55 protein-coding genes (1 of these 55 running past the window's edge) are annotated in these 57671 nt (G+C 49.6%); 37 read left to right on the top strand and 18 right to left on the bottom strand.

The genetic code is table 11. The features are described from left to right. From G343_RS0108825 to G343_RS0108810, 4 genes are all read right to left on the bottom strand, one after another. Window positions 1-886: the 5' portion of a glycerol-3-phosphate dehydrogenase/oxidase gene (locus tag G343_RS0108825; protein ID WP_026366335.1), read on the bottom strand. It extends 782 nt beyond the left edge of the window; only the first 886 of its 1668 coding nucleotides appear in the window; it begins with the start codon at window positions 884-886; its stop codon lies beyond the left edge, outside the window. Between the two features lie 39 nt (window positions 887-925). Beyond that, window positions 926-2449: a glycerol kinase GlpK gene (gene glpK / locus G343_RS0108820; RefSeq protein WP_020007774.1), complete on the bottom strand. Its 1524-nt coding sequence runs from the start codon at window positions 2447-2449 to the stop codon at window positions 926-928. Window positions 2450-2487: 38 nt separating this feature from the next. Continuing rightward, window positions 2488-3306, bottom strand: coding sequence for an MIP/aquaporin family protein (locus tag G343_RS0108815; RefSeq protein ID WP_020007773.1), 819 nt, complete (start codon window positions 3304-3306; stop codon window positions 2488-2490). Window positions 3307-3492: 186 nt separating this feature from the next. Continuing rightward, window positions 3493-4032 carry a glycerol-3-phosphate responsive antiterminator gene (locus G343_RS0108810; RefSeq protein WP_020007772.1) on the bottom strand — a complete coding sequence of 180 codons (540 nt, stop codon included), beginning with the start codon at window positions 4030-4032 and terminating at the stop codon, window positions 3493-3495. 209 nt (window positions 4033-4241) lie between these two features. Here G343_RS0108810 and G343_RS0108805 point away from each other — a divergent pair, with 209 nt between their 5' ends. Further along, on the top strand, window positions 4242-5318 hold the full coding sequence (locus G343_RS0108805) for an NAD(P)H-dependent flavin oxidoreductase (protein ID WP_020007771.1): 1077 nt from the start codon (window positions 4242-4244) through the stop codon (window positions 5316-5318). A 188-nt stretch (window positions 5319-5506) separates the two neighbouring features. Here the strand turns inward: G343_RS0108805 and G343_RS0108800 are convergent, their stop codons facing one another. Next, entirely contained in the window at window positions 5507-5710 is a 204-nt protein-coding gene (locus G343_RS0108800) for a YjzD family protein (RefSeq protein WP_020007770.1), read from the bottom strand. A 538-nt stretch (window positions 5711-6248) separates the two neighbouring features. On the opposite strand from G343_RS0108800, the gene G343_RS0108795 reads away from it, so the two are divergent. From G343_RS0108795 to G343_RS15840, 8 genes are all read left to right on the top strand, one after another. Then, window positions 6249-7280, top strand: coding sequence for an ABC transporter ATP-binding protein (locus tag G343_RS0108795; RefSeq protein ID WP_020007769.1), 1032 nt, complete (start codon window positions 6249-6251; stop codon window positions 7278-7280). Then, window positions 7280-8209 (top strand): ATP-binding cassette domain-containing protein, encoded by a 930-nt coding sequence (locus G343_RS0108790; protein ID WP_020007768.1) that lies wholly within the window; start codon window positions 7280-7282, stop codon window positions 8207-8209. Before G343_RS0108795 ends, G343_RS0108790 begins: the two co-directional genes overlap by 1 nt. Before the next feature lie 7 nt (window positions 8210-8216). Beyond that, window positions 8217-9179 (top strand): ABC transporter permease, encoded by a 963-nt coding sequence (locus tag G343_RS0108785; RefSeq protein WP_020007767.1) that lies wholly within the window; start codon window positions 8217-8219, stop codon window positions 9177-9179. A gap of 13 nt (window positions 9180-9192) precedes the next feature. After that, window positions 9193-10305, top strand: coding sequence for an ABC transporter permease (locus G343_RS14495; RefSeq protein WP_020007766.1), 1113 nt, complete (start codon window positions 9193-9195; stop codon window positions 10303-10305). Between the two features lie 209 nt (window positions 10306-10514). Then, a complete protein-coding gene (locus G343_RS0108775; protein WP_020007765.1) occupies window positions 10515-12380 on the top strand; it encodes an oligopeptide ABC transporter substrate-binding protein in 1866 nt (621 codons plus the stop codon). A 118-nt stretch (window positions 12381-12498) separates the two neighbouring features. Then, window positions 12499-13443: a beta-ketoacyl-ACP synthase III gene (locus tag G343_RS0108770; RefSeq protein ID WP_020007764.1), complete on the top strand. Its 945-nt coding sequence runs from the start codon at window positions 12499-12501 to the stop codon at window positions 13441-13443. A gap of 11 nt (window positions 13444-13454) precedes the next feature. Beyond that, window positions 13455-14696 (top strand): beta-ketoacyl-ACP synthase II, encoded by a 1242-nt coding sequence (gene fabF / locus G343_RS0108765; RefSeq protein WP_020007763.1) that lies wholly within the window; start codon window positions 13455-13457, stop codon window positions 14694-14696. A 39-nt stretch (window positions 14697-14735) separates the two neighbouring features. After that, window positions 14736-14867 carry a hypothetical protein gene (locus G343_RS15840; RefSeq protein WP_281167422.1) on the top strand — a complete coding sequence of 44 codons (132 nt, stop codon included), beginning with the start codon at window positions 14736-14738 and terminating at the stop codon, window positions 14865-14867. A 13-nt stretch (window positions 14868-14880) separates the two neighbouring features. On the opposite strand, the gene trpS is transcribed toward G343_RS15840, so the two are convergent. After that, complete coding sequence (gene trpS, locus G343_RS0108755; RefSeq protein WP_020007761.1) at window positions 14881-15879, bottom strand: tryptophan--tRNA ligase; 999 nt, start codon at window positions 15877-15879, stop codon at window positions 14881-14883. A 276-nt stretch (window positions 15880-16155) separates the two neighbouring features. Between trpS and spxA the strand changes: the two genes are divergently transcribed. The 4 genes from spxA to pepF all read left to right on the top strand — a co-directional run bounded on the left by spxA (window position 16156) and on the right by pepF (window position 20294). Next, on the top strand, window positions 16156-16554 hold the full coding sequence (spxA, locus tag G343_RS0108750) for a transcriptional regulator SpxA (protein ID WP_020007760.1): 399 nt from the start codon (window positions 16156-16158) through the stop codon (window positions 16552-16554). 183 nt (window positions 16555-16737) lie between these two features. Beyond that, entirely contained in the window at window positions 16738-17391 is a 654-nt protein-coding gene (locus G343_RS0108745; protein ID WP_020007759.1) for an adaptor protein MecA, read from the top strand. A gap of 66 nt (window positions 17392-17457) precedes the next feature. Beyond that, complete coding sequence (locus G343_RS0108740) at window positions 17458-18417, top strand: competence protein CoiA (RefSeq protein WP_020007758.1); 960 nt, start codon at window positions 17458-17460, stop codon at window positions 18415-18417. A 71-nt stretch (window positions 18418-18488) separates the two neighbouring features. Then, complete coding sequence (gene pepF, locus G343_RS0108735) at window positions 18489-20294, top strand: oligoendopeptidase F (RefSeq protein WP_020007757.1); 1806 nt, start codon at window positions 18489-18491, stop codon at window positions 20292-20294. 891 nt (window positions 20295-21185) lie between these two features. Here pepF and G343_RS0108730 read toward each other — a convergent pair. Genes G343_RS0108730 through G343_RS0108720 form a run of 3 tightly spaced genes read right to left on the bottom strand, consistent with a single transcriptional unit; the run spans window position 21186 to window position 22942 of the window. Continuing rightward, window positions 21186-21977, bottom strand: a complete 792-nt coding sequence (locus tag G343_RS0108730; protein ID WP_020007756.1) for a DsbA family protein — start codon at window positions 21975-21977, stop codon at window positions 21186-21188. Window positions 21978-21990: 13 nt separating this feature from the next. Further along, window positions 21991-22356 carry a globin domain-containing protein gene (locus G343_RS0108725; RefSeq protein WP_020007755.1) on the bottom strand — a complete coding sequence of 122 codons (366 nt, stop codon included), beginning with the start codon at window positions 22354-22356 and terminating at the stop codon, window positions 21991-21993. Continuing rightward, window positions 22340-22942 (bottom strand): CYTH domain-containing protein, encoded by a 603-nt coding sequence (locus G343_RS0108720; protein ID WP_020007754.1) that lies wholly within the window; start codon window positions 22940-22942, stop codon window positions 22340-22342. The genes G343_RS0108725 and G343_RS0108720 overlap by 17 nt, the downstream gene beginning before the upstream one ends. 129 nt (window positions 22943-23071) lie before the next feature. Between G343_RS0108720 and G343_RS0108715 the strand changes: the two genes are divergently transcribed. The 6 genes from G343_RS0108715 (at window position 23072) to fabI (ending at window position 29021) form a co-directional block, all read left to right on the top strand. After that, window positions 23072-23278 carry a hypothetical protein gene (locus tag G343_RS0108715; RefSeq protein WP_020007753.1) on the top strand — a complete coding sequence of 69 codons (207 nt, stop codon included), beginning with the start codon at window positions 23072-23074 and terminating at the stop codon, window positions 23276-23278. A gap of 37 nt (window positions 23279-23315) precedes the next feature. After that, a complete protein-coding gene (yjbM, locus tag G343_RS0108710) occupies window positions 23316-23936 on the top strand; it encodes a GTP diphosphokinase (protein ID WP_020007752.1) in 621 nt (206 codons plus the stop codon). Window positions 23937-23988: 52 nt separating this feature from the next. Further along, window positions 23989-24789 (top strand): NAD kinase, encoded by an 801-nt coding sequence (locus tag G343_RS0108705; protein ID WP_020007751.1) that lies wholly within the window; start codon window positions 23989-23991, stop codon window positions 24787-24789. Between the two features lie 127 nt (window positions 24790-24916). Beyond that, on the top strand, window positions 24917-26233 hold the full coding sequence (gene mgtE / locus G343_RS0108700; protein WP_083931381.1) for a magnesium transporter: 1317 nt from the start codon (window positions 24917-24919) through the stop codon (window positions 26231-26233). A gap of 10 nt (window positions 26234-26243) precedes the next feature. Beyond that, complete coding sequence (locus G343_RS0108695; RefSeq protein ID WP_020007749.1) at window positions 26244-28103, top strand: cation:proton antiporter family protein; 1860 nt, start codon at window positions 26244-26246, stop codon at window positions 28101-28103. Window positions 28104-28253: 150 nt separating this feature from the next. Next, window positions 28254-29021: an enoyl-ACP reductase FabI gene (gene fabI, locus G343_RS0108690; protein WP_020007748.1), complete on the top strand. Its 768-nt coding sequence runs from the start codon at window positions 28254-28256 to the stop codon at window positions 29019-29021. 185 nt (window positions 29022-29206) lie between these two features. Here the strand turns inward: fabI and G343_RS0108685 are convergent, their stop codons facing one another. Both G343_RS0108685 and G343_RS0108680 read right to left on the bottom strand, forming a co-directional pair. Then, window positions 29207-29719, bottom strand: a complete 513-nt coding sequence (locus tag G343_RS0108685; protein ID WP_020007747.1) for a 2'-5' RNA ligase family protein — start codon at window positions 29717-29719, stop codon at window positions 29207-29209. 63 nt (window positions 29720-29782) lie between these two features. Next, the gene (locus tag G343_RS0108680; RefSeq protein ID WP_020007746.1) at window positions 29783-30508 is read right to left on the bottom strand and encodes an alpha/beta hydrolase; all 726 of its coding nucleotides are present in this window, start codon (window positions 30506-30508) and stop codon (window positions 29783-29785) included. Window positions 30509-30670: 162 nt separating this feature from the next. Here G343_RS0108680 and G343_RS0108675 point away from each other — a divergent pair, with 162 nt between their 5' ends. Further along, the gene (locus G343_RS0108675) at window positions 30671-31777 is read left to right on the top strand and encodes an AI-2E family transporter (protein WP_033426581.1); all 1107 of its coding nucleotides are present in this window, start codon (window positions 30671-30673) and stop codon (window positions 31775-31777) included. A 136-nt stretch (window positions 31778-31913) separates the two neighbouring features. On the opposite strand, the gene G343_RS0108670 is transcribed toward G343_RS0108675, so the two are convergent. Genes G343_RS0108670 through G343_RS0108660 form a run of 3 tightly spaced genes read right to left on the bottom strand, consistent with a single transcriptional unit; the run spans window position 31914 to window position 34992 of the window. Continuing rightward, the gene (locus G343_RS0108670; RefSeq protein ID WP_020007744.1) at window positions 31914-33479 is read right to left on the bottom strand and encodes an ABC transporter permease; all 1566 of its coding nucleotides are present in this window, start codon (window positions 33477-33479) and stop codon (window positions 31914-31916) included. Then, complete coding sequence (locus G343_RS0108665; protein WP_020007743.1) at window positions 33476-34366, bottom strand: ABC transporter ATP-binding protein; 891 nt, start codon at window positions 34364-34366, stop codon at window positions 33476-33478. The genes G343_RS0108670 and G343_RS0108665 overlap by 4 nt, the downstream gene beginning before the upstream one ends. Continuing rightward, window positions 34363-34992: a TetR/AcrR family transcriptional regulator gene (locus tag G343_RS0108660; protein ID WP_020007742.1), complete on the bottom strand. Its 630-nt coding sequence runs from the start codon at window positions 34990-34992 to the stop codon at window positions 34363-34365. The genes G343_RS0108665 and G343_RS0108660 overlap by 4 nt, the downstream gene beginning before the upstream one ends. Window positions 34993-35134: 142 nt before the next feature. Here G343_RS0108660 and G343_RS0108655 point away from each other — a divergent pair, with 142 nt between their 5' ends. Next, window positions 35135-35533 carry a hypothetical protein gene (locus tag G343_RS0108655; protein WP_020007741.1) on the top strand — a complete coding sequence of 133 codons (399 nt, stop codon included), beginning with the start codon at window positions 35135-35137 and terminating at the stop codon, window positions 35531-35533. Window positions 35534-35667: 134 nt separating this feature from the next. On the opposite strand, the gene G343_RS0108650 is transcribed toward G343_RS0108655, so the two are convergent. Continuing rightward, window positions 35668-36060 carry a hypothetical protein gene (locus G343_RS0108650; protein ID WP_020007740.1) on the bottom strand — a complete coding sequence of 131 codons (393 nt, stop codon included), beginning with the start codon at window positions 36058-36060 and terminating at the stop codon, window positions 35668-35670. Window positions 36061-36144: 84 nt separating this feature from the next. Here G343_RS0108650 and G343_RS0108645 point away from each other — a divergent pair, with 84 nt between their 5' ends. The 5 genes from G343_RS0108645 to G343_RS0108625 all read left to right on the top strand — a co-directional run bounded on the left by G343_RS0108645 (window position 36145) and on the right by G343_RS0108625 (window position 41659). Next, complete coding sequence (locus tag G343_RS0108645) at window positions 36145-36927, top strand: gluconate 2-dehydrogenase subunit 3 family protein (RefSeq protein ID WP_020007739.1); 783 nt, start codon at window positions 36145-36147, stop codon at window positions 36925-36927. A gap of 3 nt (window positions 36928-36930) precedes the next feature. Further along, window positions 36931-38661, top strand: coding sequence for a GMC family oxidoreductase (locus tag G343_RS0108640; protein ID WP_020007738.1), 1731 nt, complete (start codon window positions 36931-36933; stop codon window positions 38659-38661). Window positions 38662-38671: 10 nt separating this feature from the next. Beyond that, on the top strand, window positions 38672-39574 hold the full coding sequence (gene tatC, locus G343_RS0108635) for a twin-arginine translocase subunit TatC (protein ID WP_020007737.1): 903 nt from the start codon (window positions 38672-38674) through the stop codon (window positions 39572-39574). 54 nt (window positions 39575-39628) lie between these two features. Next, window positions 39629-40513: a UTP--glucose-1-phosphate uridylyltransferase GalU gene (gene galU / locus G343_RS0108630; RefSeq protein ID WP_020007736.1), complete on the top strand. Its 885-nt coding sequence runs from the start codon at window positions 39629-39631 to the stop codon at window positions 40511-40513. Window positions 40514-40654: 141 nt separating this feature from the next. Further along, window positions 40655-41659 (top strand): nuclease-related domain-containing protein, encoded by a 1005-nt coding sequence (locus G343_RS0108625; protein WP_020007735.1) that lies wholly within the window; start codon window positions 40655-40657, stop codon window positions 41657-41659. Between the two features lie 311 nt (window positions 41660-41970). Here G343_RS0108625 and G343_RS0108620 read toward each other — a convergent pair whose 3' ends face one another. Then, window positions 41971-43224, bottom strand: coding sequence for an MFS transporter (locus tag G343_RS0108620; RefSeq protein ID WP_020007734.1), 1254 nt, complete (start codon window positions 43222-43224; stop codon window positions 41971-41973). Between the two features lie 166 nt (window positions 43225-43390). Here G343_RS0108620 and G343_RS0108615 point away from each other — a divergent pair, with 166 nt between their 5' ends. The 7 genes from G343_RS0108615 (at window position 43391) to G343_RS0108585 (ending at window position 52119) form a co-directional block, all read left to right on the top strand. Beyond that, window positions 43391-44884, top strand: a complete 1494-nt coding sequence (locus G343_RS0108615) for a UDP-N-acetylmuramoyl-L-alanyl-D-glutamate--2,6-diaminopimelate ligase (RefSeq protein WP_020007733.1) — start codon at window positions 43391-43393, stop codon at window positions 44882-44884. After that, on the top strand, window positions 44865-45098 hold the full coding sequence (locus G343_RS0108610) for a YueH family protein (protein ID WP_020007732.1): 234 nt from the start codon (window positions 44865-44867) through the stop codon (window positions 45096-45098). Before G343_RS0108615 ends, G343_RS0108610 begins: the two co-directional genes overlap by 20 nt. A gap of 10 nt (window positions 45099-45108) precedes the next feature. Beyond that, complete coding sequence (locus tag G343_RS0108605; RefSeq protein WP_020007731.1) at window positions 45109-46668, top strand: peptide chain release factor 3; 1560 nt, start codon at window positions 45109-45111, stop codon at window positions 46666-46668. A gap of 393 nt (window positions 46669-47061) precedes the next feature. Beyond that, window positions 47062-47856, top strand: coding sequence for a TerC family protein (locus tag G343_RS0108600; protein ID WP_020007730.1), 795 nt, complete (start codon window positions 47062-47064; stop codon window positions 47854-47856). Between the two features lie 50 nt (window positions 47857-47906). Then, window positions 47907-49589: a S1C family serine protease gene (locus G343_RS0108595; RefSeq protein ID WP_020007729.1), complete on the top strand. Its 1683-nt coding sequence runs from the start codon at window positions 47907-47909 to the stop codon at window positions 49587-49589. A 254-nt stretch (window positions 49590-49843) separates the two neighbouring features. After that, entirely contained in the window at window positions 49844-51199 is a 1356-nt protein-coding gene (locus tag G343_RS0108590; RefSeq protein WP_020007728.1) for a TrkH family potassium uptake protein, read from the top strand. A 23-nt stretch (window positions 51200-51222) separates the two neighbouring features. Beyond that, the gene (locus tag G343_RS0108585; RefSeq protein WP_020007727.1) at window positions 51223-52119 is read left to right on the top strand and encodes a bifunctional UDP-sugar hydrolase/5'-nucleotidase; all 897 of its coding nucleotides are present in this window, start codon (window positions 51223-51225) and stop codon (window positions 52117-52119) included. 277 nt (window positions 52120-52396) lie between these two features. Here the strand turns inward: G343_RS0108585 and G343_RS0108580 are convergent, their stop codons facing one another. Continuing rightward, complete coding sequence (locus G343_RS0108580; RefSeq protein WP_156823596.1) at window positions 52397-52573, bottom strand: YkvS family protein; 177 nt, start codon at window positions 52571-52573, stop codon at window positions 52397-52399. 189 nt (window positions 52574-52762) lie between these two features. Further along, window positions 52763-53284: a sigma-70 family RNA polymerase sigma factor gene (locus G343_RS0108575; protein ID WP_020007725.1), complete on the bottom strand. Its 522-nt coding sequence runs from the start codon at window positions 53282-53284 to the stop codon at window positions 52763-52765. 272 nt (window positions 53285-53556) lie between these two features. Here G343_RS0108575 and G343_RS0108570 point away from each other — a divergent pair, with 272 nt between their 5' ends. The 4 genes from G343_RS0108570 (at window position 53557) to G343_RS0108555 (ending at window position 57131) form a co-directional block, all read left to right on the top strand. Continuing rightward, complete coding sequence (locus G343_RS0108570) at window positions 53557-54078, top strand: competence protein ComK (protein ID WP_020007724.1); 522 nt, start codon at window positions 53557-53559, stop codon at window positions 54076-54078. A gap of 176 nt (window positions 54079-54254) precedes the next feature. Then, window positions 54255-55826, top strand: coding sequence for a hypothetical protein (locus tag G343_RS0108565; protein WP_020007723.1), 1572 nt, complete (start codon window positions 54255-54257; stop codon window positions 55824-55826). Continuing rightward, window positions 55816-56613 carry a hypothetical protein gene (locus tag G343_RS0108560; RefSeq protein WP_020007722.1) on the top strand — a complete coding sequence of 266 codons (798 nt, stop codon included), beginning with the start codon at window positions 55816-55818 and terminating at the stop codon, window positions 56611-56613. The genes G343_RS0108565 and G343_RS0108560 overlap by 11 nt, the downstream gene beginning before the upstream one ends. A gap of 101 nt (window positions 56614-56714) precedes the next feature. After that, window positions 56715-57131, top strand: coding sequence for a MarR family winged helix-turn-helix transcriptional regulator (locus tag G343_RS0108555; RefSeq protein WP_020007721.1), 417 nt, complete (start codon window positions 56715-56717; stop codon window positions 57129-57131). Window positions 57132-57671 lie beyond the last annotated feature (540 nt).

Genomic DNA, 57671 nt, shown 5'->3' with positions numbered 1-57671 from the left:
TCGTTCCCACATAAGTTTTTCCGTTACGCGGGATGGCGAAAATCATTCTTCCATCGGATTTTGTATCGAAATAAACGGCCTGTCCAAGCGGGAAATCACCTTGGTCAAAGACGATATGAACCCCTTTGGTCAGTGTTATTTTCTTCTTGCCTCTTTTCGCTTCGGGATCATGGGAACGGACCTCATCTACCCAGGGACCGGCAGCATTGATCACCCGGCGCCCGAGCAGCCGGTAGGATTCACCATCCAGCTGGTCCTCAGCGAAAATGCCGGTGATTTTGCCCTTGTCATAGATAAAACCGTTCGCTTTCATATGGTTTACAGGATCAGCACCCAATTCGGATGCTTTCTTCATCACTTCAATGGTCAGGCGGGCGTCATCCGTCTTATACTCCACATAATGTCCGCCGCCGAGCAGTTGATCGCGTTTCACCAGCGGTTCTTTTGCTATGACCTGATCAACTGAAAGCATCTGGCGGCGTTCGCTTTTCTTCACGCCGGCCAGGGTATCGTAAATGCGCAGCCCGATGCTTGTCATGAGTTCCCCGTAAGTTCCCCCCTTATAAAAAGGCAGAAGCATCCATTCGGGGGTCGTGACATGCGGGCCGTTCTCATAGACGATGGCACGTTCACGGCCGGTTTCCCTGACAACGCCGACCTGCAACTGCTTGAGGTAGCGCAGCCCGCCATGGACAAGTTTCGTACTTCTGCTGCTTGTCCCCTCGGCAAAGTCCTGCATTTCAACAAGTGCAACTTTCATGCCGCGCTTCGATGCATCCAGGGCGATCCCGGCCCCTGTAATTCCGCCGCCGATGACGACGATATCGTAATCCACCTCCTCCATATGCTTCAGCTGATCTTTTCTGGTTAACGTGTTGAGCATGATGTCCCTCCTAATTTATTGGCCAATAAAGGCCGCGAAACTTTATTTTTCCGGTTCTTTCGTGTGTTTCTGCTGCGGCTTGAACTGCTGGGTTGCCTGTACTGCTGTCTGCCAGCCGCTGTATAGACTGTCGCGCGTGTCCTTATCCATATCGGGTGTAAATTCTGTATCCGTATCGCTGACTTTCCTGATTTCATCTGTGGAGCCCCAGAAACCGACTGCCAGTCCGGCAAGATATGCAGACCCGAGTGCGGTTGTTTCAAGGACTTCCGGACGTTCAACATCCGTGTTTAGAAGATCTGACTGGAATTGCATGAGCAGATCATTGGCTGCGGCGCCGCCATCCACCCGCAGTGTTTCAAGGTCAATGCCAGCATCTATCTGCATGGCATCGAGCACATCCTTCGTCTGGTAGGCGAGGGATTCAAGCGTAGCGCGGATGAAATGTTCTTTTTCAGTGCCGCGGCTCAGTCCAAAGATTGCGCCCCGTGCTTCTGAGTCCCAGTAGGGGGCGCCCAGACCGGTGAATGCCGGCACAACATATACGCCTTCTGACGACTCCACGCGGGCGGCGTATTCTTCTGACATGGGCGCTTCACTGAACATGCGAAGCCCGTCCCTGAGCCATTGGATCGCCGAACCGGCCACGAATATAGAACCTTCCAGCGCATATTTGACTTCTCCATCAATGCCGGAGGCAATGGTAGTGATCAGCCCATTATCGCTTCTGATCGCTTCAGTGCCTGTATTCATCAGAAGGAAACAGCCGGTGCCGTACGTATTTTTTGCATCCCCCTTATCAAAGCAAGTCTGGCCAAAGAGTGCGCCTTGCTGATCACCGGCCACACCGGCTATCGGCACATTGCGGCCGAAGAAGTGGGCACTCGTCGTCTCTCCGTATACCTCACTTGAGGATTTGACTTCGGGCAGCATGGATTTCGGCACGGACAGATGCTCAAGCAGCGCTTCATCCCACTTGAGGTCATAGATGTTGTACATCAGTGTACGGCTTGCATTCGTATAGTCGGTGACATGCACCTCACCCTGTGTAAAACGCCATATCAGCCAAGTATCAATCGTACCGAAGAGCAGATCGCCGTTGTCAGCTTTTTCACGGGCGCCTTCGACGTTATCCAGTATCCATTTCACTTTCGTCCCAGAGAAATAGGGATCGAGCAGCAGTCCGGTCTTCTCCTTAAATTCGTCTTCAAGCCCCTGATCTTTAAGCGTCTCGCAAATATCCGCAGTCTGTCTGGACTGCCAGACGATGGCATGGTAGATCGGGCGGCCTGTATGCTTATCCCATACGACAGTCGTTTCACGCTGGTTGGTAATGCCGATCGCTTCCACCTGATCTGCACCGATATCATTTTCGGTCAGCACACCGGCGATGACAGAGAGTACGGAACTCCAGATCTCGTTGGCATTATGTTCGACCCAGCCGGAGTCAGGAAAATACTGTTTGAACTCCTTCTGGCTCGATGCGATGATATCGCTGTCTTTATTGAAAAGAACAGCCCGTGTGCTCGTCGTGCCCTGATCGATTGACATAATGTACTTTTCCATGGATAAAATCCCCTTTATGATAAAATTTTAAATGTAAATTACATTAACTCGGATGTTTCATCTTTAAGAATGGCCCTGTTAAGAAATACCCCAGAGACAATAACTAAAACCGTAGTGGCGATTGTGACAGCAAGAAAAACATCAGGACTGCCCATAAATACCGCGTTATACACTGCTGCGCCTAAAGCACCGCCGGTCAGCGGACCAGCAATCGGCACAACCGCATATTTCCATCCAGACGTTCCTTTGCCGGGAATCGGCATGAAGAAATGCGCCAGCCTGGGCCCCAGATCACGCGCCGGATTGATGGCAAATCCTGTGGTGCCGCCCAGGCTCAAGCCGATTGCAGTAATCAGAAAGCCGACAATCAGCGGATTCAGGCCTTCTGTAAAATCATTTGCGCCGATGAATAAAAGACCCATCACCAGGATGAACGTACCGATGATCTCACTGACAAAGTTGGCCACGTAGTTGGGATATGCCGGTGCCGTAGCGTAGACGGCAAGTTTGGTATCCGGATCCTCTTCTGCCTTGAAATGCGGCATGAAATGAAACCATATGAGCAGTGCCCCGAACATGCCCCCCAGCACCTGCGCAATCATATAGGGCACCACCTGCGACCATGGGAAATCTCCAGCCACGGCAAACCCCAAAGTAACTGCCGGGTTAATGTGCCCGCCAGAAAACTGGCCGATCGCATAGACTGCGAAGGCCACTGCGAATCCCCATGCAAAAGGGATGAACACCCATCCGACATCTTTTGCAATCGAACCTTTCAAAGATATGTTGGCAACGGACCCTGTCCCGAGCAGGGCAAGGATCGCCGTACCAATAAATTCTGCAATGTAAACATTCATTGCAATTCACTCCTTTGTTTGTTTAGATGAGCCAATAAAACTAAAAAAGCCCATACTTATAGCTATGTACAGCTACAAATACGGGCTCTATTTCTCCGTGTCCTATCAACTTATATACAAATATATACCGAAATGATAACGCTGTCAAATTATTTTATGATAAATGAGGATTATAAATAAATCCGGTTAATTATCAAACCATAATTGACGGTTGGAGGTTGTGATGAATTTTGCACCGGCGCTGATGGCAGCATCAACCTCCCCGTGAGTCTCAATCAGCCCCCCGGCAATCACATCTGCATTGACTTCCTGCGTGAACAGGCGGATAACTTTGGGAACAACACCCGGCAGAATCTCGATGCGGTCCGGTTCAGACTGCCTGATCAGACTGATGCTTTTTTCAATGGCGGAAGAATCGATGACAAAAATTCTCAGCACGGTTTTTAAGCCCAGATGATTCGCTTTTTTGATCAGACGCCCCCGTGTAGTGATGATGCCTGTCGGTTTGAATTTCTGATGGATAAACTCAAGGGAAGCGACATCTGCAGAAAGACCTCTGATGAGGTCAAGGTGGAGGTATACCTCGAAACCGTGTTTTTTCATCATGCTGATGTGACTTTCGAGATGACCGATATGGATATCAAGCACGACACATTCTCTGTAACTGCTTCCGATAAGTTTTTCAAAATCTTTCATTGAGCGTATTGCCGGGAGGATTCTAACCATGATTGCACTCCATTCATTTCCATGTTTAAGATACAGCTGATAAATTCCTTCTATACATATTGTATAGAAAAATGGGAACGGGGTATAGTGAAGAGAACAGCCCGCAGCTAAAGTACGGATAAGCCTGTGCCGGCGGGAGAGTTGTAAAAACTGTTTGATAAAAAACTACGATCATAGAAAAAACGCGATGAACACAAGGAGGAGAGCTCATGCACAATAAAATGTTGAAGGAACTGCTCGGCGTGAACCACCGCATCATCCAGGCACCAATGGCCGGCGGGATCACCACGCCGGAACTGGCGGCACAGGTGTCTGAAAACGGAGGTCTGGGTATGATCGCCGGGGGCGGTCTGCCGCCGGAAAAAGTGAAAGAGGCCATCCGCCGGACAAGGAAACTCACCGGTAAGACTTTCGGCGTCAACCTGTTCGTCCCGATGACCTTCGAAGTTACAGAAACGCAGGTGCAAAAGGCTTATGAGCGGCTGCGCCCGGTGCACGACGAATTTGGTCTGAAACAGGCAGATATCACTCCCCCGCGATACGAGGAAGCAGTGCATAAATTCAATGACCAGATCGGGACGGTCATTGAGGCCGGGGTGCCGGTATGTTCATTCATATTTGGCGTTCCGGCTGACGTCCAGATGGAACGGCTGAAGGAAGCCGGCATCATAACGATAGCGACTGCAACGACGGCAGAAGAGGCAGTGGCCATAGAGTCCGCCGGCATTGATATTGTCGTTGTGCAGGGATTTGAAGCCGGCGGACATCGGGGGGCTTTTCTCAAAGGTTCAGAAGACAGTCAGGTCGGGCTGATGTCATTGCTGTCTGAGACAGTTTCAAGGGTCAACATACCGATCGTTGCCGCCGGCGGCATCATGCACGGCAGAAATATCGCCGCTGCGCTCGTACTCGGCGCTGCCGGTGTGCAGATGGGGACCGCATTTTTATCCGTCGAAGAGAGCGGTGCACACAATCTGCATAAGAATGTGCTGACAGAGTCGTTGAATGTGCCGGCGGTCCTGACAAAGCTCTTCACAGGCCGTCAGGCCAGGGCGGTAAAGAATAAATTTATCAGCGAGTTTAAAGCATTTGAGGAAGAAATGGTCGCTTATCCGGTGCAGCGGAGTCTCACGCAGGCATTCCAGGATGCTTCAAAGGCGGCCGGGCGGATCGATTATGCAATGCTGCTGGCAGGCCAGGGCAAATATTTTGCCCGTGATTTATCGGCCCGTCAGTTGATTGAAGCACTGGCAGCGGAAACTTCTGAAATGGGCTATGAAATATAGACATACCTAACGGGGAAATTTGGAGTTAGAAGATGCTGTTATATTCGAAAATGTTGTATCAGTCATTTTCAATATGGCAATTCATATGACTTTTGAGTAATATTATTTCAATCAACTGTAAAAGATGCTCCTGATCATATTTTAAACACAATCACCCCCGCCGGCTAAGCCGGCGGGGGTGATTGTGTTTAATTATCAATCTGAGGATCTTGCTGTGAGTTGTCCTGCGGTTTGATCAAAAAGTCCAGGGCTATGATTGCTGCCGTCAGCAGCACTGCGAGCAGTATGCCGGTCCAGAAGCTGTAAGAACCGCCGCCGCCAAGACTGTTAATGACGAAGTTGATCATTTGTGTAAGCATCAGCGCCCAGATGAAAGTGACTAAGTATTTCATGGTCCTGCCTCCACTACATATTAATATAGTTTAATAATAACTTAAATACCGTTCAGTGTATAGTGCAAACTGGATATAAGAATGTCCAAAATTTAACAAATTATATCATTCACAAAAAAGCAGGAACCATAGATTTGACAGAATTTTATGCAAAGACTTTCAAGCGGCACTTAAAATTTTGAAAAAAGTTATTGAAATAGGTTATGCAATCGTGTATATTCAAACTTGTAAATACAGAAATATTGCCACAATTCAAAAAATAAATATTGCATAATGAAACTGAGAAAACTACAATAAGGTTAGCATTAAATTTATAGAATTGCCTGGTAAATCGCATAATTATTAGAACATCTCGAAAGTTTGTTACATGCTTGTATGATTAGGAAGCTTATTGAGATGCAGTACGTATACATTATTTAATAAGTAAATCCTATATTGAGCGATAAACTTTTTCATCCGATTGTCGCTTTTATCATACATAGACACTGTTTTTAAAGGAACAAAGGGAACAAGTAAGCAAGGAATGGGTGATTTATAAATGTCTGAGAAGTTACTTGAGGTCAACAGCCTGACGACTTCATTTAAAATCAAAGGGGAATACTTTCCAGCTGTCGATGATGTTTCTTTCAGCATCAAACCGAATGAAGTGCTTGCCCTGGTCGGGGAGTCAGGGTCCGGCAAGAGTGCGACTGCATTCTCGCTCATGGGGCTTCATACGAACGCCCGCATCAAAGGGGAAGTATTGTTTCAGGATAGAAAGATATCGGAAATGGGCGCTTCCAGGATGAATAAAATCCGCGGCGGCGATATGGCTATGATCTTCCAGGATCCGATGACGGCACTCAATCCGCTGATGAAGGTCAAGCTTCAGATTATGGAAACACTTAAAATCCATGGCAGCCGGTCAAAACAGGAGCGGCAGGCTTATGCCATCGAACTGCTTGACAGAGTAGGTATTCCGCGTCCGGATCGTGTCGCGGAGGCATTTCCACATGAATTGTCCGGCGGTATGAGACAGCGGGTTGTGATTGCAGTGGCCATTGCGAACCGTCCAAAACTGCTGATTGCAGATGAACCGACAACGGCCCTTGATGTGACGATACAGGCACAGATTCTCGATCTGATCCGCGAATTGCAGGATGATCTGGGTTCCGGGGTCCTGCTTATCACACATGATCTGGGTGTGGTTGCAGAGATGGCGGACCGTGTCGCGGTGATGTATGCCGGGGAGATTGTGGAGATTGCTCCGGCCAGGGAGCTGTTCAAAAACCCGCAGCATCCCTATACACGGTCATTATTGAACTCACTGCCGTCAGAAGAGATGCTCGGCAGCAGGCTTCACGTCATCCAGGGTGTGGTGCCGGCGCTCAACCGAATGGACAGGACCGGCTGCAGATTTGCGCCGCGGATCCCGTGGATGGACGCATCGGCACATGAAGATAATCCTCAGCTGCGCGAGATTGCCGATCAGCATTTTGTCAGGTGCACATGCTATAAAAGCTTTGAGCTGAAACCGGATGAAGCTGACATTGAGGCGGAGCAGATGAACGTTGAAGGGGGCAATGGGTGATGAATCTGTTGGAAATCAAAGACCTTAAAGTACACTTTCCGATCAAAGGGGGGTTTTTCAATACTGTCAAAGATTATGTCAAGGCTGTGGACGGTCTCAGCATCGATATTCCGCAGGGGACTGCATACGGCCTGGTCGGCGAATCCGGCTCGGGAAAAACGACGACGGGTAAAGCAATCATGGGACTGAACCATATCACAGGGGGGGATATTACATATGATTCTCAGCTGCTGACCGGGAAAGGGAAGACCATTGACGTCCGGGAAGATATCCAGATGATTTTCCAGGATCCCTATTCTTCACTAAATGCCCGCAAGCGTGTCTTTGACATCATTGCTGAACCGATCAGGAACTATCATAAGCGGACGAAAAAGGAATTGCTCGATGAAGTGCTTGGCCTGCTGGGCCGGGTGGGGCTGCCGCCCGGCTCGTTATATAAATACCCGCATGAATTTTCCGGCGGACAGCGACAGCGGATCGGTGTCGCCCGGGCGATCGCTCTCAACCCCAAGCTGATCATCGCAGATGAACCGGTCTCAGCGCTCGATGTTTCAGTCCAGGCCCAAGTACTCAATTTTATGCAGGAAATTCAGCAGGAGATGCAATTAACGATGATGTTTATCGCACATGATCTGGGTGTGGTCAGACATATGTGCCAGTACATTGGCATCATGTATCAGGGGCGCCTGGTGGAGGAGGGGACCACAGAGGATATTTTCAGGAACCCCCAGCATATCTATACCAAACGTCTGATTGCAGCCATACCGGATACAGATGTTGACCAGGTGGAACGCAACCTGGCGCTCAGGAACGCGATTAAGGCAGAGTACGATGAAAGTTTTTCCGATAATCTTGATGAAGAGGGCAGGGCCTTCCCGCTGCAATCCATTTCAGAAACGCACAAAGTCGCACTGCCGGGGAAAGGTTGATGGCCATATGCTGAAATTTACGATAAGACGTCTATTGATCACATTTCCGCAGCTTATCCTTCTCAGTGTACTCGTCTTCATGCTCGGTTCTTTGATGCCCGGGGATGCACTCTCAGGGTTGATTGACCCGAACATCCCTGCGTCAGCCATCGAAGAACGCCGTGAAGAACTCGGGTTGAATGATCCGTGGTATATCCAGTACAGGGACTGGGTATTCGCAATGTTCCAGGGTGACTTTGGAACCTCCATTTTTCACCAGCGCCCCGTCATGGACGTGATTGGCGGACGGCTGATGAACACAGTGTGGCTGTCTTTATTCTCGACAGTACTGATTTATCTGCTCGGTCTTCCGCTGGGTCTTGTGTCCGGGCGTTACAATGATTCCCTGCTGGATACGACAATTACAGGGTATACATACCTCGGCTTTGCAACCCCGCAGTTCATCTTCGGTCTGGTGCTGCTATGGATTTTCGGTTATAATCTGGATCTTTTTCCGACCGGCGGTTCGGTGGCGCCCGGGATTGAACCGGGTTCGATTGATTATGTGCTCAGCAAGATCAACCATCTGGTGCTGCCGAGTTTTGCCATCGCACTCATCGGTCTGGTCGGGACAGTGCAGTATCTCAGGAGCGGTGTCATCGAGACCAAGCAGAAGGATTTTATCGTGCTGGCCCGTGCCAAAGGGGTCAGTGAATCATCCGTCTACAACCGTCACATTTTCAGGAATTCGATATTGCCCATCGCAGCATTCTTCGGTTACGAAATCGTGGCACTGCTCGGCGGCTCGATATTCATAGAAATGATCTACAGCTATCCGGGCATGGGGAGACTCTTCCTGGATTCGATTTCTACACGTGACTTCAGTGTGGCAAATGTTCTGATCCTGTTCTACGGTTTCCTGGCAATCGCCGGTGCCCTGTTGTCCGACATCATCTTGAGTATCATAGATCCAAGGATCAGAATCAAGTAAGGGGGGTGTTCAGGTGAGTGATAAAGATAATGACAATGACAGATTCCATCGACAGGAAGAAAATAATGAAGACGCACAGCGCCGGCAGGATGAGATTGAAAGCCGTGCCGTTGACAGTGATGACAGTCCAAGATCCGGTGATGCTTTTGAATCCAGAAGTGATGATATGCACCGCCATGAAAAAAGCGACATGGACATGAGCGTCAAGGCGGACATCCCACATGGCGCTTCGGGTCACGGGGCACTGGATTCTAAAAATCTGCCGAGAAGCACGCCCGGCTGGAAAATACTCATCCAGGAGGTCATCGCGGATAAACTGGCGCTTTTCTCACTCATTATATTTGTATTGATTACATCTTATGTATTCGGTCTGACAATGTTCCTGGACCGGCAGGAAATTGTGTCAGTGGACCTGTTTGCCATCCATCAGCCGCCGGATGAGAATTTCAGGCTGGGTACCGACTATGGCGGCCGGGATATTTTCGGTCAGCTGATCATTGGTACGAGAAATTCACTGGCAATCGGTATTCTTGTGACGGCGATGAGCGTTGGGTTCGGGGTGGCCTATGGACTGATTTCAGGTTATTTCGGCGGCCAGATCGATAACGCATTGATGCGTGTCGTCGACTTTTTCATGGTGCTGCCTTTCCTGATGATCATCATCGTGTTCGTCACCATTGTGCCATCTTATGATATTTTCACATTCTCATTGATGATGGCAGCATTTCTTTGGACGGGGACCGCCCGGCTGGTTCGTTCAATCGCCATCCAGCAAAAAGAACTGGATTATATCAATGCCTCCAGGACTTTGGGGAGCTCCCATTTAAAAGTTGTATTCCTTCAGCTGATGCCCAATCTGGTTGGCATCATCATCGTCAATACAACGCTGTCGCTGGCGGCCAATATCGGCATTGAGTCCGGGCTTTCATTCATCGGCTTCGGTTTTCCGGAAGATTATCCTTCTCTCGGGACACTGATGGCTTACGCGACAAATGCCCAGACGCTCCAGCACAGATGGTGGATCTGGGTGCCCGCTGCTGTCATGATCCTTGTGCTCATGCTCTGTGTGCGTAACGTCGGTGAAGCATTGCGCCGGGCTGGAGACGCGAGACAGCGGCAGGCATAAATTCTCTGTTTAAGCACCTGCATACAGCAGGGTTTTAAACAGGGATGCGGGGAAACCGTATTGATATTTCAGATAATTGTGATGATATTAAAATATGTTTACTTAAAATTAAAAGTCAGTAATTTTTATCAATTTATGGTACTAAGTTTCAGTTAACGCTGAACTGAGTATATATATCAGTTTCAATTTTATTTAGGGGAGGTATTGTTATGGCTAAAAATTATTGGCCAAAACTGATGTTTTTTACGATGCTGATCATGGTGTTGGCATTGGCTGCCTGCGGGGGAACAGACGAGACAAGTACTGACGAAGGTTCTGAAGATACAGGCTCGGAAGAGGAGACAAGCGAAGGGGACTCCGGTGAAGGTTCAGGAGACTCCGGTGATTCGGCTGCTTCAGGAGAAGGGGAGATATACAACTACGAAGATTTTAATGTTCAGGTTTCCAACGACGCGGAGCCTACTGGTGAAGGGACTTTGAATGTAGGACTTTCATCTGATACACCTTTTGAGGGCACATTAAATTTCAACTTGTATCAGGGAAATCCTGACTTTGAAGTGATCAGTCTTTTTGATGAACCACTGCTCACGATGGATGAGGATTTCCAGTTCACCAATGAAGGGGCGATGGAATTCGAAGTGAATGAGGCGGACAACTCTGTGACATTCACGATGAAAGATGGTGTGACATGGCACGATGGTGAACCGTTGACGATTCAAGACTATGTTTATGCCTATGAAGTGATCGGTCATCCGGACTATCCGGGCATCCGCGGGTCGACTGACGGCTTCACCTTACTTGAGGGGTATAACGAATATAAAGCGGGAGAAGCGGATGAAATTTCCGGTATCGAAGTGATAGATGACCAGACGGCAGAGTTCACCTACACTGAACTAGCACCTTCATTGACTTCCGGAGGCTTCTGGTTCTATGCTATGCCGGAGCACCATTATGAAGGGGTGGAGATTGCAGATATGGCAGAAGCGCCGCAGACACGCGAAAATCCGCTCGGGATCGGCCCGTATCAGGTCGACTCCATTACACCGGGTGAATCGGTGGTCATGACCAAGTATGAGGATTACTGGAGAGGGGAACCGCAGCTGGATGGTATTGAACTGTCTGTAGTATCGCCGTCATCAGTGGCAAATGCGATGGAAACCGGTGAAATTGATCTGGCTATCAACTTCCCGACGGACCAGTATCCTGATGTTGCCGATATGGAAGGTGTCGAATGGCTGGCTAATCTCGAAGGATCATATACCTACATCGGGTTCAAATTAGGTGAGTGGAATGAAGAGGAAGGCAGAGTCGATTACAAACCTGAAGAGATGAAGATGGGAGATAAAGATCTCCGGCGCGCGATGTGGCACGCAATGGATAACAATGCTGTGGGCGAGCGATTCTATAACGGTCTCCGCTGGAAAGGGACGACACTGATTACGCCGTACCATGCAGACTGGCACAATGAAGATATAGAAGTGCCGCAGTACGACCCGGAGGAGGCCAACCGTATTCTGGATGAAGCCGGTTATGACGATACAGATGGCGACGGCTTCCGTGAAGATCCGGACGGGGAACCGCTCGAAATCAATTTCGCTTCCATGTCCGGCGGTGACATCGCCGAGCCATTGGCGAACTATTACATTCAGTCATGGCGCGAAGTCGGCCTCAATGTTCAATTGACGAACGGCCGTCTGATCGAGTTCAACACATTTTATGACATGCTTGAAAACGATGATGAAGCCATTGATATCTATCAGGGTGCATGGAGCGTCGGTTCAGACGTCGACCCTTACGGGCTGTACGGACCGGATGTACCATTCAACTATCCGCGCTATGAAACTGAAGAAAGCACCCAGCTGATGGAAGAGGGGAACTCTCCGGAAGCCATGGATATAGAGACTAGACGCGAAATATATAATGAATGGCAGGCACTGATGGTTGAAGAGATGCCGGTGATTCCAACCCTTTACAGGGCTGAAGTTGAACCGGTGAATGACAGAGTGGTGAACTATGGAATGCACATTGAATACAATGAGGAAACACTGCCATATCAGTGGGGTGTCAGCGAATAGATATCACTGATCAACAAGCACCTGTGCGTTCGCACAGGTGCTCTTTTCAATTGTATTAACGTTAAATATATGATAAATTAGTACCTAGTAATAACATGAGATTATAAGGTGTGGTCAAATGAAAAATGTAGGCGTGTTCGGACTGGGAACTTATGTGCCGGAAAAAGTGTTCACGAACCATGATTTTGAAAAGATTTTAGATACATCGGACGAATGGATTACAGAAATGACAGGCATAAAAGAACGCCGTTTTGCCGAAGGGATGGAAACGAGTGACATGGCGTATGAGGCGGCCGTTGAAGCCATCGATAATTCAGGTGTGGCTGCAGAAGATATCGACCTGGTCATCGTTGCGACATCCACAGGGGATCAGCAATTCCCAACTGTTGCGACAATGCTGCAGCAAAAGCTTGGCCTCCGTCCGGTTCCAACGATGGACCAGCTCGCTGCTTGTACAGGTTTTATATACGGTATGGTGACCGGGGCACAGTTCATCCAGACAGGCACCTATAAACATGTGCTTGTCGTCGGTGCGGATAAACTGTCCAAAATCACTGACTTCAATGACCGCTCCACGGCAGTTCTATTCGGCGATGGCGCCGGCGCTGTAGTGCTTGGAGAAGTGGAAGAAGAATTTGGGATCAAATCCTTTGACCTGGGCAGCGACGGCAGTGGCAGCGATTATTTATATGACGAGCGTGATACAGGCACGCTCAGGATGAATGGCAGGGAAGTGTTCAAGTTTGCCGTCCGTCAGATGGGCGAGTCCAGTGTCATTGTGACAGAAAAAGCAGGGCTGACCAAAGCTGATATTGATATGCTCGTGCCCCACCAGGCAAACATACGCATTATGAATGCTGCAAGGGAACGTATGGAAATGCCGCCTGAACGGATGAGTTCAACGATCGATAAATACGGTAATACTTCAGCGGCATCGATACCGCTTAGTATCCATCATGAGCTGAAAAATGATAGAATAAAATCAGGAGATAATCTCATTTTAGTCGGCTTTGGCGGCGGACTGACCTGGGGATCGATATGCATGACTTGGGGAGTTAAATAAGGAGGAAACTCATGAGTAAAAGAAGAGTAGTTGTGACAGGTGCTGGTGCACTCACACCAATTGGTAATACCGCACCTAAAACATGGGAAAATGCCCTGAATGGCTATAATGGTATAGGTAATATTACGCGATTTGACAACAGTGAATATAATATTCATGTTGCAGGTGAATTGAAAGATTTTGATGTGGAAAATTATATGGACAAAAAAACAGCACGCCGTATGGACCGTTTCACTCAGTATGCCATGATTGCTGCGGATGAAGCGGTCAAAGACAGCGGTTTGGAGATCAACGATGATAATGCAGACCGTGTCGGTGTATGGATCGGCTCGGGTATCGGCGGCATCCAGGCGCTTGAAGACGGCTTCAAAGTTTTGTATGAAAGGGGGCCGCGTCGCGTCAGTCCTTTCTTCGTACCGATGATGATTCCGGATATGGCAAGCGGACAGGTCTCTATCAAACACGGCGCAAAAGGGCCGAACGGCGCCACAGTCACTGCCTGTGCGACGGGCACAAACTCAATCGGTGAAGCATTCAAATTCATCGAAAGGGGACAGGCGGATGCCATGATTTCCGGCGGTACGGAAGCACCGATTACGAAAATGGGTGTGGCCGGCTTTCAGGCAAACAAAGCCCTGACCGTTACAGAGGATCCGGACAAAGCATCCCGGCCGTATTCAGCGGATCGTGACGGTTTTGTCATCGGAGAAGGTTCCGGCATCGTTATGCTTGAAGAGCTTGAACATGCCAAAGCACGCGGTGCGGAAATCTACGCGGAAATCGTGGGTTATGGTACCACCGGCGATGCCTACCACATCACGGCGCCGTCCCAGGACGGGGAAGGCGGCGCGCGTGCGATGCAGATGGCACTTGATGACGCCGAGGTGCAGCCCGATGCGGTCGATTATATAAACGGCCACGGTACAAGCACCGGCTACAATGATTTATTTGAAACGATCGCTATTAAAACAATCTTCGGCGACCATGCATATCAAATGCTTGTGAACTCAACCAAATCCATGACAGGACATCTCCTTGGCGGTGGCGGCGGCATGGAGGCCATCATCACAGCCTGCAGTCTGAGAGACGGAAGAGTGCACCCGACAATCAATCTGGATCACCCGGACCCCGAACTCGACCTGGATTATGTTACAGGCGGGCCAGTGGAAGCGCCGTTGAAATACGCAATGAGCAACAGCTTTGGCTTCGGCGGCCACAACGCGAGCCTGCTGTTCAAAAAATACGAAGAATAGAATTTTTTGGACGCCCCCGAGTTGGACGCCCGCCTCACCGTGAGTGAGGCGGGTGTTTTTGGTGAGGCGGCGTTTGGTGCTGATGTTGGACACTGCGGTGCAGACAATGTCCACCAAACCCTCGTGCCGCACAGAAAACCCGCCTCCAATCTGGAGGCGGGTATCAATTAAAAATTTTAAACATTTATCTTTTCTTGCGGCCGAGTCCCATGGCACGTTCCATTTTCGTCACCATTTTGTCTGCTTTGCGGGAGGCGCGTTCTGCGCCGGCATCGAGAATGTCGTCGAGCTTGCCGCTTTCAAGGTAGTCATTGACTCTGCTTTGAAAATCTGAAAGAAATGTTTCGACAACCCCGCCCAGATCTGTCTTGAATTCACCGTAACTTTTCCCGGCGTAGTCTTCAACCAGGCTGTCGATGTTCTGATCACTCAGGCTTGAATAGATTGTGAGCAGATTTGAAATACCGGGTTTTTCTTCTTTATCGTATTTGATTTCCGTGCCAGAATCGGTGACTGCACTGCGAATTTTCTTGGCGGCGGCCTTAGGATCATCCAGCAGGGAAATATAGCCTTTCTGGTTATCATCACTTTTAGACATCTTCCTGGCTGGATCGTTCAGGCTCATGATGCGCCCGCCGTATTCGGGATGTTTCACTTCCGGCACGGTCAGTATATCATTGTATTTTAAATTAAACCGATCCGCCAGATCCCGTGTCAGCTCCAGATGCTGTCCCTGGTCTTCACCAACGGGTACAACGTGGGCACCGTATATGAGTATGTCTGCAGCCATGAGTGACGGATATGTCAGCAAGCCGACGCTGATGCCGTCTTTCTGACTGTGCTGGCGTGCTTTATCCTTATATTGGGTCATGCGCTCGAGTTCACCGATATAGCCGACGCACTGCAGCATCCATGCTGCTTTCGCATGGGCGGCAACTTCACTCTGGATGAATAAAGTGATCTTATCCGGATCCAGTCCGGATGCCAGATAGATGGCAGCGAGTTTTTTTGTGTTTTCTCTTAATTTTAACCTGTCCTGCGGTATCGTAATCGCATGCTGATCTACGATGCAGAAGTATGAATCATACTCATGCTGCAGCGCCGCGAATTGCTGATACGCGCCGATGTAGTTCCCGATGGTCGGGATGCCGCTGGGCTGGACGCCTGAAAATAATGTTTTCATGTTTTTTCACCTTTACTTAAGTCATTAAGTATATGATAATAAACTTCCGGAGCCGTTGCAATAACGGACCATTTTCAACATATCGTAACAATTTTTAGAAATATTTTTGAGATTATTAGATTTTTCTCATTTTATTTTAATGTTCGGTCCCTATAATAATAATTGTACATAAGACATAGCGTTAAAATGGAAATTCATCAGACAAATGATTATAATTTCTGAGTAAGGGTATATGTTTTATGATACAAATCTTTTAAATTGGAGTGTGAGCAACTGATGGTAACACTATTTACTTCTCCAAGCTGCACATCATGCCGTAAAGCAAAAGCATGGTTACAAGAAAACGAAATTCCTTATACTGAAAGAAATATATTCTCCGAGGCACTTACTTTAGATGAAGTAAAATCCATCTTAAGGATGACTGAAGATGGCACGGATGAAATTATTTCAACAAGGTCAAAAACATTCCAAAAACTTAATGTTGATATTGATAGCCTTCCTATGAATGATCTCTATGAACTGATCATGGAGAATCCGGGACTGCTCAGAAGGCCGATCATCATGGATGAAAAACGTCTGCAGGTCGGGTATAACGAAGATGAAATCCGTCGCTTCCTCCCAAGGACTGTAAGGACGTTCCATCTGAATGAAGCAAAACGTTTAGCAGAAATGTAAGAAATAATATATATCTCCCCCTCAAACTGATATATATACGATGATGAACGGTGCCCGTGGATGACTTGTATCCACGGGCACTTTAACGTATAATGGCTTAATAATTCCAAAATTGGCATTAACCATATTTCTTGGGGTATAATATAGATAACAACCCATATTTGATAAAAGGGAGTGAGAGGTATGAGAATTGAACGAGTGAATGATTCGACGATCAAGTTTTTCATTACGTATCATGATATTGAAAAACGAGGTTTCGATCGGGACGACCTCTGGACCAGCCGCAAACGCGGTGAAGAATTCTTTTGGTCACTTATGGATGAAGTGAATCATGAACAGGAGGACGACTTCACAATGGAAGGGCCGCTGTGGATTCAAGTTCATGCATATGACAAAGGAGTGGAAGTTGTAGTTTCTAAGTCACGCGACGACGAAGAACCTTTCCAAACGGAGCAGACGCCTATGAATATAGATAATAAAGATATTGAGGAATTCCTTGAGGACTCCGAAGCCGGCGGCAGTAAAAACGTACCTGTAACTAAGGAGCCGATCATGGTACGTTTTGCCGATTTTGAGGAGCTGATCAAGTATGCACACGAAGTAGAGCAGGATGAAACACAGTATGAAGATCTCCTGATCTCCTATGAGGGCAGATACTATTACCAGATTTTCTTCGATTATCGTATGGATTATATGCAGATGGAACGTGTTGAAGCGAAGCTGCTCGAATACAGTGCGCCTGCAGAAATTTCCAGTATGATTGTTGATGAGTACGGCAAGATCATCATGAGCAATAATGTAAGAGGTCAGGTAAGAAAGTTTTTCCAAGAAAAATAAATTATTTGTGCGCTAAAAAAAGCAAATCCCTCTTTTTCTATTATATATAGAAAAGGAGGTTTTTTAATGTTTATCGCGATTGATGAGACCGGCCATCAGATTACAGCATACGAGGCCAGAAAATCCAGGAAATATTTCTGTCCCGTCTGTGATGCACCGGTCACTTTCAAAGCCGGCAATATAAAACTGCCGCACTTTTCCCACCATCGCATCATCGACTGCACCCGCTACCTGTACAAAAAGGAATCCCTCCGGCATCTGGAGGCCAAGCATGATCTGTATCTTCAGCTCAACGGCAGAGCGCGGGTCTCTATGGAATATTATCTGCCGGAAATTGAACAGATACCGGATCTGCTTGTCGATGAAAAACTGGCCGTGGAGATCCAATTGTCAAAGATATCCCAGGATCTGATTGTCGAGCGTTCGAACGGCTACCGGAAGCTTGGCATCGACGTCGTCTGGATTTTGGATGAGGCGGAGCTAAAAACGGTAAACGGGTTTTTATTCCCAACACATTTTCAAATATCAACGATGTACAAGAATTCGATATTCAGCTGCGATATGGAATCGAAGCGGTTATTCCGCCGCGTGCTCTTTCATCATCATGGGTGCGGCAAATGGCGGTTTTCCAAAGTTGAAATTGAAGCGGCATCACTCCTCCGGTTGAGCGGGGTGAACATCCCATTGAAAGCTGAACTCTCCAATGAGGAAATGCTTCAGATGGTACAGCGTGAAAAAGCTCAAAAAAGTGTGCTGAATCCGACACTTTCGTTCATCTATCAGCTATCGCTGGATGAAAGGTGTCTGCCCGGACATCTGTGCTGGACGGTTGAGCCCGAACGGTGGATTTTGAATCCGCCGCTGGAATGGAAATTGTTTATCTGCCACGGACTCGAAACAGACAGTTTTGACTGGGGTCGGTTTGAGCGTTTCATCCGGATGCGCAAAGTGCACGGGGCACCGCCTAAACAGACGATTTTGCAGGCACTTTTGAAAAGCTATTATTTGTTATATAATTCACAATAAAGTTCGAGAGTTGAAATTTTCAACGGATATTGAGAAAATTGAACTATCTAAATTTTTGGGAGGGCTGACGTATGGCAAAAGTCATAACAAGAGAAGAACAACAGCTAGAAAACACATGGGATTTGACGACGATCTTCGAGTCGGATGAGGCGTTCGAAGAAAAATATAAAGAACTGGAAGGCCGCCTCGGCGAGGAAGAAAAATATAAAGGGGCGATCGATTCTGTACAGACGCTTGCGGAAGCGCTGGAACTCGAGCGTGAAATTGACGTGGAAGTCAGCAAATTGTATGTATATGCGCATTTGAAACATGATCAGGATACTTCGAACGATACTTACAGTGCGCTTGAATCCAAGGCGCAGATGCTGGCCGTCCGCTTTGGCACGGCGTGGAGTTTTCTGACGCCCGAAATTATGAAGATTGATGAAGCCTCATTGAAATCTTGGATGGCAGATGACCGTCTGAAAGAATTCAAATTTGACCTTGAAAAATTGAATCAGAAACGTGCCCATGTGCTCAGTGACAAGGAAGAGAAAATCATGGCGCAGGCAGGTGAAGTGATGGGCAACCCGGCGTCTACTTACAGCATGTTCAACAATGCGGATCTGGAATTTGAAGATGCGGTTGATTCTGACGGCCAGGGTCATACCCTTACACAGGGGACTTTTGTGGATCTGCTCAAATCGCCGGACCGCCAGCTGAGGAAATCCGCGTATGAAAATCTCTACACCAAATACGGTGCGTTCAAAAATACGCTCAGCCAGACCCTGACAGGCGCTGTTGACACCCATAATTTTTCAGCGCGGGTCAGAGGCTACAATTCAGCGAGACATCAGGCACTCTCCAACAACTTTATCCCCGAAAGCGTCTATGATAATCTCGTCAAAACGGTCAATGATCATCTTTACCTGATGCACCGCTACGTTGAACTCCGCAAACGGATGCTCGGACTGGAATCATTGAAGATGTACGATGTGTACATGCCAATGGTCAAGAATGCTGATTTTGATATGAGTTACGAGGAAGCGAAGGATTGGATGCTCCGCGCCCTCGAACCGATGGGCGAAGAATATGTCAATATTATCAAGGAAGGGCTCCAGAACCGCTGGGTGGATGTTTATGAGAATAAGGGCAAGCGAAGCGGCGCGTTTTCATCCGGCACGTATGGCACCAATCCGTTCATACTGATGAACTGGCATGATAGTGTGGATGATCTTTTTACGCTGACGCACGAGTTCGGCCACAGCGTGCACAGCTATTACAGCCGTAAAAACCAGACATCCAACAATGCCGGATATTCGATTTTTGTCGCAGAAGTAGCCAGTAACTTCAACGAGGCGCTGCTCGCCGAATATATGTTCAATCATCTGGAAGATAAACGGAAGAAGCTGTATCTGCTCAATGAACAGCTCGAGGGGTTCAAAGGCTCTGTATTCCGTCAGACAATGTTTGCAGAATTCGAGCATAAGATCCACACGATGAAAGAAGGCGGCGAACCGCTGACAGCCGGCGTGCTGAATGAAGTGTACGGCGAACTGAACCGCAAATACTTCGGGGAAGCGGTCGATTACGACGAGTATATAAATCAAGAGTGGGCGAGGATCCCGCATTTCTATATGAATTATTATGTGTACCAGTATTCTACCGGTTATTCCGCCGCCGCCAGCCTGTCCAAAAAAGTACTGGAAGAAGGCAGCGGTGCGGCAGAACAGTACATCAACGAATTCCTGAAAAAAGGTGACTCCGATTATCCGATCGAAGTGCTGAAAAATGCAGGTGTCGATATGACCACTGCAGAACCGGTGGAAAATGCGATGAAAGTGTTTGAAAAGCAGCTCGATCAGTTTGAAGCACTGGTTGCTGAACTCGAAGAATAACACAGGCGCAGGCAGATCTTTTTGCAAGATTTGCCTGCATTTTATGCGGTGCATTAGTTTATTAACCCAACGAACTATTTATTGTGATGATGGTTTAGGTTTATACTATTGGAAAATGTCTAAATATGTATATGTATTATTACATTATTTGAATTTATTTACATCTGTTAATTTAATGGGATTGTGCTTTTGAAAACATATGAAATCGTGCATAAAATAAGGTTTTTGGCTACATGTATGTTAAAAACAGACAAGTTATTTAATGAATACGTTTACATTGTGTCAATCTTGTGAAAAGTAGCTCAAACTCTTGTTTATCTGCGTAAACCATGATATATTCTAAACATGAAATTTTTATCACTGAAACATACCCCTTTGTTAAACCAGTGAGAAATTTCTCCCATCCCCTTTGTTTGAGCAGCACACTGCAGAAGGTGTGCTGCTTTTTTTATTAATTGAATCAAATCCAAAGATAATGGCTGCTGGATCAATCGGATCCGGTTGCCATTTTTTAAATGAGTCAGGCGGACGCGTGATGCGTTCCACTTTTTGTTTTTGGCGGGATTATCCATACCACAATGCCCGGGAAACAACTGAGTGTATTCGATTCCCGATCGAGTACAAGCGGGGCGTCTGTCGTGTATTCGATTCCCGATCGAGTACAAGCGGAGGCCCTGTCGTGTATTCGATTCCCGATCGGGTATAAGCGGGGCGTCTGTCGTGTATTCGATTCCCGATCGGGTATAAGCGGGGCGTCTGTCGTGTATTCGATTCCCGATCGAGTACAAGCGAAGACCCTGAAAACACACAAAAATCCCGCCCTCACAAAGAGGGCGGGGCAATCTTCATTGAATTAAAACCTCATTCTGCAATGACTCTTTTAAACTGGAACTACTTCCCCAAACCGGATGTGCCTCCATACACCTGATAGAACATGCCTTCCTCTGTCTGAATTTCTTCGATCAGCCGCTGCAGTCTGAGCTTTTTCAACTCATTCAGCAGCAATCCGCTCCGCCACTCGAATACTGTTTTCAGTTCGCGGAAGCTGACGACCTCATATGTTTCAATATAGTCGTATATACTCGGCAGCTGGTGTTTATCGATTTCTTTTTCGATCAGTTCGTTGATGATATAGGTGTATATATGATACGGATAGACCCCTTCCACTTTTACGCCTTCTGCATGCTCATCCCCTGAAAAGAAAATGACTGCAGGAAGGGTTTCGATATCCATTTCACGGTAGACGGCGAGATCCCGTTTAAGCATCGTCCGGACGGTTTCGGATTTGACGTCATCAAAGAACTCGCGTACATCAAGGCCGGCAAGTTCAGCACTTGATTCCATGTGTTCGGTGGTGCAGATGCTTTTTGTCGGAACGACGCGGTTGAGTACGTAGCGCATGAATGCACGTGCCTTGTTGCGCCCCTGGATTTCGGCTGCCTTATATGCGAGGGCCAGGTTATCTGTCGAGGATGTCGACTGGGCCTGGCATTTTGTCAGAACGGTGAGCGATGGTGCGAGTATTTTTTTGATGGTGATATGTCCTCTGTATTCAATCATCAGTTTGTTGATAATCGGTTCGATTTCGCGGCTGTCATCCGAAAAAGGGTCGAAAAAGTAGAATAATTCAACATGGTGGGTCGATGGTTCCAGCACAAGTGACTCTTCACGAGCTTTATTCATATCCTCACCCTGCTTAATCTGAATTCACCATTGCGTTTGCGGTCATTGTATAACGCTTGAGCAGATAGTCCTTCATCTCTGCGTCAAGTTCTACATCGTCCATTGCTTTTTCCATATTTTCCAGCCATGCATCTCTCGCAACTGGTGTAATGCGAAAGGGCATATGCCGCATCTTGAGCATCGGATGCCCGTATTCCTCGATGTACAGGTTGGGGCCGCCCAGGAACTGCGTCTGGAACAGCTTCTGTTTATAAGCGGTCTCACTGAGATCATCCGGGAACAGGTGGTTCATCCGTTCGTCTTCGGCAACATAGGAATAGAAAATGTCGATCATACGGTAGAGTTTTTCACTGCCGATCACTTTAAAGGGTAAAGGCATAGTTATCCCCCGTCCTGATACTTGAGAGCTTGGTGTAGAAACGTTCACTTTTCGTGATCTCCCTGCGCCTGTCGATGCTGAAATCTTCCAGCAGCTCAAGGAAATGTGTCTCACCCTGGGCATAGTCGTCCACTTCATATTCCAGTTCGTAGTCCGTCTCATCGAGGAACGTGCTGCTGTCCAATACGAGCCTGCCTTCCTTATACGGCACTTCGAACCGTTCCGTCGACAGGGCCCCGTAGATTTTCAGCTGCGCCGTATCGATGCTGAAGCGTTCGAGCTCCTCACGGATCAGCCCGGGGACTTCACTTGCCGGCACGTTGCGATCGAAATTCAGATCGCTGGCGACTTCACCGTGATATTCCATCACGCCGTCCTCGGAAGGTTTCTTCAACGTCATTACCTGGCTGCCCCTCGCCTCCCGTATTCTCAGCAGCAGGCGGTTCGCCCGCATCTCAAGCTCCGGTGTATCTATATAGAAATTGGTTTGAACGACGGGTTTGGCATTCTGGAAAAACGCTTCCCGCAGCCGGCCAAACTCATTTCCTGTCAGCATATTTTTAAATTCTATCTCCAGTTCCTTCATGGAATCCACTCCCTACATAATATTATCTATAAATTGAAATGGACTGTAAAGTAAACAGATTTCTACGTTATCAAAAGTATGCTACTGTGGTAAAATGAAGTGCGCAAGGAGTGAAACGATTGGGTATATATGCAGATGAAATCAAATGTGAAAATAATATGTTTAAATGCAATGCACATAAAGATATCGCAGGACTGGCCGCCGGAATGCTCGTGGATTCCGACAACATGCGAGGGTTCCTGCGAAGCGCTGGATTTCCTGTTCGATAACAGCATAGACAGTAACAACTGTGCAAAAGATTTCGAAGCGGCAATCAGAGAAGAATTCGAACTATGATCGATAATTAGAACGGATTTTAGACTGGAGTGTTTTTATGGAAGAATGGGAGAGGTTTCTGAGCCCGTACAAGCAGGCAGTGGATGAGCTGAAAGTGAAGCTGAAAGGGATACGCAAGGATTATGAGCTGGACAGTCATTCTTCGCCTGTGGAGTTCGTCACCGCAAGGGTCAAGCCGGTTCAGAGTATCATAGAAAAAGCGAGCGCACGCAATATTCCATACGATCAACTGCGCGAAGGCATGTATGATATCGCAGGCATCCGGATCATGTGCCAGTTCGTCGACGATATCAAAGCTATCCGGGAGAAAATCAGTAAACGCGGTGACATGACGGTCGTCGAGGAACGGGACTATATCGAGAATACGAAAGAGAGCGGCTACCGTTCCTATCATATGATCATCGAATATCCGGTGGAGACGATCGACGGTACCGCCTATGTTCTGGCGGAGATCCAGATCCGTACGCTGGCGATGAATTTCTGGGCAACCATAGAGCACACACTCAACTATAAATACAGCGGCGAGTACCCGCCTGAAATCAGGCAGAGGCTCCAGAATGCAGCAGAAGCGGCCTATCTTCTGGATCAGGAAATGTCAGAGATCCGCGAAGAGATCCAGGAAGCTCAAAAGTACTATACGAAAAAACGCAACATATGATGTCTCAAAGTATACGGGTTTTCATTCAACAAAGGAAAGGCGGAGGTACATTATGAAATTTTTCATCGTCTCCAAGGGGGACACGAAATCCAATGCGCTAAAAGATAAGATGATGAATTACATGATTGATATGGGGATGACCGAAGAGGAAGAACAGCCTGAAATTGTTATTTCCGTCGGCGGGGACGGCACACTGCTGCAAGCTTTCCACAGCTACCAGCATCTGCTTGACCACACAGCCTTTGTTGGTGTACATACAGGTCACCTTGGCTTCTATGCCGACTGGCTGCCGCATGAAGTCGAGCGGCTGGTCATTTCGATTCAGAGCGATGAATTCCAGGTGATCGAGTATCCGCTGTTAGAAACGATTGTGCGATATGAAACGACAGGAACCGAGACGCGCTATCTCGCGCTCAACGAGGCGACGCTCCGGACGGACAACGGCACGACGCTTGTGATGGATGTCGACATCAGGAACCAGCATTTCGAACGGTTCCGCGGCGACGGCCTGTGCCTGTCGACGCCCTCTGGTTCCACCGCATACAATAAGGCCCTCGGCGGTGCCCTGATCCATCCGTCACTCGAGGCGATCCAGATGACCGAAATTGCTTCGATCAACAATCGGGTGTTCCGGACGGTAGGATCGCCGCTCGTGCTGCCGAAGCATCACACATGCCAGGTACTGCCGGTGAACAGTGAGGTCTACAGTCTGACGATCGATCACATCAATCTTGTACACAAGGGGGTCAAGTCGATCCAGTACAGGGTGGCTGATGAGAAGATCCGGTTCGCCCGGTTCAGGCCCTTTCCGTTCTGGAGACGGGTGCATGATTCATTCATCTCTGCAGATTGATCTGTGGATGCAGGCTGGACGATTGAACAGAGATCGAATGCTAAATTATTCTTAACAGGTGGTGGGCGTTGTGCCGGAATTAGATGAAGTGATCCAGACAGAAATTAGTCATGAAGCATTGCGCTCGATGTTAAAAAACGATAATATTGATGGTTTCCGTAAAGGTTTCGAGGCCCTGCATAACTATGAGCAGAGCGAACTCTTCATGGAACTGGATGACACGGAGCTTAACCGTCTTTATCAGTTTCTGAGTCCTCGGGAAGTTGCGGAATTCTTTGATGTGTTGGAGCTTGAACCTGAAGAATATGAAACGATTTTCGATACGATGGATGCCAGATACACCTCAGATATGCTCGGAGAAATGCAGTATGATAACGCGGTGGATATACTCAGTGAGATTTCCAGGGATAAGCTGACTTCATTCCTGACGCTCATGGATCAGGCGGATGCGCAGGAAATTCGCATGCTGCTGAACTATGAAGAGGATTCAGCCGGCGGTATCATGACGACCGAGTTCGTCAGCATCACCTCCGTCATGACAGTGCGCGAAGCTATGATTCATCTGAAGGCGGCGGCGCCGGATTCAGAAACGATCTACTACGTGTTCGTTGTCGACGAACAGCGCAGGCTGGTCGGCATCCTGTCTCTGCGTGAACTGATCATTGCAGATGATGATGAATACATCGGGGACATCATGATCGAGCGTGTCGTCTCCGTGAAAGTATCCGCCGACCAGGAAGACGTGGCGCAGATCGTGCGTGATTATGACTTCCTTGCCGTGCCGGTTGTGGATTACCAGGAACATCTGGTCGGCATCATCACAGCCGATGACATCATGGATGTCATCCACGAAGAGGCTGGCGAAGACTATTCCAGGCTGGCCGGTATGACCGAGATCGAAGCGGCGACTGATTCCTCGCTGGCCACAGCGAAAAAACGCCTGCCGTGGCTCATTGCACTGACCTTCATGGGGATGATCACCGCAACGATGCTGACGGTTTTTGAAGACACGCTGGCGCAGGTGGCTGTACTTGGTGCTTTCATACCGATTATCGGCGGCATGGCTGGCAATACGGGGACGCAGTCATTGGCTGTGGCCGTCCGCGGTATCGCTACAGGAGAAATAAAAGCAGAGAGCAAGCTGAAGCTTGCATTGCGCGAGATGGGCTCGGGGATGATTACCGGAACGGTCTGCGGGGCAATATTGTTTGCCATCATTCTGGTCATGTACCAGTCACCGGTCCTGGGCCTGATTGTCAGCAGTTCACTGATGATTGCAATGACGCTCGCGACATTGCTGGGCACGCTCGTGCCGCTGGCGATGAGCAGAGTCGGGGTTGACCCTGCGGTGGCCAGCGGCCCGTTCATTACGACATCAAACGATATCATCAGTCTGCTGATATACTTTTCACTCGCCAATACCTTTATGACGTATTTACTTTAAGGAGAAGAAAATGGAACATGGACCATCTGTAATATCTTTAGCAATTGTTGTACTGGCGGCACTATTGACACCGATTCTTGTCAACAGGCTTAAAATCAGCTTTTTGCCGGTCGTCGTTGCCGAAATTATCGTGGGTGTGATACTGGGTTCATCATTCCTCGATATCGTGGATCCAAACGATCCGTGGCTGAACATCCTGTCCACGCTCGGATTTATCTTCCTGATGTTCTTAAGCGGACTTGAAATAGATTTTGACGCATTCTCGCAGAAGTCGCCCAAGGCGAAGAAATCGAAAGTGCTGAAGCGACCGCTGCCGAACACGATGCTGCTGACGGTCGGCATTTTTGCCGGTATCGCAGCGCTGAGTCTGCTGTTTGCACTGATGATGAGCTGGGCGGGCGTCTTTGATGATGTTTTCCTGCTGGTGATCATCATTTCGACAATATCGCTCGGTGTCGTCGTACCGACACTGAAAGAAACCAATCTAATATCGACACAGATGGGGCAGCTCATCCTGCTGATTGCAGTGATTGCCGACCTCGCTACGATGATCCTGCTTGCTTTCTACTCCCAGCTGTATGCTGAAGCGAGCCAGCCGATCTGGCTGATGGGGATACTCGTCGTCTTTGCCGTCCTCTTCTATCTGCTGGGCCGTGTCATGCATCAGTCCCAGTTCCTGAAAACGCTGAACAACGGGACGATGCAGATTGGTATCCGCGGGGTGTTCGCCCTGATCATCATGCTTGTGGCACTGGCTGAAGGCGTTGGGGCTGAAAACATTCTCGGGGCGTTTATCGCCGGATGTATCGTCAGTCTGCTGAAGCCGGATCAGGATATGGTGACGAAACTTGATTCATTCGGCTACGGTTTCTTCATTCCGATCTTTTTCATCATGGTTGGGGTGGAGCTGCATCTGCCGTCACTGTTTGCGGATTCAAGAGTCTTCATCATCATACCGGTGCTGCTCGCTGCGTTCTTCCTGAGCAAGGCGGTTCCGGTGGCAATTCTGCTCCGTTATTTCGATCGGAGACGCGTGTCGGCTGCAAGCTTCCTGCTGACCTCCACGCTTTCCCTCATCATTGCGGCCGCGGTGATCGCCGAACAGATCGGCACGATCACATCCGAGGAAAGCGGCATGTTCATACTGAGCGCTGTCCTCGCATGTATCATCACACCGGTGCTCTTTAAGCAGCTGTATCCGATGAAAGAGAGTCAGGAACGGAATATCGATGTGACTATTTTCGGCAACAACCAGCTGACCATTCCTGTTGCCAAAAGTCTGGCCGGGGGCCTGTATAAGGTTCGGATCATTTTCCACGAAAACTTTTCGGGAGCCCGTGCCGCCGGCGATGGCGACCTGAAATATGAGGAAATAGAGACATATGACTGGGCAAATCTTGATGCACTTGAAGCATTTGACGCGGACATCGTTGTGGCCGGTGCCAATAATTCGGAGATCAACGAAAAGGTTGCCGGCTTTGCGAAGTCAGCCGGCGTAGAGCGTATCATCTACCGGGTGGATGATCCGAAGCAAGAAGAGATGGTGAGAAACAGCAGCTTTGAACTGTTCTCGACGATGCTCAGCTCCAAGACGCTGCTCAGAGGCCTGATCGAGTCGCCGAACATGATGGCACTGCTGGGGGACGAAGAGACATCGATCTATGAAATTCACATGAATAACTACAGGTATGACGATATGCTGATCAGAAGCTTCCCGTTCACCGGCGACATCATCTTTCTCAGGATCTTAAGGGGCCAGGAGTCGCTCGTGCCGCACGGGGATACCGATCTTAAAGTGGACGACCGCATATTCGTCACGGGCAGCCGTGAATATGTCGACGAGCTCAAGCGCGAGCTGGAGCTCTACTGAGCAATGCAGCGATGCGGATGCAATAACTTTTTAGTTGCATTTGCCAGGGGAAACAGTTAGATTAGCAGTAGGTACTAATGACAAACTATAAACCGGTCCAGACGGCTTTAGCTTCAGGGGTGCCGGTGCAGAAGAGGGAGTTAATTATTTATGAATCTCGAAGGTAAAACTTTTGTAATTATGGGTGTGGCGAACAGGCGCAGTATCGCCTGGGGTGCTGCACGTGCACTGGATCAGATGGGTGCGAATCTCGTGTTCACTATTCTGAATGAACGTTTCCGCCGCGAGCTGGAGAAACTGCTGGATGACTTGGAAGGCAATCATGACATTGTTGTTGAATGTGATGTTCAGGATGATGAACAGATTGCATCTGCGTTTGAGGAAATCGGCGCGAAAACGGGCGGTATTGACGGTCTGCTGCATGCGATTGCCTATGCCGGCAAAGATGAACTGCAGGGCGGCTACAGTGAAACGTCCCGCGAAGGCTTTAAGAATGCGCTGGACATCAGCAGTTATTCACTGGCAATCATCGCGAAAAATGCGAAGAAGATCATGAACGAAGGCGGCAGCATCGTGACGATGACTTACCTTGGCGGGGAACGCGCGATGCCGAACTACAACGTCATGGGCATTGCCAAGGCGGCACTGGATGCAAGTGTCCGTTACCTTGCTCTTGACCTCGGAGCGGACGGCTTCCGTGTCAATGCGGTCTCCGCCGGACCCATCCGCACGCTGAGCTCTTCCGCAGTCGGCGAGTTCAAATCAGTGATGAAAGAAATGGAAGAGCGTTCACCACTGAAACGAAACGTCGACCAGCTTGAAGTGGGCAACACAGTCGCATTCCTGCTGAGCGATCTGGCCAGCGGAATCACAGGCGAAGTTGTTCACGTGGATTCCGGCTATCACGTGATGGCGTAGAATCGGATATATGAAAGACGGGCGGCTGCCCGTCTTTTTTTGATGTGACCCTCCTCTCAACCGCTTCGCCTGTTTAAGCCCGGGGCACCTGCCGCCACCCGCTGCAGATTCAAACGCTCCGACAGATAAAAGATCTTCCACGGAAGTGGAAGATCTGCTTATACACATATTCACTTTTTAAAATGTTAGCCTTCTCCGAGCCTGAACGTCTCGAATACCTGCCAGATGCCGTTTTCCAGCTGGAATAACAGGCTGACTTTGTTCAGTCTCTCCTGGTGGTCGATACCGATCATGCTGAGGTGGCCGAACATGTCTTCATATTCCTGGGAAGTCTGTCCCTGTGCAATCGTAAAATGCGGGACGAACGGATGACTATTTTCGCCGTAAAAGTCTTCTTGATTGAGCTCGTCATGTATGGCTTTAAGATCCGGATTCTTCTCCACTTTAAAGTAGATGACCTGTGATGTCGGTGCAAAGCTGGATACCTTTTTGATTTCAATATCCACCGGTTTATGCTGTTTTGCAGTTTCCTTTACAAACTCAACGATGTTTTCCTTTTCGGACTCATTTGCTTCGAAGGCCTCTTTAAGTGTAATATGTGGCGCAATCAGCGCATAATGAGCATCATATCTTTTTCTGTATTGATTGACTTTATCCTGTAATTGTTTGGATGGAAACATTGCTACCCCAAATTTCATGTTGATTCCTCCCGTATCGTTTGTATCAATTATATCAGACTTTTTATAAAAATCCATAATATTCTAACTAAGGTATTGTTTCAGTATACCTTTGATTTCCGGCTTCCACGTTTTCCATATATGTCCGCCGTCCAGCTCATGATACTGGTATTCGAGCGGTTCATATTCCAGGAATTCGTTCAGCCGGCGGTTGGGTGTCAGGAAGTCTGCCCGATTGCCTGAGATGGTAGTGAAATCATCTTCCTCCAGTCCGATGGTATGGTACAGATTCAAATTTATCAGCCCCGGCTGTGACTTGAACTTGTCAATAAAAGCATCATCCACATACGGGCTGAAAGCCACAGCCTGTGAAAACGTGGATGGATATTGCAGCGCGACAGAGAAGGCGGCGCTGCCGGCGTAAGACTCTCCCATCAGGAGCCTGGATGTACCGACTTTCAGCGTCGGGAATGTCTTGTCGATCCATGTGATCAACTCCCGGCTGACAAATGCCACTAAATCTTCATGATAGTCGCCGTTCGGATTGAAATGGTCCTCGCGCCATTCAACGGACGGGTAGGGCATGCCCACAATGACAGCGCGTTCAACCGTTCCTTCCTGATACAGTTTTTCATAGGCTCTTTCGATCTGTCCATATTTAAAAAAGTCCTGTGAATCGAATGTGATGATCACATGGTGCTTGTATAGATCCGAGAAATTTTTCGGCAGGTAATACTGGATTTCATAAGTGTCATTCAGAATTTCTGAGTCAAAATTAATGCTGTGGACTTTTCCTGGTGTTTTCTCCATAATAAAAAACCCTCCTCATGGCTATCATACCAATATGAAGGGGGATGTTAAACATCAATGTTTTTCAACACTTCCCTCCAGCACAAATTTTTATCAAATTTTATGTTTTATGATACACTGGGGGTCAACTTTACAAAAAAGAAATCAAAGGAGAACATGCGCATGACAAGAAAGGTATGGTTCCAGTCTGGTGTGGCGATTATTCTCACATTGTTGATTATTCTGCTGATCATCAATGTGCAGGTCGTTTTTAAACCCTTCATCACAATTATTGTAACAATCTTTTTTCCGCTTCTGCTCGGCGGACTGCTTTATTATATCACCGTGCCGATACAGCGTTTCCTGGAAAACCGCAAAGCGGGCCGGCTGGTAAGCATACTGGCGATTTTCACCATCATTGCGCTGGTGCTGACGGTGCTGTCGATGATCATCATTCCGGTAGTGTCCCAGCAGGTCCAGAACCTGGTTTCACGGGCGCCGCAGATGCAGAGGGAAATCGAGGAAGCATTCAATTTCGTGCTGTCCCAGCGTGACCGGCTGCCTTTCGATCCCAACCAGTACATCCAGCAGGCACTCGATCAGGGCAGTCAGATGCTGTCCAATCTGGCAAGTAACGCATTCACCATCATTTCCAGTACGGTCAGCGTGTTCCTGACAATCATTCTTGTGCCGTTCTTCTACTTCTTCATGTTAAAAGACCATGAGAAGTTCATCCCTTCGGCAGTCGTGCCGTTCAGCGGAAACTTTAAGCAGTTTTTAACAGAACTTTTACATGACGTTGATTACACACTGCGCTCGTTCATCCAGGGCCAGGTGCTCGTCAGCTCCATCCTTTGTGTCATCCTCTATATCGGATACGTGATCATCGGACTTGACTACGCACTGCTGCTGGCAATTTTCGCGCTGCTGCTGAACGTCATTCCGTTTGTCGGCCCCTGGATCGCCTTTGTGCCGGCAGCGCTGCTCGCAGTGATCCAGGATCCGATCATGCTGGTCTGGGTATCCATCATCACGCTCGCTGCTCAGCAGATCGAAAGCAACCTGATTACACCCAACGTGATGGGACAGACATTGAAACTGCATCCGCTGACCGTTATCACAGTAGTTCTCGCAGCTGGAAACATCGCCGGTTTCGTCGGCATGCTGATCGCCATCCCGACCTATGCGGTGATCAAAACTATCATTCAGAACATTTGGAGATACAGAGGCCGCCTCGGCAAAACAATGTTCGCAGATGCCGGCAGCGGTCCGACAGAAAAAAATGGATAGGAATGATCCGCCGGGTGTCAGATAACTGACATCCGGCTTTTTTGGATAAACAGCGGCACTGTCACTGGGTGAATAACGAAAAACTGCAGACACCCGCATCGAAGGTGTCTGCAGCACAGCAGAATCCAGTAAAAACCTATGCGACATCCCGCCGCCTGAAGCAGGCAAGCCCGGCCAGTCCAAGCCCGATGCCGATACCGAGTATGATGAGCCATGGGGCCCATTCGATATTTTCCGACGGCACTTCCGCGAGGAAATAGAACGGAGTCGCCTGCTGCCAGACTTCGTCTATCCCGACGATGACACCGAGGTAATTGACCATAAACGAGTACAGCAGATACAGCCAGGCAACAATGTGCAGTTTCATCGATAAGCCGATCAGCAGCATGGACAGCCCGACGAGCAGTACGGTCGGACTCGCATAATTCACGGCTGCCATCACGTAGTCGCCGAACGTGATGTCGATCCCTTCAGCTGCCATGCTGGCCGCGTACATGCTGACCATTGACAGGAATATGCCGAGTACGCCGATGAGGGCGGCATAGATGCCATGAAAATTGAGCATGGCCGCCCGCGGAATTCTTGTACTCATGAGCAGTTCCAGACGGCTTGATTTTTCTTCTGTCATGATGCGGCTTGTGATCATCAATGCAGGCACCGCGCCGACCACCGCTGTCACCAGAATCAGCGTGCTGACGAATTGCACCAGCGGGTTGGTGCCTGATTCACCTTCCATCGCCTGGGCGAGGAAGGGGGTGTCACCAATGAAACTGTCCAGATCCCCGAATATCGATCCGTAGGATAAACCGATCAGAATCATGCCGATCATCCAGCTGGTGACGAGGACTTTCATGCCTGTCATCTGCAGCCGCGGATAAGAACGGATATTCCGCGTTTTCTTGTGCAGGTCGAATTTGAGATAGGCATCATCCAGATCCCTTCTGGCAAATAAAACCCACGCCGCTGCAATCAGCACCAGTATGATCGCAAACGGCCAGAGCCAGGCATAGATGTTGGAGGAATAGACTTCAAGCCGGCTCAGCCAATGGTAGGGTGAGATAACTGAATAGTCGGTGTTGATTACATCCGTCGAGGCTCTGTACAGATAGAACAGCAGCAGCAGCGACAGCGACACGCCGAACGACCATTCTGAAGCGGGCAGCAGCTGTGCCAGTATCAGTGTGATGACGAAGAACAACAGCCCGAACAGCGATGTGCCCAGCGCATACAGCAGGTTGCCGGAGATGCCGAATGAATCGATGTTCATGATTGTCAGCCCGCCGAATATGACGGTCCCGAGCAGCAGATTCATGCCGATGCCGATCACAAGCTGTGAACCGAAAATGCTCTGCCGCGTGATGCCGGCACTCGTCACATATTCCAGCAGCCCCTGGTCTTCCATCTTACGGCTGATGCTGTTGGCAATCATAATGCCGAACAGACCGTGAATAATCCCCATGAATACGAGCATTTCATGGGAAAACATCACCGCTGTGGTATATTCTCCGGGCGGGACCGGACCGACAAGTGCGACCATCGCCGGGTTATCAAGCGTTGCCCGCAGTGCCTCCCGTTCGGCAGCGGTGCTGTAAAGTCCGTCAAATGCCGGCGGGACCACAAGTGTCAGCCCGCCTGTACCGATGAGCCACATCAGTATGCGGAACCATGTGTCGCGAAGCAGCATGCTTAAATAATGTCTCATGAGCCATCACGCCCGCCTTCATAATACCGCATGAAGATGTCTTCCAGCCGCGGCGGCAGCGTCTGAAGTTTCGTCGGTTTGAGCGGATACAGTGTCTGCAGGAAGTCATGCGCTTTGTCATTGTCGATCAGCACGTGGGTGTCTTCTCCCTCGACCCTGAATTCATGGACAAACGGCAGTTCATCCAGTTTCGACAAATCCTCCTTCGCCTGGATGATGTATTCGATCCGCGTGATGTGGCTCAGTTCATCCAGATGGCCGGTTTCAATGATCTTCCCTTCACGGATGATGGCGATGCGGTCAGACAGTTTCTCCACTTCGGATAAAATGTGGCTGGACAGCAAAATACTCTTGCCTTCACTTTTAGCCCGCGCCACTTCTTCGTGGAAGGAACGTTCCATGAGCGGATCAAGCCCGGTCGTCGGCTCATCGAAAATGAGCAGTTTCGCATCCGTCAAAAAGGCGCTGATCAGTGCCACTTTCTGACGATTCCCTTTGGAGTATGTCTTACATTTTTTCTTCGGATCCAGCCTGAATTTTTCAATCAGTTCATTTTTATATGCTGTATTTTTATAGTTGCGGACCTTCATGAAAAAGTTGATGACCTCGTCACCTGTGAGGTTGCCCCACAGATTGACATCACCAGGAACATAGGAAATGTTGTCCTTATAGTGCCGGTCTTTTGAAATATTCGTATCATCCAGGAAAATGCTGCCCGAATCCTGGGTCAGTGCCCCGATAATCATGCGGATCGTTGTTGATTTACCCGCACCGTTCGGGCCGATGAATCCGAAAATTTCCCCTTTGTCAATGGTGAATGAAACATCGTCAGCAGCCACAGTACTGCCGAATGTTTTGGTCAGATTTTTAAGCTCGAGCATACTCATTGGTATTCCTCCTTATAATAAAGTTTGCGCAAAGCATTCAGATAATAATCATATTCTTCAAAATAGGGTTCCAGGTGGTCCATATCTATATCATGTTTTTCAAAATATTGTTCCAGTTCCTGGGAGTAACCGCGAATAGTCCAATTGATCATCTTCATCAATGTTTCCGGTGCCATATCTTCACGGAAATGACTGTAGTCAATATTTTCATTGAGCAGCCGCTTCCTGTTTTCCAAAAGACTGGCTCTTTGCCCCTTTTGTTCTTCATTCAGCTCGTTTGAGAAATACATGTAGGTCATGAATTTTGCAATCTCAGGATGCGTTTTGAAGAAATGGTATTTTTCACGGGAAAGATTGGTACATCGTTCGATATATCCTTCCCATTGAAGGGGGTGATTAACCAGTGGCCCCTCATAGATATGTTCCAGGCAATACTCGAAACAGCTGTCGAACAGTGCCCTTTTACTGTCAAAATAGTAGTAAAGCATGCCCTTGCTCATACCGATGCGTTTGACAATGCGGTTGGTCGATGCTCTTTTGTAGCCGTGTTCAGCAAATTCGATCATCGCTGCTGTAATGATTTCGTATTGTCTGTCCGCATCCAGTCCCTTAAATGTTTCTTTCATCCATATCCCCTTCAATCTTTAACCTGTTGACCACCTTGGTCAAATCCAGTCTAAACCCATTGACCAATGTGGTCAATAACTTTTTTTAAAATTATTTCGATATATGAACAGAAATATAAATCACATATATGGAGGGGATTTATTGAATCCGGGTGAATATTTGACACAGAAGAGTTTTCGCGTCTCATCCAAATGGGGGGAAAAGCAGGAACACGCAAGCCTTAGCTATGACACCGCGTGGTTGTGGAAAGGACGATTCAGGGTGAATACTGCCCTCAGACGCAGACATTTTCCATCATTGAAGGGCGCCATTGACGGAACAGTGGAAGCGGGGGCCTTGTATACCTTTGACAAACTCTACAATAATGACGGGTACTGGTGGCTCAGAATTTTAGACAATAACGCGTTGTGGTTCATCGCAGTGGGAGTGACGGATACCGGCACGCCATTCAGGCAGGCCGGTGCACGCAGAAAGCTGTGGGGAACCGTGAGCGCCTTGGATACGACAGGCGGCAGGGAGAAAAAGAGAACGGCGTTATAGAAGAATAAAAAACCCCCTTCCGGTTTGTCCGGAAGGGATTCAAGGTGTGCGCAAATTCAGGAAAATGGCGGGTTATGAAGTTTTTGAGCGGGTATTTGGGCGTTCCCCGCAACCACATGCCCAATTTAACACCGTCAGCCGGTGCTGCCGTGCAATTCTTTGTCCATATGGTATAAAAGGCGGTTGATGACGACCTGATTGACGGCTTCTACGATGAAATAGACAAAAATCGTGAAGATGATGATACCCCCGAGTAAAAGGAGATTGGATTGTATTACACTCAGGACGATTGCGGGCATAAGCACCAGGAATGAATAGATCAGGAGCATGCCGAGGCGGTTGGCGTTGATGGCACGCTGGGCATCACGCAGCCGGCTGCCATATTTTTTGTTGATGTCCTCCATATTCCCGGATGCGTCATCTTCTGTGTAGACATTTGTGATTTTCATCGATCCATCGTATTCATCCTGAATATAGCGTAAATTCATGTGTCTGTTGTCCCATGTCAGATATTTGAAAAATGCCATTGAAAACTCCCCTGTCGATTGTTTTAAATATTATGAATTTATTATATAATGAATTCATAAATTATTCAAAAAGGGGTGTATTTCATGAGTGAAAAACCGAATAATGAAAAACAGTTCTCCAGGCGTGATTTCCTGAAGACGACAGGAATGGCTACCGGAGGCATCATCGGCGGCTCGTTGCTTGGCGGGGTCGTGGGTTACAATATGAGCCCCGTGAATCCGGGCGCAGAACAGGGTGCCACGAGCGGCCAGCAGGGGGAACAGACTGCCTCCCAGGAGAACCCCGGGCGCTTATTCTTCCATAACGATGCGGATTTCGAAACGATTTCCCAGGCGATGGAGCGCATTTTCCCGGAAGATGATATGGGACCGGGGGCAATCGCCCTGGGGGCTCCGTATTTTCTGGATATGCAGCTGGCCGGCGCGTACGGCAACAACTCGAAGGAGTACATGCAGGGCCCATTCTATGAAGGGGAGCCGACCCAGGGGTATCAGTCCAGGCTGACAAGAGCGGAACTGTTCACACTCGGCATCGAACGGTTGAATGCAGTGGCCAATAATGAACATGACTCGAATTTTGCGACGCTTGAAGCTGAACAGATGGACGAGGTGCTCGACAGTTTCCAGAAAGGTGATGCCGACATGGGTGTGCCGGCCGCGACGGCGAGGCCGGATACCTTCTTTGGACTCCTGCGGTCCGCAACACTCGAAGGGGTCTACTCAGATCCGATGTACCGCGGCAATCGCAATATGGACGGCTGGCGGATGAAACAGTTCCCCGGGCACCAGCACGCATACATTCAGCAGATCGAATCGGACAGTTTTGTCGAAGTTGAACCACAATCACTTTACGGCGGGGGGAATTAATTAATGGTGACAGAATTGGACAGTGTGGATGTAGTGACAGTCGGTGTCGGCTGGACCGGCGGTGTTGTTGCCGCAGAAGCGGCCAAAGCCGGATTGAATGTGGTGGGACTGGAACGCGGCCATGCACGCGGGACTGAGGATTACCAGAACATACACGATGAATATAAATACGCCATCCGCTATGAATTGATGCAGGATACGTCGAAAGAAACGCTGACGTTCAGAAATAACAGGGATCAGCGGGCGCTGCCAATGAGACAGCTGGGTTCGTTCCTGTTAGGGAGTAACCTGGGCGGTGCGGGGACCCACTGGAACGGTGTCACCTGGCGTTTCCTGCCTTATGATTTTGAAATCCGTTCGATGACTGAAGAAAACTATGGAGAAGAAAAACTGGGAGATGACGAAGGCTACCGGATCCAGGACTGGGGGATTACATACGATGAGCTGGAACCGTATTTTGATCAGTTTGAGAAAACATTGGGGGTATCAGGGGAACCGAACCCGTTGGGCGGCCATCGCTCGGATGATTATCCGACCCCGCCAATGATCAAAACCCGTATATTGCAAATGTTTGAAGACGCGGCTTCGAATATGGACTACCAGCCATTCATGCAGCCTTCCTCGAATTTGAGCGAACAATATGAAAACCCTGATGGCCAGACGATTGAGGCCTGTCAATACTGTGCATTCTGTGAACGTTTCGGATGTGAATACGGCGCTAAATCCTCGCCGGAAGTCACTGTAATTCCAACGGCAAGGGAGACAGGCAACTATGAAGTGCGTACGCATTCAAATGTTGTGGAAGTCCTGACGGATGAGGATGACGAAACTCAGGTGAGTGGTGTCAGATACGTGAACACGCGTACCGGGGAAGAATTTATACAGCCGGCGGATATCGTCGTGCTCACCAGTTATGTTTTTAATAATTATAAACTGCTGAGGGTTTCTGATATTGGCGAGCAGTACAATCCGGAAACAGAAGAAGGAACATTGGGCCGCAATTATTGTTATCAGGTATTTGGAGGTGCCACAGGTTTCTTCGATGAACAGTTCAATACGTTCATGGGTGCCGGGGCTTTAGGTATTGCCATCGATGAATTCAACGGTGATAACTTTGATCATAGTGATCTGGACTTCCTGCACGGCGGCAGCATCACGATTTCACAAACCGGTTCCAGGCCGATTGCGACGAATACCACCCGACCGGATGTGCCGTCCTGGGGCAGTGAATTCAAGCAGGATTCCATCGAAAACTTTACACGCACACTCAGCGTTTCCGGTCAGGGCGCCACCCTGCCGCACAGGGAAAATTATCTGGATATCGATGAAGATTACGAAGACGCGGCGGGTCTGCCTCTGGTACAGCTCACTTATAATTTCACCGATCAGGACCGGGCGCTTCAGCAATATCTGGCTGAACGTTCAGCCGAGATCATGGAGGAGATGGGGGCGAACGAAGTGGCAGTGGATGAGGAACTGGGTGATTATGACATCGCCCCTTATCAATCCACGCACAACACAGGCGGCACAGTCATGGGGGACGACCCGCAAAACAGTGTGGTGAACAACTATCTGCAGCACTGGGACCGCGACAATCTGTTCGTGGTCGGCGCGGGTAACTTTGCCCACAACAGCGGTTATAACCCGACGGGCACCGTCGGTGCGCTGGCGTACCGTTGTGCTGAAGGCGTGACCACATTCGCAGAGGAAGGCGGACGCCTCGAAGAGGAATAGGTGATTTTGAATGAGCGATCCGTACAAGGACATGAGTCTCAGCCCTGTGGATAAGCGTAAACGCAAGGCTGAGCAGGAAAAAAAGGAAAAAGACGGGGCCGATAAATATCATAACGCCTCGGGTGATGGCGGTAATCATTCCGGCAACTCCGGCAATAACGGGGGTCAGCCCCCGAAAAATAATGGAAAATCATCAGATGACGAGGCATTTGCTTCACTGACCGGACATATCGAAGATTTACGGAGCATGCTGCTGAAATCCGGTGCTGTGTTTACAGCATGGTTTCTGATTATCTTCGTTACAGTCCAGTGGTGGTTCCCGGTCGTATCAAAGGGATCTGATATTGTTGTGCTTGGCCCGTTTGAGGTCATCCGGTTCTACATCCGCACGTCAGCGGCAATGAGCATCGGGCTCAGCCTGCCTTTCATCTGCTGGTTTCTGTGGCAGTTTGTCAGACCGGGACTGGTAGAGAAGGAGACGAGTTTCATCAAAGGCTCTCTGCCGTTTATGCTGTTTTTATTCATCGTGGGACTGTCATTCGGCTATTTCATCGTCCATCCGATCAGCTACCAGTTTCTTATCGAAATGGGCGAGCGGAACTTTGATGTGCTGGTCACAGCGGACGAATACATGTCATTCCTGCTGATTACGACCATCCCGTTCGGATTGATTTTTCAGCTGCCGGTCCTCGTTTTATTCCTGTACCATATTGAAGTTTTGGAATCTGATAATATGGTGAAGTTCAGGAAATTTGCATACTTCGGCCTGCTGGTGATTACGGCGCTGATCGCCCCGCCGGACTTTTTCACCCATATCATCACGCTTTTTCCAATGATCGTGCTGTATGAAGTCAGCATCCGTCTGGTTAGGCGCAAGGAAAAAAAGGATGCCAAAAATAAAGGTCAGAACTAGATTCTGACCTTATTTTTGTTATAGTATAGGTTACGGAATAAGGAGGAGATGAATTTGCAAAAAGTAAAAAAGGCAGTCATACCGGCTGCAGGTCTCGGCACCCGCTTTCTGCCTGCCACAAAGGCGATGCCGAAGGAAATGCTTCCGATTCTGGATAAACCGACGATCCAATATATCGTCGAAGAGGCGGTTGAAGCCGGCATTGAAGATATCATCATTGTCACCGGCAAGCATAAAAGGGCGATTGAAGATCATTTTGACAGGTCCATGGAACTTGAAACCAACCTCCGCAATAAAGGCAAAGAGGAGCTGCTTGAAAAAGTGGAACATGCCACCGGCCTCGCCAACATATTCTACGTCCGACAGAAGCGGCCGCAGGGGCTCGGGCACGCCATACATACAGCCCGTCAGTTCATCGGCAACGAACCGTTCGCGGTATTGCTCGGGGATGATATCGTGGACAATGAAGGCGGTACCCCTGGTATCGGCCAGCTGATGGCGCACTACGAAAAATGTGAATCCACGGTCATCGGGGTCAAATCCGTACCTGTGGAAGATACTTCCAAGTATGGCATCGTGGAATATGACAGCAGGGAAGGCAACTGCTATCATCTGAAAGATATGTTTGAAAAGCCCGGGCCCGGCGTCACCGATTCCCGTCTGGCAATCATGGGCCGTTACGTGCTGACGCCGTCCGTATTTGACCATCTCGCCAAAGGGCAGATCGGTGCGGGCGGAGAAATCCAGCTGACCGATGCCATCCGCGCCATCGGCAACAGCGGGGAAGATATCTATGCCGTAGATTTCGAAGGCAGCCGGCATGATGTCGGTGTCAAACGCGGTTTTGTCGAAACCACCATCGAATATGCACTGAAATCAGACATGAGGGATGATCTGCTGAACTTCATGGAAGAAACATTGAAAAAGCACAGGGGCTAGATCGTCAAACTAAAATTAAATCACTTATTACACCTCCTGTTATGGATATATCAAGGGATGAGAGGTGACGGTTTCCTTTTACAACATTTAAAAAGAGCAAATCGGCACTTTTTCCTTATATATAGTAAAGGAGGTTTTTTAATGTTTTTGAACGAACGCATGAAATCAAAGGAATTGATCTATTATGAGGCGCTTTCTCAGCGGAGTGTATTGTCGGAGGATGAGCGGCGTAAACTTGAGCGGTTGAGGAAAGGATACGCAGGGGAGATCGGCTACGACAGGATGCTTGATGAAGCGGGTCATGCGGGGCTGTTGATCTATCGGGATTTGTGGCTGCGGATCGGGGAAGCGACGCTTCAGATTGATTCTTTAATTATTGGAGAGCATGTGATGGTGGTAAATGAGATCAAGAATTATTCCGGCCGGTATGCTGTTGACGGCGGACGCTGGCTTTTGAAGGGCAGACAGATTTCTGAGGACCCGATTGCCCAGGCCTCCCGTACGGCAGGCAAACTTTTGCGTCTGAAAAAATTTATACCGTACCATTTTACGGTGGACAAACGCGCCGTGTTTGTGAACCCGGATTTCCATCTTGTATCGTGTTCCGGGGAAAGCGGGCAGTTCATTGTCGTCCGGACTTTATTGACAGAATATTTTCGGGAGCTCGGACGGATGTCCGTGGGAAAGAATGCCCATGATCTGACAGAAACGATCAAGGCGTTTGTCATCGATAACCCGATCGCTTTGCCTGTGATTCATCCCAGCCTGATATGGGGCGGCAGCTACTGCTTTAAATGCAGCAGATATGAATTAGTGAAAAGGCGTTTCAGCATCATTTGCAGAAACTGCGGTTATGTTGAAACTGTTGAGCGGCTCGTCGTCCGGGGAATGATCGATTTCTCCGTGCTGCATCACACCGTCCCGATGACGAAGGAGAGATTGTGTAAGTTCATCGGCGGCATGGCGGCTGAGCGGACAATACGCGCACTCTTGAAGAAGTATTGTGTAATGACAGCTGCCTCCCAGAAAACATATTACGTGATAAAGAACTATCATTTGGAAAAATTGCTGCGAACTAACCATTATGATTCGAAATATGAAAAAGATGAGCGATTTATATGGGCGTCCGGGGATGCGGATGCCTGAAGGTGAAACGATGCTTGGCGTTTGCTCCGAATGTCAGCGGATGGCGGCGCGGTCACTCGCGGGAGCTCCGAATGCCAGCGGATAGCGGCGCAGTCACTCGCGGGAGCTCCGAATGCCAGCGGATGGCGGCGCGGTCACTCGCGGGAGCTCCGACTGCCAGCGCCCAGCACCGCGGTCACTCGCAAGTGTTCCGAATGCCAGCGCCCAGCACCGCAGTCACTCGCGGGAGTCCCGAATGCCAGCGCCCAGCATGCCAGGAACGACACAACCCCGGCCGCAGTATAGCGGCCGGGGTCTCCCTCATCCAAAAATCACTCCTCGAGGTTTTGTCCGCGCTGCACGAGAAACAGCACAGCATAGTAGACGAACAGCAGTATGAATATCAAACCGCTGAACGTCAGGGTGGCGTTGACGGTGCCGAAGAGGTCGGCGGTGAGGCCCCCGAGCATCGGGCCGACCATAGCGCCGAGTCCCTGCACGGAGCTGATGACGCCCCACGACTCGGCGCGGCGGCTTTTCCATATGGTGCCGGCGAGATACTTATTCCAGGCCGGCAGCATGAGGCCGTAGGACAGACCGACGAAACTGGCGATGGCAAAGATCAGCCAGATGGTTTCGAGTGTACTGAACCAGATGACACCGACGGCATATATGAAGAATCCAGCGCAAATGGCCGCCATCGTCAGCCTGTTGGAATAAGCGTCCAGGCCGCGGCTCAGCACGGTCATGCTGAACGCTACCAGCCCGAAGATGAGGAGAATAAAGAACGTGTACTGGAAAAAGTTCAGCGACAATTCTGAGGTGATATATGTGGGCAGGATCGGCAGCAGCATACCGAGACCGAGACCCTGCAGCATAATGCCCGGCATATTTTTCAGATGATGATAGAATATCTCCCATGTCTCCCGCAGCGGCAGGCGGCCGGTGCCGCCTCTGCCTCTGCTGGATGTTTCCGCTTCGGATTCTATCGTCTTCGCCAGTTCACCGGCAGCACCGGGGCGATCTTCCGCCCCGTCAACGGTTTCCCGATTGCCGGGAAGGATCAGAAACAGGATAAGGTTGATGACATACACGCCGGCCATGGCGTAGACGGCCGCCTCCGAGAACAGGCCGATCAGGAAATTCATCGCGACCATGCCGCCGCCGAGCCCGGCCAGCCAGTTGAAAAAGACGAGTCCCATATCCCGGCCGCGGTTGCTCTCCTCAACGTTTGACAGCGCCAGGATCCAAATTGGGCAGACGCTGATGCCAAGCAGACATGCTGATATCAGCAGCAGCCAGAAGTTCTGGTCAAACATGACGAGGATCATGGCGCCGATACCGACGAAATAGCTGAGGAACATCGTCCACCATTCGCCGATTTTCTTCATCAGGAAACCGAGCCATACATTGGTCACAGTATCCAGCACATAATGGAGTGTGATCAATATGGAACTGAGCCCGATTGAAATGATGCCGATCGTCGGCAGGGCGGGCAGATAGCTCAATATGAACATCCCCCGGACCATCTCAGTCAGAAACAGCAGAAAAGCCAGTTTCCAGAATCGTTTTTTCTTATGCGTCATTTTCACTCACCTTCGAACTTCAGTTCCACAACATCTGCGTGGAACAGATTTATATTATTTAGCCATCGATACGATAATACTGATTGGCAAAGCACTCTGTCAATTATTACTATTCAAACTGTGCGCTGGTATTGTATAATATAAAAGTTGAAAGGTGGATGGAAAGATGAATTCGAAGACGTTATTATCCTTGTTGAAAATAAAAACCATATATGGAAAATTTCCACAGAAGGTGACGCACATTACGACGGATTCAAGGGAAACAAATCAGGATGCTGTCTTCGTCGCACTGAAGGGGCATCAGGTGGATGGCTTTGATTTTATCCCCCAGGCAGTTGAAGCTGGCTGCCGGTTCATCGTTACGGACCGCTACAGGCCGCTTCCGGAAGGTGTGGGACTTTTGATCGTCAAAGATCCGGCCAAAGTGGCTTCCCTGTTTTCCGGCTACATTTTCGACTTCCCTCAAGAGAGCCAGACGATGATCGGCGTGACGGGTACGAATGGTAAAACAACTGTGGCGACCATGATTCACCATCTGAGCCGTGCGCTCGGCAAGAACAGTGCCTACCTGGGGACGAACGGCTACATCATCAATGAAGACCGTTATGACAGCATCAACACGACGCCTGAGACGACGACACTCTTCAGACGCCTCAAGGAAGCGAACGACCGTGAGACGGAAGTGTTCGCGATGGAAGTGTCCTCCCACGCCCTCAAACTGGGCCGGACGTTTGGCATCGATTTTGACATTGCCATTTTTACCAACCTCTCCCAGGACCACCTTGATTTCCACAATACAATGGATGCGTACGGCTACGTCAAAGGTCTTTTATTCTCACAGATGGGCCAGAACGTGCGGGAGCGGAAATACATCATACTGAACAACGATGATGCATGGTCAAAGACGTACCGGACGATGACGCCCCATGAGGTCATCACCTACGGCATGGACAGCACCGCAGATTTCTGGCCCTCCGATATTAAGGGCACGCTCGAGGGCTTCAATTTCACGCTGAATACGCCGGAAGGGGAATTCCGTGTCGACTCCCCCTTCATCGGTCACTTCAACATCCAGAACCTGATGTGTGCCATTATCGGCGAGTGGCTGCAGGGCTACAGGTTCAGTCATATCATAGAAGCGGCCCGCAGCATGAAAGCGGTGGAGGGGCGCCTTGAAGTCCTCGATCCGCAGCTGCCGATTGACATGGTCATCGATTTTGCCCATACCCCCGACGCGCTGAATAAAATCATCGACACCATTGAACCGTTCGTCAAAGGGCGGCTGATATTCCTCGTCGGCATGACCGGCGAGCGGGATATGACCAAGGCCGAAGAGATGGGGCGGATCTCCACACGCGCTGACTACGCGGTATTTACACCGGACAATCCGGCGAACGATGATCCGGCAATACTGGTCGAGGCACTGGAGAAGGGCGCACAGCACAGCAGCTATCGTTCATTCCTCGACCGTGAAGCAGGCATCCGGCATGCGATTGAATACTCACGGCCGGGAGACACGGTTGTGCTTGCCTGCAAAGGCCGGGAACCTTATCAGATCATGGCGGACTATGTTAAAGTGCCGCACAGAGATGACCTGATCGCACTCGATGCGGCATATCGCAAGTACAGGAGCGATGAATATGAAGAAGACGGCGATTGACATTGCCGGCAGCAGTGCTGCAGTGTATATCATAGAAGATGACAGAGACTTCATCATCAGTATTCCACACATCAATTTCAGTCTGGCATGCCCCGTCGATCTGCCGCCGGACGCCCGGACCGAAACCATCGTCATGCATCTCTTCAGTATGATGGACGAAGATGAAGCGGAAAGGATCGCAGCAGCGGTCACACAGGCAACAGCCAAACAGTAAGGAGAGTTTTATGAATCTGACAGAGGAAGTAGAAAAACGCAAAACATTTGCCATTATCTCCCACCCGGACGCCGGCAAGACGACGCTCACAGAAAAATTGCTGCTTTTTGGCGGTGCCATCCGTCAGGCCGGTACGGTCAAAGGGAAGAAAACCGGCAGATTTGCGACATCGGACTGGATGAAAGTGGAGCAGGAACGCGGTATCAGCGTCACCAGTTCCGTCATGCAGTTTGATTTTGACGGCTATAAGATCAATATTCTCGACACCCCCGGACACGAAGATTTTTCCGAGGATACATACCGCACGCTGATGGCGGTGGACTCGGCGGTCATGGTTATCGATGTGGCAAAGGGCATCGAGCCGCAGACGTTGAAACTGTTCAAAGTCTGCAGGATGCGCGGCATCCCGATTTTCACGTTCATCAACAAGCTCGACCGGGTCGGCAAAGCGCCCTTTGAGCTATTGGAAGAAATCGAATCCACGCTGGAAATTGAAACCTATCCGATGACGTGGCCGGTCGGCATGGGGCAGAGCTTCTTTGGCATCATCAACCGCAAGGATCGCACCATCAATCCTTACCGGGAAGATGAAATGCTCCAGCTGAATGAAGATTACGAGCTGCAGGAAGACCACAGTATCGCTGAAGACGAAGCCTTTCAGACAGCCATTGAAGAATTCATGCTGGTTGAGGAAGCAGGAGACGCGTTTGATACCGATAAGATCGCCCGCGGTGATCTGACACCGGTATTTTTCGGTTCCGCATTGTCCACCTTCGGCATCGAAGAATTTCTGGACACATACGTTGATTTCGCGCCGATGCCGACCCCGCGAAAGACCACAGACGACACAGAAATCGGACCGGCTGGCGAGGATTTCACAGGCTTCATCTTCAAGATACAGGCCAATATGGACCCGCGCCATCGGGACAGACTTGCGTTCATGCGCGTCGTCTCCGGCAAATTCACCCGCGGCATGCAGGCCACGCTGGCCCGGACGGGGAAAAAGTCAAAAGTATCCAGAGCCACGATGTTCATGGCCGATGATACCGAAACTGTCAACGAAGCTTACGCCGGCGACATCATCGGCCTCTACGATACCGGCGATTATCAGATCGGCGACACCCTTTACGGCAGCGGCGGCAAAGTGGAATTCGAGGCACTGCCGCAGTTCACGCCGGAACTTTTCATGAAAGTCACTGCTAAAAATGTGATGAAACAGAAACACTTCTATAAAGGCATCGAGCAGCTCGTCCAGGAAGGCGCCATCCAGTACTATAAGACACTGCACACCAACCAGCCGATCATCGGCGCCGTCGGCCAGCTGCAGTTCGAGGTGTTCGAACATCGCATGAAAACCGAGTACAATACCGATATCGTCATGGAGTCCATCGGCAGTAAGATCGCCAGATGGGTCGAGAATGAAGAAGACATCAAAGACGCCATGAACTCTCAGCGGTCCAACCTCGTGCTCGACAGATACGGCAACAAAGTATTCCTGTTCGAAAACGACTTCGCCACACGCTGGTTCAACGAAAAATATCCGGAAATCAAGTTGTACAGCCTGCTGTAGAAATTTTTCAGGGGGTTGTGTTTTAAACACTGATGGCGGTGTTTTTGCCAGGTACTGTCCGTCCCGGCTTTGAGAATGTAACATGGATGAGGAACAGCCGCCCTGTCAAAATTTATTTATCCTTTACTTTCTGCTTCGGATAGTATATATTTATAAGCGAATCACAAGCCAACGATAAATGAACCTTTTCTTGGAAAAGGGGAGTAACGAATGGGGCAGCCCATCAATGCATCGTCACTACGGAGAGATCCCGGTGCATTGAGCAATGGATATTGTATCGTGAGACCTTTGCCGGATTTACGCATTAACCGTCATTAAGACGGGAGTTGCGCAAATCCGAAGCGGAGGTCTCTTTTTTGTTGCAAATACGTCTATTTCCTGGGAGGAAAATTTATGGATTTTGCAGTATTGCTTGAGTACTCATGGGTGCTTATCGTCCTCATTGTGCTCGAAGGACTGCTCGCGGCGGATAATGCCGTGGTGCTTGCGGTGATGGTGAAACACCTGGATCCAAAAAGGCGGAAAAGGGCCTTGTTCTACGGTCTGCTCGGTGCTTTTGTATTTCGCATGATGGCGATCCTGCTGCTCGTCTGGCTCGTCCAGTGGTGGTGGATGCAGGCACTTGGTGCACTGTATCTGTTCTACGTGTCGATTACGCACCTCATCGCCATCCGGAAAGGTCAGCAGCATTCAGAGGCGGACGGCGAGGACAATGTGTCCACGGATGACGGATCGGCAAGCGGTTTCTGGCTGACGGTTGCGAAAGTGGAACTGGCGGATATCGCCTTTGCGATCGACTCGATTCTTGCGGCTGCAGCCATTGCACTTGCACTGCCCGAGGTCGGCGGCGATTTCTTTGGCATCAACACCGGCCAGTATCTCGTCATGCTGGTCGGCGGTCTGATCGGGGTCATCATCATGAGATTCTTCGCTACATGGTTTGTTGAGATTTTGAATAAAAAGCCAGGACTTGAAGTCGCCGCATTCGTCATCGTCGGCTGGGTCGGCGTTAAACTGAGTGTACTGACGCTGGCGCATGAACAGATCGGCATTATTCCGCACGCGTTCCCCCATTCGGTGACATGGAAGCTGATCTTTTGGGCTGTAATGGTCGCTGTCGTCCTGATCGGCTGGTTTTCAAGCCGCAATAAACCCGTCAGCGATAGCAAAAAAGTGGAAACATATTAATTCAGCATTTATAATGAATGCACAGTTTATTTTTACAGGGGGCGTCGCACTTGGGGAAAGAAGACAAACATATCATTCCAAGAGATCAGTATCGCCGCAGAAGAAGAGTGTTCAAAGAAAACGGCACAGAGCTGATTGAACACAGCGCCGGTGATGAGGCGAACGACAGGGAATTTGGCCCGGATCAGCACAAACGTCAGGATGCCGCACCCGAGTCTCATGCAAGCGCGCCAGACGTGCGAAGAGAAGCAGTGTCCGGTGATAATCACAGCGGCTCAAAACCGCAGGAGAATGAAGACACAGAGGAAAATACATCGGCAGAAGACACAGAGAAAAAGAACACAACCGCGGATGCGGACCAGGAGTACGGTTACAGTGAAACACGCGCCGCAGATAACTCCGCTTCGGCCGCCGGCACTGCAGGGGCTGCTTCAGCCGGCGGCAGTACAGCTGCATCCGGCTCCGGCGGTTCAGGTTCCGGGGGCTCTGGTTCCGGGGGCTCCGGCGAAGGCGGTGGCGGCCGCGGATGGCTCCGTTCTCTCTTTATCCCGCTTATTGCAGGCGTCGCCGGCGCATTGATTGTCCTGTTATTGTATAACGTGTTCGACGACGGCGGCGGGACTGAAATGGCGGATCAGTCCGCATCGGAAGAAAATACTCAGAAAGCCGGTAATATAGAGCAGCAGGGCGGCGGCACCAGCGAGGAAGACGCCGACACCTCTGAGGCCATCCAATCAGCGAGACAATCGGTGGTCTCCGTCATCAACCTGCAGCGAACTAGCTCGTTCCTGCCCGGCCTCGAAGAGCAGCCGGAATCCGGGCAGCAGCCCGGCGGCGGTTCTGAAGAGGGATCAAGCCCTGAAGAAGCCGGCACCGGTTCAGGCGTGATCTACAAGCTGACCGAAGACTCCGCTTACATCGTCACGAATAACCACGTCGTAGACGGCGCGGAGGAAGTGCAGATCAATCTGCAGGATGGCGAGCAGCTTCAGGCGGAAATCGTCGGCTCCGACCTCTGGACGGACCTGGCTGTGCTCCGTGTGGACAGGGGTAACATCGACAGCAGCATCGAATTTGCCGACAGCAATAATCTGCAGGTCGGCCAGACAGCCATCGCCATCGGCTCGCCGCTCGGTCAGACATTCTCAGGTTCTGTCTCCCGCGGCATCGTTTCCGGGCTTGACCGCACCGTGCCCGTCGACATCGACGGCGACGGCACCTACGACTGGGAGTCCAATGTCATACAGACCGATGCGGCCATCAATCCGGGTAACTCCGGCGGCGCACTCATCGACAGGGCGGGCAATCTGATCGGTATCAACGCCATGAAAGTCAACAGCCCGACCGTCGAAGGCATCGGCTTCGCCATCCCGTCCAACGAAGTCCAGGAAATCGTTACCCAGCTCGAAGAGAATGGCGAAGTACAGAGACCATTCCTTGGCATCATGCTTCAGGATCTCTATCAGGTCCCTGAAGAAATCCAGAGCGAGCAGATGAATCTGCCGGAAGACGTCAGTGAAGGCGTCATCGTCAGCAATGTAGAAAGTGGTTCACCGGCGGAGGCGGGCGGCCTCGAACAACTCGACGTTATCGTCTCACTCGACGGCCAGGCCATTCCCAACATGCTTGAACTCAGACAATACCTGTATTATGAAAAAGAGCAGGGCGAAGACATGACCATCGAATATTACCGTGACGGCGAACTCCAGGAAACCACCGTCACACTCGATTAGATATCAATACCGGCCGCAGGGCCGGTTTTTTTTGAATGAAAACCCGTTTACCGGCTGGCAGCTGAACTGAATTTCACATTGAACTTGCCCAAAAAGTATAGAAAAACAACGGCTGATGATTTATGATGTACTAGAAAATCATTTTTGGCAGGCATACTTTCTTATCCTGCCGCACACTCAGGCTTGCGCCATCAAAGCATGGCGAAAAGACAAATTTTCTAATATACTAGGGCTAACTGAAAGAAGGTGCAGCAATGTTCAAATGGCTGGAACGGCGGATTGAGAAAATGACTCCCCAGCGCGGTATTTTGATATATTATCTGGTCGCACTGTTTACTGCATCCGCGCTTCTGGCACTGCCGCTCTTTTATGACGGGGAAAAAGTGATCGGCGCCGTCGATACCATATTTGTCGCAGCGTCAGCCCTGTCGGTGACAGGGCTGACGCCCGTCAACATTGCGGAGACATTCAATGTGGGCGGCTATATCGTGCTGATGTTCATCATGAACCTCGGCGGCTTAGGCATCATGGCGATGGGCACGCTGATCTGGGTGCTGCTCGGCAAGCGCATCGGGCTGCGCGAACGCATGCAGATCATGGCGGATAACAGCCAGCATAAGATCTCCGGCTCGGTGAAGATGGTGATTGGCATATTCAAGCTGATCTTCATCATCGAGCTGATCGGCGCCGGTCTGTACACACTGTTTTTCATGTATCAGACGGGGGATTGGGGATATTCCATCATAAACGGCGCCTTCCTGTCCGTCTCTGCGACCACGAACGGAGGGCTGGATATATTCGGCAATTCAATGCTGGACTATACCGAAACCTATATACTGCAGGTGCCCGTCATGGTGCAGATCATACTCGGGGCGATCGGCTACCCCGTACTGCTCGAGGTCAAGCACTACTTTCAGAAAAATGGCAAGCGATTCCGGTTTTCTTTATACACAAAAGTAACGACAGCGACATACGGGCTCTTATTTCTGGGCGGTGCATTCTTCGTTTTCGTCATGGAGTCCCGGCATTATTTCAAAGGGGACTCCTGGTTCATGACGATGATGAACAGTGTGTTTGCTTCGGTGACGTCGAGGAGCGGCGGACTTACCACGGTCGATCCGGGGCATTTCCATGATGGCACTCAGGTCATCATGAGTGCGCTCATGTTCATCGGTGCTTCACCGAGTTCGGCCGGCGGGGGTATCCGGACGACGACATTTGCAGTGCTTCTCCTGTTTCTGATTGCATTCAGCCGCGGCCGCCAGGTCATCCGCGTATTCAATCGTGAAATTACGCGCGAAGATCTGTACCGGGCATATGCAGTCATTTCATTTGCGGTGCTGCTGGTATTTGTCGGTGTCATTTCAATTGTGCTGTTTGAGAACAGCCGGTTCGATCTGATTGATGTCGTATTTGAAGTGACGAGTGCCTTCGGCACCTCGGGACTGTCGACCGGCATCACGGATGAATTGTCTGCACCGAGTAAGGTGATTCTCATGATGTTCATGTTCATTGGGCGTATCGGGTTCATCTCGTTCCTGTTCAGCATCGGCGGCAGGCAGCATCAGCTGAACCACAATTATCCGAAAGAGCGGATTCTGATTGGATAGAATATTAGAAAGGCGGGGATAGCATGCAGGAATTTTTCAATATCAGTCTGATCATCACCCAGCACCTGAACCGGGGGCTGGGGGAGCGTCCGGGCGTGACGCTGTCGAAGGTCTCCAAATATAAACGCAGCTTATCGGCAGAGGATAACAACCATGTACTGTTATGTGATCTGGGCGGTTCGCTCGGCATCGATCAAAAAAGCAGCGCGCCGCGGAATCCGGCCATTACCGCCATGAATTATATGAATTACGAATTCGGTGTGTTCAATCATCAGGACGTCTCGAACATTTCCAAATTAAGGCGTGCGCTCAGTTTTTCAGACTTCCCGTGGATGAATTGCAACGTCGGTCATCCAAGGACGAAAGAACCTTTCTTCGGGGAACCGTACCGGGTCTTCATCGTCAACGGCATGAAGCTCATCATCCTGGGCAGCTACGGCGGGCGTTTTATCCCTGAAGCGGAAAAGAAAGATCCGATACTCCACATCAGCCGGCTGAACACTTCTGTGAAAAAATGGCTGCGCTACATTTATGATCTGGAGGATCCCGACTATGTCATCGTCTGCGTCTCCGATTGGAGCGAGCCGCTCGAAGACATCGTCAAAGACATGGAAGGCGTCGGCATGCTCATCACCGGCAGCCATACGCTCGAAGAGGACCGCTTTGATGCGGATGCCGGATGGTCAAACAGCAGCAACGGGGTGCTGTCGCCGTCCGAAACCTATCCCGTCCCCGAATCCCGGCAGGTGCCCATGCATCACCATCATCACGCAAACCAGGCCATGCACATCTCCATGAACTTCAAAACCCGCACGAACACATACGAATATATGGGACACTCCGTCACAAAGATCGACAGCGAACTCGCCCAGCTGAGCGAAGATAACCATCTGCTGGATCTCGTGCATTATCATCTGTAGGGGCGTATGGTCCAGGCACATATTCGATTCTCGATCGAGTATAAGCGGGGCCGTTCTCTTGTATTCGATTCTCGATCGAGTATAAGCGGGGCCGTTCTCTTGTATCCGATTCTCGATCGAGTATAAGCGGGGCCGTTCTCTTGTATCCGATTCTCGATCGAGTATAAGCGGGGCCGTTCTCTTGTATTCGATCCTCAATCGAGTACAAGTAGTCACCTGGGGACAAAAAAACCGCCCTGCATAACAAGCGGGGCGGTTCCATACATTCTATCCGAATCTATTCTTCTATGATTTTATACCGTTTATGGTTGACCACGGTCTTTTCGAACATTTCGCGTTCATCGAATTCATCGTTGATCGTGATGTCGACAATGACAGAGTTGTCGTTCACTTTCTCAACTTTTCCTTTCATGTCATCAAATTCCACAATGTTTCCCACTTTAGCTGTCACAATTTCCACATCTTCCATGCAACATACCTCCACAACAATGATGTAAGACATTATACTAGATTTGTTGCAATTTGTAACCATTCTTTTGACCGATTCCAAAATTAAAATTAACCCATTACACTTTTATTTAAGGGATAAAAACCCGTACACTCTTCTAAAGTATCCCGGCCGTTCAGCCCGTTCCATCCTTCATCAGTCCTCGCGCAGTTCCGCGAGTTTTTTTCGTGCGGATTTTCTCCAATTTTTCACGCTGGACACGCTGTATCCGCTAAACTCCGCGATCTCCGAGACGCTGTAGCCGCGCAAGATTCCGGTGAGCCACATGCGTTCCCTGTCATCCAGCGCCCCGAGCATCGAGCGGATCTCCATCATCAGCCCGCAGTCATCGTACGCGCCGGTGCCTCCGTAATCACCGCCGCACCCATTGAAGACGCCGGCACCGGCGCCTCCGTCGAAGAAAGCGTCTGCCGTCGCGCTCACCACATTGGTGTAGCGGGAGACCCGGCGGATCTCATCGATCATGCGCTGATAGATTCGCGTGTAGACGAACTGGGATTCCGTCGCCCCCCGGGCGGCGATATCGTCGAAAGTGGAGAGGGCGCTGAAAACGGCCATGCGGCCGATCTGCATATAGTCATCCTGATCGTAACGGATGTTCAGCCGGTGGATGATGCTCTGGATCATAGCTTCATAGCCGGTGATTCTGTTGTTCATTTTCTTTGTCCTGTGACGTATCGATACATCGTTTATTTCCGGATGTCTGTATCATAATGCAGCCGGGTAATTTCAGCGAATCCTCCAACCCGCAAAAAAATATGCTAATCACACATTAAGTTAACTTTTTAAAGTATTTTGTTAATAATTTGTTATATAAAAGAGAAATGGGTTATAATTGATTCCGTTGGACGAATGGACAGCTGTCCGATGATATACATATTTTTTTCTGCCACTGCGAAGTAAACAAACCAGCAACTGCGAGGTGAATCATGAATCAGCAAAATCTGCTCAATCCGGGTGTGTACTATATCGAACCTGTCGAGCATCCGGAGTTTCTCTGTCACGCTGTGTTTCAGAAAGGGCGCACGATGCCGTCATCAAAAACGTCTGAAGCTCTGATCGATGAGCTGCTGCTCCTGACTTACGGCACGACGATCAAAGTCCGGCGGCAGCAGCTTAAAAAAGCACACAACATCCATAAGACCGGACCGATTGTCATTGATGAACGGCTGCAGTTTGTATTGTTTCCGCTGACAGTCAGCCGGAACAAAAACCCGTTCTGGGTCAACCTGCATCATTTCCTGCGGTTTTCGCCGGACGGTGCGAAAACGCTCATCCACTTTTATGACGGCACCGCAGTGCCGATCGACACCCCGCTTGTGACCTGTGACAAGCAGTATGCCAAAGCGCTGAAGGTGACGGACCAGTCGATGAAGATAAAGGCGCAGGGGGCGATGTACATCACCGATCATTTTACGTATGCATCTCATCACCAGCATCGGTACCATTAATCTGGCTTGTCCGGCCGGGCTGACGAAAGCACGGGGCTGACCGGATACTGCCCCGCTTATTCGGCTGAAATGATCAAGCATACGTCAATTGATTAATTTTTCGGTTCATTTACATAAGAACCACTTCCATTTTCCATATAACTTTAGGATAATGAAGAATGAATGGAGGGCTAAAGATGAAGATCCTGGTCGCCGGCGGCATCTATATCAATGACAATACAGCTGACATCCATCCGGTCGGCGGCTTTAAAATTGCGCAGCTCATCGGCACCCATTCCCATCATGACGTGCACCTGCACACGAATTTCAGCACCGAGGAAAATCGGATTTCCAAAGCTGTTAAACAGTCGCTCAGGGCGAACGGTGTCAGCCCGAAGTTCTCAGGCAAAGTGTCTGAAGGCTACGGGCGCCTGTATCGTGACGACTTCATCTCCGGCAGCAATCTGTTCGAGACAGTGAAAGCCGACAGCCGCCTGCAAAAGCAGATGATGGCCTTTGACATGTTCATTCTGACGACGGATATCGCCGAACGAGATTTCCGCTATCTGCTGGCATTTGCTCGCAATAACAATATCGAAACCCACGTCTTCACCTGTGGGGAATATCCCAGCCGCCATCAGAACGTGCGCACCCATGAACACACGCTGCATGACGTGGCGAGCGGCCCGCCAAGACCGGTTTATCATGAACACCTGGACGACATCCGGGCGATACTCACCGGTTATGGGGTCATTGCGCAGGCACCGGTCGAACGCGAGGCGGATGAACTGCCAAAATCACCGCTGTTCGACTCGGGCGGTTTCCTCCTCCAATTCGTCGGCCTGGCGCTTGCTGCGCTCGTCATCGTGGGCGGCGGCATATTTTTATTGCAAAGCCTGACCGCCCAGGATGCGGTCTATGAAACGGATATCGATATGGGGGCTGCCGTCGATCATGAGGACTGCGGCACCGTTCAGGAATGCAAAGATCTCGGGGACCAGTACCTGGCTGAGCTGGATCAGTATATCGACATCCAGGACGAGCCCGACGTATTCATCGAAAACCGGACACGCAATAACCTGATCACTTATGAAGTCGAAAACTTTGAACTTACGGATCCGGAATACCATAATGAACTGCCGGTCGGCACGGAAGCGGAATTCGTGGAAATCTGGGAGATGTTCCAGCGTGTCATTCCGAACGAACGCATCACTTCCGTGAGAAGCTTCAACCTGTTCTCGGACGGCGAGGGCAACACACTGGCCTATGTAGACATCCAGCCCGAGGGGACCACCCTCGGCGTGGACATCCGGGACAACAGCAGCCGGGCGAGCCAGTATCGCACACTCATCCATGAGTATGGCCACATCCACTCGCTGCCCGCCGGGGATTTTACTGAAGGCTGCGGCGGCACCGAGCTCGACTGCCTGCAGGACGGGACACTGATGGCCGCCTATATCGACCGGTTCTGGGCACAGTACGGGGAAGAATGGATTGAGAATAAACATAAATCCCAGCCTGAACAAGAAGCATTTTATAACAATAATGTCAACGACTTTGAAGTGCCTTACGCCGCACTCAACCCAAAAGAAGATTACGCCGTCACTTTCGTTTCATTTATCACGGCACCCATGCCGGAAGACAGCAGTCAGCTGAACGACACAAAAGTCATGTCATTTTATGAAGATCCGGAATTGGTTGCACTCCGGGTGGATATTCTCAACAATCTTTTAGCATATGAAAAAGAGAGGGCATCTGATGAATCTTAAAGTGAAGATTAAAGATACCGGAATGGTCATTCAGAAAGTGAAAATTGCAGACACATCAACACTCGGCGCACTCCTCGACAAGCTGGTTGAAGACGGCCTGCTGAACATCCATTTTATACCGGAACTCACCGTTTCAGGTTTTGAGGATAAAAACCTGCAGGCTATAAAAGTATCCGCGCTGTTTGAGTTCGACACGCAGGCGGTGCTCTCCAGCCGGGACGTGCGCATCACACTGACGCATAAAAAGCCTGAGAAAAAGGTGCTGGCCGGGGACAAATTGCTGGATTACTCAAAAGTGGTCCACTCTGTGGAGAAATTTGATGAAACCACGCAGGCTGTTGATGTTCCTGAGGGTACTGTGTTTTATATCCAGCAGCAGGAGGCCCAGTTTCTGGTCCGCTATGAAGCCTCCGGCATCGAGTTTTTTTATTTCAAAACACAGTATGAGCATGCGTTCCTGGATCAGGGGCGGCAGCCGTTTCTGAGAGTGACGTTGAAGGTGAAAGGGGAGCTTTCCAAAGCGGAGCTCAGGTGGATCCGCTCGGTTATGCTCCCGTCGAAAGAACGGCGCAATCCGCTGATCGATATCGGGGAGCGGGTGGTTTCCCAGGGCGTGCTTGACGATATTGCGATGCTGTTCCACCGCCTGGTGGTCATCCTCGGCAGGTTCTGGAAAAACGATGAACGCCCGGGCAGTGAAGGGGAATATCTGCCGGCTTATGTTCAGGTCGGGGAAGCGTGTTCCATCGGATATGTGGCACGACATCAGCTGGAGGATATCAGATAGGCAGAGCGTCAGTATATTTACATAGATGATGTTTTAAGGATTGTTTTATGGTGTATAGTGTTAACAAGACGATATCAATAAACTGTAAAGCGGGAGAGAATATGGACAAAAACACGACACGAAATGTTTGCAGACATGTCTATCTGCTCAATGAAAAAATCAATCACCTGTCAGAATTCAAAACCAGCGAGGGCAAATTGAACAGGGAGCAGCTCTACATCATGGAAATGGTTTCAGAAACACCGGGCCTTACCCAGAAAGAACTCGTGGACCGGCTGAAAAAGAAACAGACCTCTGTTTCACGTACCATCCAGAGAATGACGGATCGCGGTTATCTGATCAAAAATCAGAACCATGCCGATATGAGAGCCTCCGCGCTGGAAGTCACGGATAAAGGCGAAGCGCTGCTTGAATCTTTTGAAGCGCCGATCACCCAGCTGACCGCTCTGATTCTCAAAGACTTGAGTCCGGAAGAACAGAAATCATTTACTTCTATTTTGCAGAAAATCCATCTTTGACCCTCAGGACCACTTGGTTCCTGAGGGTCTTTAGTGCGGGTGGATACTGTTTGCGGTATTATTGATATTCGATTCTCGATCGAGTATCAGCGGAGCCGTTCTTTTGTATCCGATTCTCGATCGAGTATCAGCGGCGCCGTTCTCTTGTATTCGATTCTCGATCGAGTATCAGCGGAGCTGTTCTCCTGTATTCGATTTCCGATCGAGTATCAGCGGCGCCGTTCTCTTGTATTCGATTCACGATCTAGTATCAGCGGCGCCGTTCTCTTGTATTCGATTCACGATCGAGTATCAGCGGCGCCGTTCTCTTGTATTCGATTCACGATCGAGTATCAGCGGCGCCGTTCTCTTGTATTCGATTCACGATCGAGTATCAGCGGAGGCGTTCTCTTGTATTCGATTCACGATCGAGTATCAGCGGCGCCGTTCTCTTGTATCCGATTCTCGATCGAGTACAAGCGGGGCCGTTCTCTTGTATCCGATTCACGATCGAGTATCAGCGGGGCCGTTCTCTTGTATCCGATTCACGATCGAGTATCA

The sequence above is a fragment of the Salinicoccus albus DSM 19776 genome (assembly GCF_000385175.1).
In the GTDB taxonomy this organism is placed as follows: domain Bacteria; phylum Bacillota; class Bacilli; order Staphylococcales; family Salinicoccaceae; genus Salinicoccus; species Salinicoccus albus.
This window is presented reverse-complemented; position numbering and strand designations above follow the sequence as displayed.

Bases quoted from the DNA above. Each gene is read 5' to 3' on its own strand.
- G343_RS0108785 (WP_020007767.1), top strand. From the start codon at position 8,217: ATGCTGAAATTTACGATAAGACGTCTATTGATCACATTTCCGCAGCTT.
- G343_RS0108770 (WP_020007764.1), top strand. From the start codon at position 12,499: ATGAAAAATGTAGGCGTGTTCGGACTGGGAACTTATGTGCCGGAAAAA.
- fabF (WP_020007763.1), top strand. From the start codon at position 13,455: ATGAGTAAAAGAAGAGTAGTTGTGACAGGTGCTGGTGCACTCACACCA.
- G343_RS0108795 (WP_020007769.1), top strand. From the start codon at position 6,249: ATGTCTGAGAAGTTACTTGAGGTCAACAGCCTGACGACTTCATTTAAA.
- G343_RS0108570 (WP_020007724.1), top strand. From the start codon at position 53,557: ATGAATCAGCAAAATCTGCTCAATCCGGGTGTGTACTATATCGAACCT.
- G343_RS0108730 (WP_020007756.1), bottom strand. From the start codon at position 21,977: ATGAATAAAGCTCGTGAAGAGTCACTTGTGCTGGAACCATCGACCCAC.
- G343_RS0108695 (WP_020007749.1), top strand. From the start codon at position 26,244: ATGGAACATGGACCATCTGTAATATCTTTAGCAATTGTTGTACTGGCG.
- glpK (WP_020007774.1), bottom strand. From the start codon at position 2,449: ATGGAAAAGTACATTATGTCAATCGATCAGGGCACGACGAGCACACGG.
- spxA (WP_020007760.1), top strand. From the start codon at position 16,156: ATGGTAACACTATTTACTTCTCCAAGCTGCACATCATGCCGTAAAGCA.
- G343_RS0108660 (WP_020007742.1), bottom strand. From the start codon at position 34,992: ATGAAAGAAACATTTAAGGGACTGGATGCGGACAGACAATACGAAATC.
- G343_RS0108675 (WP_033426581.1), top strand. From the start codon at position 30,671: ATGACAAGAAAGGTATGGTTCCAGTCTGGTGTGGCGATTATTCTCACA.
- G343_RS0108600 (WP_020007730.1), top strand. From the start codon at position 47,062: ATGGATTTTGCAGTATTGCTTGAGTACTCATGGGTGCTTATCGTCCTC.
- G343_RS0108585 (WP_020007727.1), top strand. From the start codon at position 51,223: ATGCAGGAATTTTTCAATATCAGTCTGATCATCACCCAGCACCTGAAC.
- G343_RS0108720 (WP_020007754.1), bottom strand. From the start codon at position 22,942: ATGAAGGAACTGGAGATAGAATTTAAAAATATGCTGACAGGAAATGAG.
- G343_RS0108805 (WP_020007771.1), top strand. From the start codon at position 4,242: ATGCACAATAAAATGTTGAAGGAACTGCTCGGCGTGAACCACCGCATC.
- G343_RS0108620 (WP_020007734.1), bottom strand. From the start codon at position 43,224: ATGACGCATAAGAAAAAACGATTCTGGAAACTGGCTTTTCTGCTGTTT.
- G343_RS0108560 (WP_020007722.1), top strand. From the start codon at position 55,816: ATGAATCTTAAAGTGAAGATTAAAGATACCGGAATGGTCATTCAGAAA.
- G343_RS0108680 (WP_020007746.1), bottom strand. From the start codon at position 30,508: ATGGAGAAAACACCAGGAAAAGTCCACAGCATTAATTTTGACTCAGAA.
- yjbM (WP_020007752.1), top strand. From the start codon at position 23,316: ATGGAAGAATGGGAGAGGTTTCTGAGCCCGTACAAGCAGGCAGTGGAT.
- G343_RS0108800 (WP_020007770.1), bottom strand. From the start codon at position 5,710: ATGAAATACTTAGTCACTTTCATCTGGGCGCTGATGCTTACACAAATG.
- G343_RS0108725 (WP_020007755.1), bottom strand. From the start codon at position 22,356: ATGCCTTTACCCTTTAAAGTGATCGGCAGTGAAAAACTCTACCGTATG.
- G343_RS0108615 (WP_020007733.1), top strand. From the start codon at position 43,391: ATGAATTCGAAGACGTTATTATCCTTGTTGAAAATAAAAACCATATAT.
- G343_RS0108575 (WP_020007725.1), bottom strand. From the start codon at position 53,284: ATGAACAACAGAATCACCGGCTATGAAGCTATGATCCAGAGCATCATC.
- G343_RS0108745 (WP_020007759.1), top strand. From the start codon at position 16,738: ATGAGAATTGAACGAGTGAATGATTCGACGATCAAGTTTTTCATTACG.
- G343_RS0108665 (WP_020007743.1), bottom strand. From the start codon at position 34,366: ATGAGTATGCTCGAGCTTAAAAATCTGACCAAAACATTCGGCAGTACT.
- G343_RS0108815 (WP_020007773.1), bottom strand. From the start codon at position 3,306: ATGAATGTTTACATTGCAGAATTTATTGGTACGGCGATCCTTGCCCTG.
- G343_RS0108740 (WP_020007758.1), top strand. From the start codon at position 17,458: ATGTTTATCGCGATTGATGAGACCGGCCATCAGATTACAGCATACGAG.
- G343_RS0108685 (WP_020007747.1), bottom strand. From the start codon at position 29,719: ATGAAATTTGGGGTAGCAATGTTTCCATCCAAACAATTACAGGATAAA.
- G343_RS0108705 (WP_020007751.1), top strand. From the start codon at position 23,989: ATGAAATTTTTCATCGTCTCCAAGGGGGACACGAAATCCAATGCGCTA.
- G343_RS0108640 (WP_020007738.1), top strand. From the start codon at position 36,931: ATGGTGACAGAATTGGACAGTGTGGATGTAGTGACAGTCGGTGTCGGC.
- G343_RS0108790 (WP_020007768.1), top strand. From the start codon at position 7,280: ATGAATCTGTTGGAAATCAAAGACCTTAAAGTACACTTTCCGATCAAA.
- G343_RS0108605 (WP_020007731.1), top strand. From the start codon at position 45,109: ATGAATCTGACAGAGGAAGTAGAAAAACGCAAAACATTTGCCATTATC.
- G343_RS0108590 (WP_020007728.1), top strand. From the start codon at position 49,844: ATGTTCAAATGGCTGGAACGGCGGATTGAGAAAATGACTCCCCAGCGC.
- G343_RS0108625 (WP_020007735.1), top strand. From the start codon at position 40,655: ATGTTTTTGAACGAACGCATGAAATCAAAGGAATTGATCTATTATGAG.
- tatC (WP_020007737.1), top strand. From the start codon at position 38,672: ATGAGCGATCCGTACAAGGACATGAGTCTCAGCCCTGTGGATAAGCGT.
- G343_RS0108715 (WP_020007753.1), top strand. From the start codon at position 23,072: ATGCAGATGAAATCAAATGTGAAAATAATATGTTTAAATGCAATGCAC.
- G343_RS0108645 (WP_020007739.1), top strand. From the start codon at position 36,145: ATGAGTGAAAAACCGAATAATGAAAAACAGTTCTCCAGGCGTGATTTC.
- G343_RS0108810 (WP_020007772.1), bottom strand. From the start codon at position 4,032: ATGGTTAGAATCCTCCCGGCAATACGCTCAATGAAAGATTTTGAAAAA.
- G343_RS0108565 (WP_020007723.1), top strand. From the start codon at position 54,255: ATGAAGATCCTGGTCGCCGGCGGCATCTATATCAATGACAATACAGCT.
- G343_RS0108670 (WP_020007744.1), bottom strand. From the start codon at position 33,479: ATGAGACATTATTTAAGCATGCTGCTTCGCGACACATGGTTCCGCATA.
- trpS (WP_020007761.1), bottom strand. From the start codon at position 15,879: ATGAAAACATTATTTTCAGGCGTCCAGCCCAGCGGCATCCCGACCATC.
- fabI (WP_020007748.1), top strand. From the start codon at position 28,254: ATGAATCTCGAAGGTAAAACTTTTGTAATTATGGGTGTGGCGAACAGG.
- G343_RS0108555 (WP_020007721.1), top strand. From the start codon at position 56,715: ATGGACAAAAACACGACACGAAATGTTTGCAGACATGTCTATCTGCTC.
- G343_RS0108775 (WP_020007765.1), top strand. From the start codon at position 10,515: ATGGCTAAAAATTATTGGCCAAAACTGATGTTTTTTACGATGCTGATC.
- mgtE (WP_083931381.1), top strand. From the start codon at position 24,917: ATGTTAAAAAACGATAATATTGATGGTTTCCGTAAAGGTTTCGAGGCC.
- G343_RS0108610 (WP_020007732.1), top strand. From the start codon at position 44,865: ATGAAGAAGACGGCGATTGACATTGCCGGCAGCAGTGCTGCAGTGTAT.
- G343_RS0108650 (WP_020007740.1), bottom strand. From the start codon at position 36,060: ATGGCATTTTTCAAATATCTGACATGGGACAACAGACACATGAATTTA.
- pepF (WP_020007757.1), top strand. From the start codon at position 18,489: ATGGCAAAAGTCATAACAAGAGAAGAACAACAGCTAGAAAACACATGG.